At 59.1% G+C, this 57,671-nt stretch carries 49 protein-coding genes and 1 tRNA gene (1 of these 50 only partly in view); 24 read left to right on the top strand and 26 right to left on the bottom strand.

The features are described from left to right. Positions 1-251: 251 nt before the first annotated feature. From lon to clpX, 5 genes are all read right to left on the bottom strand, one after another. Positions 252-2,645 (bottom strand): endopeptidase La, encoded by a 2,394-nt coding sequence (gene lon, locus PQU92_RS00505; protein ID WP_272746266.1) that lies wholly within the window; start codon positions 2,643-2,645, stop codon positions 252-254. Between the two features lie 202 nt (positions 2,646-2,847). After that, the gene (locus PQU92_RS00500) at positions 2,848-3,432 is read right to left on the bottom strand and encodes an acyltransferase (protein ID WP_272746265.1); all 585 of its coding nucleotides are present in this window, start codon (positions 3,430-3,432) and stop codon (positions 2,848-2,850) included. Further along, positions 3,432-4,379 carry a hypothetical protein gene (locus tag PQU92_RS00495; RefSeq protein ID WP_272746264.1) on the bottom strand — a complete coding sequence of 316 codons (948 nt, stop codon included), beginning with the start codon at positions 4,377-4,379 and terminating at the stop codon, positions 3,432-3,434. The genes PQU92_RS00500 and PQU92_RS00495 overlap by 1 nt, the downstream gene beginning before the upstream one ends. Continuing rightward, a complete protein-coding gene (locus PQU92_RS00490) occupies positions 4,372-5,481 on the bottom strand; it encodes a DegT/DnrJ/EryC1/StrS family aminotransferase (protein ID WP_272746263.1) in 1,110 nt (369 codons plus the stop codon). Before PQU92_RS00490 ends, PQU92_RS00495 begins: the two co-directional genes overlap by 8 nt. Before the next feature lie 52 nt (positions 5,482-5,533). Continuing rightward, the gene (gene clpX, locus PQU92_RS00485; RefSeq protein ID WP_272746262.1) at positions 5,534-6,793 is read right to left on the bottom strand and encodes an ATP-dependent Clp protease ATP-binding subunit ClpX; all 1,260 of its coding nucleotides are present in this window, start codon (positions 6,791-6,793) and stop codon (positions 5,534-5,536) included. A gap of 270 nt (positions 6,794-7,063) precedes the next feature. On the opposite strand from clpX, the gene PQU92_RS00480 reads away from it, so the two are divergent. Continuing rightward, positions 7,064-7,669 carry an HAD-IB family phosphatase gene (locus tag PQU92_RS00480; RefSeq protein WP_272746261.1) on the top strand — a complete coding sequence of 202 codons (606 nt, stop codon included), beginning with the start codon at positions 7,064-7,066 and terminating at the stop codon, positions 7,667-7,669. Positions 7,670-7,684: 15 nt separating this feature from the next. On the opposite strand, the gene PQU92_RS00475 is transcribed toward PQU92_RS00480, so the two are convergent. The 3 genes from PQU92_RS00475 to tig form a co-directional block, all read right to left on the bottom strand. Next, positions 7,685-8,314 (bottom strand): ATP-dependent Clp protease proteolytic subunit, encoded by a 630-nt coding sequence (locus PQU92_RS00475; RefSeq protein ID WP_272746260.1) that lies wholly within the window; start codon positions 8,312-8,314, stop codon positions 7,685-7,687. 122 nt (positions 8,315-8,436) lie between these two features. After that, the gene (locus tag PQU92_RS00470; protein WP_272746259.1) at positions 8,437-8,925 is read right to left on the bottom strand and encodes a DUF2059 domain-containing protein; all 489 of its coding nucleotides are present in this window, start codon (positions 8,923-8,925) and stop codon (positions 8,437-8,439) included. Between the two features lie 135 nt (positions 8,926-9,060). Next, positions 9,061-10,401 carry a trigger factor gene (tig, locus tag PQU92_RS00465; RefSeq protein ID WP_272746258.1) on the bottom strand — a complete coding sequence of 447 codons (1,341 nt, stop codon included), beginning with the start codon at positions 10,399-10,401 and terminating at the stop codon, positions 9,061-9,063. Positions 10,402-10,654: 253 nt separating this feature from the next. On the opposite strand from tig, the gene PQU92_RS00460 reads away from it, so the two are divergent. Together PQU92_RS00460 and PQU92_RS00455 are read left to right on the top strand one after the other, a co-directional pair. After that, on the top strand, positions 10,655-11,686 hold the full coding sequence (locus tag PQU92_RS00460; protein WP_272746257.1) for a sterol desaturase family protein: 1,032 nt from the start codon (positions 10,655-10,657) through the stop codon (positions 11,684-11,686). A gap of 43 nt (positions 11,687-11,729) precedes the next feature. Further along, positions 11,730-12,269 carry a hypothetical protein gene (locus PQU92_RS00455; protein WP_272746256.1) on the top strand — a complete coding sequence of 180 codons (540 nt, stop codon included), beginning with the start codon at positions 11,730-11,732 and terminating at the stop codon, positions 12,267-12,269. Here PQU92_RS00455 and PQU92_RS00450 read toward each other — a convergent pair. After that, positions 12,251-13,501, bottom strand: a complete 1,251-nt coding sequence (locus PQU92_RS00450) for a dicarboxylate/amino acid:cation symporter (RefSeq protein ID WP_272746254.1) — start codon at positions 13,499-13,501, stop codon at positions 12,251-12,253. The two genes, PQU92_RS00455 and PQU92_RS00450, sit on opposite strands and share 19 nt — an antisense overlap. Before the next feature lie 103 nt (positions 13,502-13,604). On the opposite strand from PQU92_RS00450, the gene PQU92_RS00445 reads away from it, so the two are divergent. After that, positions 13,605-14,297 (top strand): class I SAM-dependent methyltransferase, encoded by a 693-nt coding sequence (locus PQU92_RS00445; RefSeq protein WP_272746252.1) that lies wholly within the window; start codon positions 13,605-13,607, stop codon positions 14,295-14,297. Then, on the top strand, positions 14,243-15,586 hold the full coding sequence (locus PQU92_RS00440) for an MBL fold metallo-hydrolase (RefSeq protein WP_272746251.1): 1,344 nt from the start codon (positions 14,243-14,245) through the stop codon (positions 15,584-15,586). Before PQU92_RS00445 ends, PQU92_RS00440 begins: the two co-directional genes overlap by 55 nt. A gap of 54 nt (positions 15,587-15,640) precedes the next feature. On the opposite strand, the gene PQU92_RS00435 is transcribed toward PQU92_RS00440, so the two are convergent. Next, on the bottom strand, positions 15,641-16,177 hold the full coding sequence (locus tag PQU92_RS00435) for a DUF1697 domain-containing protein (protein WP_272746250.1): 537 nt from the start codon (positions 16,175-16,177) through the stop codon (positions 15,641-15,643). Between the two features lie 107 nt (positions 16,178-16,284). Next, positions 16,285-16,369, bottom strand: a tRNA-Leu gene (locus tag PQU92_RS00430). 433 nt (positions 16,370-16,802) lie between these two features. Between PQU92_RS00430 and PQU92_RS00425 the strand changes: the two genes are divergently transcribed. From PQU92_RS00425 to PQU92_RS00380, 10 genes are all read left to right on the top strand, one after another. Continuing rightward, complete coding sequence (locus tag PQU92_RS00425; RefSeq protein ID WP_023463888.1) at positions 16,803-17,141, top strand: P-II family nitrogen regulator; 339 nt, start codon at positions 16,803-16,805, stop codon at positions 17,139-17,141. A gap of 39 nt (positions 17,142-17,180) precedes the next feature. Then, the gene (gene glnA, locus PQU92_RS00420; RefSeq protein ID WP_272746249.1) at positions 17,181-18,587 is read left to right on the top strand and encodes a type I glutamate--ammonia ligase; all 1,407 of its coding nucleotides are present in this window, start codon (positions 17,181-17,183) and stop codon (positions 18,585-18,587) included. Between the two features lie 331 nt (positions 18,588-18,918). After that, the gene (locus PQU92_RS00415; protein WP_438263796.1) at positions 18,919-20,352 is read left to right on the top strand and encodes an ammonium transporter; all 1,434 of its coding nucleotides are present in this window, start codon (positions 18,919-18,921) and stop codon (positions 20,350-20,352) included. 269 nt (positions 20,353-20,621) lie between these two features. Next, a complete protein-coding gene (locus PQU92_RS00410) occupies positions 20,622-21,275 on the top strand; it encodes a TorF family putative porin (protein ID WP_272746248.1) in 654 nt (217 codons plus the stop codon). Between the two features lie 408 nt (positions 21,276-21,683). Further along, a complete protein-coding gene (locus tag PQU92_RS00405) occupies positions 21,684-22,352 on the top strand; it encodes a TorF family putative porin (protein WP_272746247.1) in 669 nt (222 codons plus the stop codon). A gap of 134 nt (positions 22,353-22,486) precedes the next feature. Beyond that, the gene (gene parE / locus PQU92_RS00400) at positions 22,487-24,592 is read left to right on the top strand and encodes a DNA topoisomerase IV subunit B (RefSeq protein WP_272746246.1); all 2,106 of its coding nucleotides are present in this window, start codon (positions 22,487-22,489) and stop codon (positions 24,590-24,592) included. Positions 24,593-24,738: 146 nt separating this feature from the next. After that, complete coding sequence (locus PQU92_RS00395) at positions 24,739-26,268, top strand: DEAD/DEAH box helicase (RefSeq protein WP_272746245.1); 1,530 nt, start codon at positions 24,739-24,741, stop codon at positions 26,266-26,268. Between the two features lie 98 nt (positions 26,269-26,366). Beyond that, positions 26,367-27,422 carry a GGDEF domain-containing protein gene (locus PQU92_RS00390; protein ID WP_272746244.1) on the top strand — a complete coding sequence of 352 codons (1,056 nt, stop codon included), beginning with the start codon at positions 26,367-26,369 and terminating at the stop codon, positions 27,420-27,422. 84 nt (positions 27,423-27,506) lie between these two features. After that, positions 27,507-28,310 (top strand): lysophospholipid acyltransferase family protein, encoded by an 804-nt coding sequence (locus PQU92_RS00385; RefSeq protein ID WP_272746243.1) that lies wholly within the window; start codon positions 27,507-27,509, stop codon positions 28,308-28,310. Positions 28,311-28,389: 79 nt separating this feature from the next. Next, complete coding sequence (locus PQU92_RS00380; protein ID WP_272746242.1) at positions 28,390-28,785, top strand: hypothetical protein; 396 nt, start codon at positions 28,390-28,392, stop codon at positions 28,783-28,785. Here the strand turns inward: PQU92_RS00380 and PQU92_RS00375 are convergent. Genes PQU92_RS00375 through PQU92_RS00340 form a run of 8 tightly spaced genes read right to left on the bottom strand, consistent with a single transcriptional unit; the run spans position 28,782 to position 35,713 of the window. Continuing rightward, complete coding sequence (locus tag PQU92_RS00375) at positions 28,782-29,165, bottom strand: HesB/IscA family protein (RefSeq protein ID WP_272746240.1); 384 nt, start codon at positions 29,163-29,165, stop codon at positions 28,782-28,784. The genes PQU92_RS00380 and PQU92_RS00375 overlap by 4 nt on opposite strands. Before the next feature lie 10 nt (positions 29,166-29,175). After that, positions 29,176-29,583, bottom strand: coding sequence for an SUF system Fe-S cluster assembly protein (locus PQU92_RS00370; RefSeq protein ID WP_272746238.1), 408 nt, complete (start codon positions 29,581-29,583; stop codon positions 29,176-29,178). Positions 29,584-29,587: 4 nt separating this feature from the next. Next, positions 29,588-30,808, bottom strand: coding sequence for an aminotransferase class V-fold PLP-dependent enzyme (locus tag PQU92_RS00365; protein WP_272746236.1), 1,221 nt, complete (start codon positions 30,806-30,808; stop codon positions 29,588-29,590). Then, entirely contained in the window at positions 30,798-31,844 is a 1,047-nt protein-coding gene (gene sufD / locus PQU92_RS00360; protein ID WP_272746235.1) for a Fe-S cluster assembly protein SufD, read from the bottom strand. Before sufD ends, PQU92_RS00365 begins: the two co-directional genes overlap by 11 nt. Then, positions 31,844-32,593, bottom strand: a complete 750-nt coding sequence (gene sufC, locus PQU92_RS00355) for a Fe-S cluster assembly ATPase SufC (protein WP_272746233.1) — start codon at positions 32,591-32,593, stop codon at positions 31,844-31,846. Before sufC ends, sufD begins: the two co-directional genes overlap by 1 nt. Before the next feature lie 17 nt (positions 32,594-32,610). Further along, on the bottom strand, positions 32,611-34,077 hold the full coding sequence (gene sufB / locus PQU92_RS00350; RefSeq protein ID WP_272746232.1) for a Fe-S cluster assembly protein SufB: 1,467 nt from the start codon (positions 34,075-34,077) through the stop codon (positions 32,611-32,613). Next, the gene (locus tag PQU92_RS00345) at positions 34,077-35,195 is read right to left on the bottom strand and encodes a cysteine desulfurase family protein (protein WP_272746231.1); all 1,119 of its coding nucleotides are present in this window, start codon (positions 35,193-35,195) and stop codon (positions 34,077-34,079) included. The genes sufB and PQU92_RS00345 overlap by 1 nt, the downstream gene beginning before the upstream one ends. After that, positions 35,192-35,713: an Rrf2 family transcriptional regulator gene (locus tag PQU92_RS00340; protein WP_272746230.1), complete on the bottom strand. Its 522-nt coding sequence runs from the start codon at positions 35,711-35,713 to the stop codon at positions 35,192-35,194. The genes PQU92_RS00345 and PQU92_RS00340 overlap by 4 nt, the downstream gene beginning before the upstream one ends. A 164-nt stretch (positions 35,714-35,877) precedes the next feature. On the opposite strand from PQU92_RS00340, the gene PQU92_RS00335 reads away from it, so the two are divergent. Together PQU92_RS00335 and PQU92_RS00330 are read left to right on the top strand one after the other, a co-directional pair. Then, a complete protein-coding gene (locus PQU92_RS00335) occupies positions 35,878-36,528 on the top strand; it encodes an alpha/beta hydrolase (RefSeq protein WP_272746229.1) in 651 nt (216 codons plus the stop codon). 13 nt (positions 36,529-36,541) lie between these two features. Continuing rightward, positions 36,542-37,075 (top strand): hypothetical protein, encoded by a 534-nt coding sequence (locus PQU92_RS00330; RefSeq protein WP_272746228.1) that lies wholly within the window; start codon positions 36,542-36,544, stop codon positions 37,073-37,075. Positions 37,076-37,090: 15 nt separating this feature from the next. Here PQU92_RS00330 and PQU92_RS00325 read toward each other — a convergent pair whose 3' ends face one another. Together PQU92_RS00325 and PQU92_RS00320 are read right to left on the bottom strand one after the other, a co-directional pair. Further along, positions 37,091-37,519, bottom strand: a complete 429-nt coding sequence (locus PQU92_RS00325; protein ID WP_272746226.1) for a hypothetical protein — start codon at positions 37,517-37,519, stop codon at positions 37,091-37,093. Continuing rightward, positions 37,516-38,652 (bottom strand): anhydro-N-acetylmuramic acid kinase, encoded by a 1,137-nt coding sequence (locus PQU92_RS00320; protein ID WP_272746225.1) that lies wholly within the window; start codon positions 38,650-38,652, stop codon positions 37,516-37,518. Before PQU92_RS00320 ends, PQU92_RS00325 begins: the two co-directional genes overlap by 4 nt. Before the next feature lie 87 nt (positions 38,653-38,739). Here PQU92_RS00320 and tyrS point away from each other — a divergent pair, with 87 nt between their 5' ends. Next, on the top strand, positions 38,740-39,993 hold the full coding sequence (gene tyrS / locus PQU92_RS00315) for a tyrosine--tRNA ligase (RefSeq protein ID WP_272746224.1): 1,254 nt from the start codon (positions 38,740-38,742) through the stop codon (positions 39,991-39,993). A gap of 116 nt (positions 39,994-40,109) precedes the next feature. Here the strand turns inward: tyrS and PQU92_RS00310 are convergent, their stop codons facing one another. Beyond that, a complete protein-coding gene (locus PQU92_RS00310) occupies positions 40,110-44,225 on the bottom strand; it encodes a DUF3971 domain-containing protein (RefSeq protein ID WP_272746223.1) in 4,116 nt (1,371 codons plus the stop codon). Positions 44,226-44,372: 147 nt separating this feature from the next. Here PQU92_RS00310 and PQU92_RS00305 point away from each other — a divergent pair, with 147 nt between their 5' ends. The 4 genes from PQU92_RS00305 to PQU92_RS00290 all read left to right on the top strand — a co-directional run bounded on the left by PQU92_RS00305 (position 44,373) and on the right by PQU92_RS00290 (position 47,849). Next, complete coding sequence (locus tag PQU92_RS00305) at positions 44,373-44,867, top strand: peroxiredoxin (RefSeq protein ID WP_272746222.1); 495 nt, start codon at positions 44,373-44,375, stop codon at positions 44,865-44,867. Between the two features lie 225 nt (positions 44,868-45,092). Next, positions 45,093-46,235 (top strand): peptidoglycan DD-metalloendopeptidase family protein, encoded by a 1,143-nt coding sequence (locus PQU92_RS00300; RefSeq protein ID WP_272746221.1) that lies wholly within the window; start codon positions 45,093-45,095, stop codon positions 46,233-46,235. Further along, complete coding sequence (locus PQU92_RS00295) at positions 46,219-46,794, top strand: bactofilin family protein (RefSeq protein WP_272746220.1); 576 nt, start codon at positions 46,219-46,221, stop codon at positions 46,792-46,794. The genes PQU92_RS00300 and PQU92_RS00295 overlap by 17 nt, the downstream gene beginning before the upstream one ends. Before the next feature lie 134 nt (positions 46,795-46,928). Beyond that, a complete protein-coding gene (locus PQU92_RS00290) occupies positions 46,929-47,849 on the top strand; it encodes a YihY/virulence factor BrkB family protein (RefSeq protein ID WP_272746218.1) in 921 nt (306 codons plus the stop codon). Between the two features lie 3 nt (positions 47,850-47,852). Here PQU92_RS00290 and PQU92_RS00285 read toward each other — a convergent pair whose 3' ends face one another. The 4 genes from PQU92_RS00285 to PQU92_RS00270 form a co-directional block, all read right to left on the bottom strand. Then, positions 47,853-48,392 carry an exonuclease domain-containing protein gene (locus PQU92_RS00285; protein ID WP_272746216.1) on the bottom strand — a complete coding sequence of 180 codons (540 nt, stop codon included), beginning with the start codon at positions 48,390-48,392 and terminating at the stop codon, positions 47,853-47,855. Between the two features lie 194 nt (positions 48,393-48,586). Continuing rightward, positions 48,587-49,709 (bottom strand): peptide chain release factor 2 gene (prfB, locus tag PQU92_RS00280; protein ID WP_272746214.1). Its coding sequence is split into 2 segments (ribosomal slippage): positions 48,587-49,639 and positions 49,641-49,709, totalling 1,122 coding nucleotides; the frame shifts between segments, so codons are not numbered across the junction. A 75-nt stretch (positions 49,710-49,784) separates the two neighbouring features. Continuing rightward, positions 49,785-52,187 (bottom strand): penicillin-binding protein 1A, encoded by a 2,403-nt coding sequence (locus PQU92_RS00275; protein WP_272746727.1) that lies wholly within the window; start codon positions 52,185-52,187, stop codon positions 49,785-49,787. Between the two features lie 320 nt (positions 52,188-52,507). Then, positions 52,508-53,737, bottom strand: a complete 1,230-nt coding sequence (locus tag PQU92_RS00270; protein ID WP_272746213.1) for an N-acetylmuramoyl-L-alanine amidase family protein — start codon at positions 53,735-53,737, stop codon at positions 52,508-52,510. A gap of 622 nt (positions 53,738-54,359) precedes the next feature. Between PQU92_RS00270 and PQU92_RS00265 the strand changes: the two genes are divergently transcribed. Together PQU92_RS00265 and PQU92_RS00260 are read left to right on the top strand one after the other, a co-directional pair. Beyond that, positions 54,360-57,074 (top strand): Rne/Rng family ribonuclease, encoded by a 2,715-nt coding sequence (locus tag PQU92_RS00265; RefSeq protein WP_272746212.1) that lies wholly within the window; start codon positions 54,360-54,362, stop codon positions 57,072-57,074. Between the two features lie 124 nt (positions 57,075-57,198). Next, on the top strand, positions 57,199-57,671 hold the start of the coding sequence (locus tag PQU92_RS00260) for a M48 family metalloprotease (protein WP_272746211.1). Its footprint extends 925 nt past the window's final position; the window shows 473 of its 1,398 coding nt (coding positions 1-473); it begins with the start codon at positions 57,199-57,201; the stop codon falls past the right edge of the window.

Here is a 57,671-nt window from a genome sequence, read left to right as displayed (position 1 = left end):
CGCGGAAACGGGCATCTGCTTGTAAACCGGTCAACCGGACTCACCTGAGTCGTCGGCGGGTGGACCCGATAGAGACTACAATTTTAGGCTTACGTCAAAAGCGAAATCGTACTTTTTGCACTGCAAACCGAAGTTTTTTAAGGGTTTACACAAAAAAGAGCGAAATTTGAGCGCCTTAGACGCCCGAATTCCGCTCCATTGCATTTGGATACGCTGCGGTTGCACTGCAAACCGCAGCAAATCCTTGTACTTTAATGGGCCGTGAGCCCATCGCTATCCTCGACAACCGGCACTGCGGTCGCCGAAATCACCGGCTCTACCCACTCGACAGACTCAAGCGGACGGGTCAGGGCATGCCTGAGCACCTCTTCCACGTGTCCAACGGGAATGATCTCCAGGCCGGCCTTTACGTTTTCCGGCAGGTCGGCGAGATCCTTTTCGTTTTCCTTCGGAATAAGTACCGTCTTGATGCCGGACCGCAGGGCCGCCAGAAGCTTTTCCTTAAGGCCACCGATCGGCAGAACCCGACCGCGCAGGGTAATCTCACCCGTCATGGCGATATCCTTACGCACAGGAATACCGGTCAGAACCGAGACCATGGCCGTGACCATGGCCACCCCTGCCGACGGGCCGTCCTTGGGCGTCGCCCCCTCCGGCACGTGGACGTGGACGTCGGTGCGGTCGAAGACCGGCGGCAGGATGCCGAACTTCGGCGCCAACGCCTTCACGTAGGAATTGGCCGCCGAGACGGATTCCTTCATGACGTCCTTGAGGTTGCCGGTCACCTTCATATTGCCCTTGCCGGGCATCTTGATGGCTTCGATGGTCAGGATGTCGCCGCCGAATTCCGTCCAGGCGAGGCCCGTGACGATGCCGACCTGATCGACCTCGTCGGTTTCTCCGTAGTGGAACTTTTTGACGCCGGCGTATTTGGCCAGACGTTCATCGTCGATGGTGATCGACTTGACCTTTTCCTTGGCCAGATCGCGGATCGTCTTGCGCGCCAGATTACCCAGTTCGCGCTCAAGCGACCGCACGCCCGCCTCACGGGTATAGTAGCGGATAAGGTCGCGGATGGCGGCTTCCGGCACGATCCACTCGGCGTCGGACAGGCCGTGATCCTTGGCCAGAACCGGCAGGATGTGACGCTTGGCGATCTCAACCTTCTCATCCTCGGTATAGCCGGGGATGCGGATAATCTCCATCCGGTCGAGCAGCGGCTGAGGCATGTTCAGGCTGTTGGCCGTGGTGACGAACATGATCTTCGACAGATCATAATCGACCTCCAGATAGTGGTCGGCAAAGGTCGAGTTCTGCGCCGGATCGAGCACTTCGAGCAGGGCCGAGGCCGGATCGCCGCGCCAGTCGGCACCCATCTTGTCGATTTCATCGAGTAGGAAGAAGGCATTGGTCGATTTGACCTTCTTCATGTTCTGGATGATCTTGCCCGGCATGGAGCCGATATAGGTCCGGCGGTGACCGCGGATTTCCGACTCGTCACGCACGCCGCCCAAGCTGATGCGCACGAATTCCCGGCCCGTCGCCTTGGCGATCGACTTGCCCAGCGAGGTCTTGCCGACGCCCGGCGGCCCGACAAGGCACAGGATCGGCCCTTTCAGCGTACCCATGCGCGCCTGCACGGCCAGATGCTCAAGGATGCGATCCTTGACCTTTTCCAGGCCATAGTGATCGGCGTCCAGCGTGTCTTCGGCCTTGCTCAGGTCGATGGCCTTGGGCTTGCTGACGCCCCAGGGGATAGCCAGCAGCCAGTCGAGATAGTTGCGCACCACGGTCGATTCCGCCGACATCGGCGACATGTTGCGCAGCTTGTTCAACTCCGACATCGCCTTGGTGCGGGCTTCCTTGCTGAGTTTCGTCGCCTTGATCTTTTTCTCAAGCTCGACGATCTCGTCCTTGGTATCGTCCTGCTCGCCCAGCTCGCGCTGAATGGCCTTCATCTGCTCATTCAGATAATATTCGCGCTGGGTCTTCTCCATCTGGCGCTTGACGCGCGAGCGGATCTTCTTCTCGACCTGAAGAACGCTGATCTCACCTTCCATCAGGGCGTAGATTTTCTCAAGTCGCTTGCTGACCGCAAGCTGCTCCAGAAGCTCCTGTTTATCGGCGATTTTGATGACCAGATGCGCAGCAATCGAGTCGGCCAGAATATCGGCTTCGTTGACCTCGGCCAGCGCCTGCAAGGCTTCCGGCGGGATCTTCTTGTTGAGCTTGATATAGTTTTCGAACTGCTCGGTCACGGCGCGGACCAGCGCTTCGAGGTCCGGCCCCGGCGTGAAGGCGGGCTCCAGCGCCACGGCCTCGGCTTCGTAATAGTCCTGACGATCGGTGAAGCGCTTGATCTGGGCGCGCGTACGGCCCTCGACCAGCACCTTGACCGTGCCGTCGGGCAGTTTCAGCAGTTGTAGGACATTGGCCAGCACGCCGGTCTCATAGATGCCCTCGGCATCCGGATCGTCGTCGCCGGAATTCTTTTGTGTGGCGAGCAGTATCTGCTTGTCGCCCTTCATTACCTCATCGAGCGCCTGAACGGATTTCTCACGCCCGACGAATAGCGGCACGACCATGTGCGGGAACACCACGATATCCCTCAAAGGCAATACGGGTATGGTCAAAACATCAAACATTCACTCAACTCCTGAGCCGGACAGCAGGCCGTATTAACACATGGCCTGTAACAATTCCTGGCACCTTTTAGCGGTTCGCCGCGTCAGCGATTCCATCAACGATAGACCAAATTATTCGAACATGCTTGCAATAAGCTATCGTCGACTAAATCATCATGTTTATTTGGGTTTTTAACGCTATTTTTCAAGTCAAAGAGGTCAGTCAATTTTTAGACAATGTTGATTTATAGAGATGCTCCCTATCCAGCAATTCCCGACTGCGAGCGCGTAGTCGCTTTACGGGCACACCGGCGTATATGGACCACGCTTCCGTGTCAGAATTAACCAGTGACTGGCTTCCAATGGCGCCCCCCTCACCGATTGTAACACCTGGCAAAACGACGCTGCCTGCGCCGATAATAGCGTGACGACTTACGCGGACCGCCGAAGAATGTACGTTCGTATATTCCGAACGCACAGTAGGGTTAGTCATGTAATTTCCAGAAAAATCATCGGAAGATGATAAAATTTTTACGCCGAAGGAGCATCCGGCATACTCTTCAATAGTTATGTCTGCATGACCGGATACAATTGTCTGCGCAGCGAGGTGAACATTATTTCCAATCAACAAAGAAGACCCAACTGACAACAAACAATTTGCGTCTATACGAACCCTATTTCCTAAAAAAATTTTTCTCGTGTCAACAATAATACAAGTCTTATGTATAAGAACTTCATCACCTATACATCCAAATTGCATTCTATCCACTTCTTCTTGTGAAAAAAAATCAGAATTGCATCCCGGCATTAAATTTTCCCATTTTTAATGTAAAAATTCTTAACTATTTTTTGAAGAAGTTTGTTACAGGGAAGCTCCAATTTAGAATCTAAAAATCCAATTATTTCATTTGGTGTCAAAAAAGTACTCCGGCGGAATTCCGATTCGCGCAAATAATGCATAACCCGAATATCGTCTTCCGATATGTAATTTAATCGTATATGTTCAGGGTCATTGGCAGCATTATATTGTGCAGGCAAAACACCTATATTAAAACCCAATTTATACGACATCAGTGTAAGTATAATCTGACACCTCATATGGCTATCGCAAATTTCCTTAAAACGTCGCTCATAATCCAGCACGTGCTTACCAATGGATGACAACGCGCTTGCATTAAGTCCTACAAATCCGAGATTAAAATACGCCGGCACAGATGATTCAGCATTCGTCATAGAGTAATTATGCAGAACACTTGGCCATTCAATATCAAATCTATCAAAAATATCTGACCAAAAATATTTACCTCCGCGTTCATAACCATCAGAAGGCGCTATGCTGATCGGCGGAGGAAAATGGGCCATGTGTCCAATTATAACTGGATCATCACGGCAAAGAACAGAAAACAAAGGATCTATATCTTTTGTCAAAATAGTATCAGCATCCGACAAAATTATTATATCGGCGCTGGAAGGAATACACAAACGCCAATTCGCAGTACCGTGTATTCCAAATTCTCTAAAAATGTCTACAGGCACAGCCTGCCACGAGATGTTGAAATTCCGGCTCCAGGGATTCTCAGACTTTACCCAATCTATGTTGCATTCGTCTCCCACCACGACCGTCAACAGACACTCTTCATACGCCCCGCCTAATTGCCTCAGACAATAATTAAACAACTCAACTTGTTTAAAGAATCCTGGCGTCGGAGATATGGGAATGCGGAACTCCAATTTCGGTATTAAATTTTCACGCATAATTCATAGCACCTTTAAGGCTGTCTAAAACTGCATCAATAATTTCATCCATTTCAGCAATTGCATTCCCTGACCGCACAGGAAGGGCACACATTGTCTTCGACAACTGTTCAGAAGAAAGACAGGAATTGTGTGCAAAATTTTGGTACATGGAGGCCAGACTTGGCCTATAATATCTTCTAATTTCCACGCCTTTTTGAGCTGCCAGGTCTACGAAGCTTTCTGTAGTTTGCTCATCGGGCAGTCGTATAGGGAAGAATTGCCAAGGTGAGGCTGCAACCTCTCTCGAAAATATCAAACCATCCAACAATTTAATTTGTTCTATATAGCGCGTCACAACACCTTGCCTTTGTTGCAGTAAGACATGTCTTCGACGAAGTTGAGCCAGACCAACTGCTGCGTGGTATTCAGACATTTTTCCATTGAATCCCCAGTACACCGTATGGTCTTGGTGGACAGGTAGCGCAAAGTTAATTGCGGCACGAAAATTAGATACTCGTGAATTGTGCATAAATACACACCCACCTTCACCAATCCCCAAAGGTTTTGTTGCGTGCATAGAAAAAATTTCGAAGACATCGGGATGGACGACCCTGCCCGTTCGCCTAACTCCTAAACCCGCCGCTGAGTCTATGATGACCTTTACACCGTGACTCAAGCACATTCTGATTAAATTCTCAATATTTGTTAGTATTCCAAACGCTTCAACAATCATTACTGCCGATATATTTTCAGACTTTAATATATCTTCTATAATAATTTCGTCAAATGCCCACTTATCAATAGAGACGTCAAATATAACCGGCGTGGCACCGGCCGAGCAAACGGCTCCTAAGGAAGCCGGAAATGTAAAAGCCGGAACGGCAACCTTTCCATTCACTCCCGCTGCGAGAAGAGCCGCCGTCAGCCCTGAGGTCGCATTGCTTACACATACACACCGCTCTGCTGTATCAGCAGATCCAAAAGCGCTTAGTAACCCCGCTTCCAGTTCCGTCGAAAGCGGCCCAAAATTTGAATATCGGGCATTACTGTGTATCTGCCGAAGATAAGGCAATACATCTTCTACAGTAGGCAAATCTGGCTTTACTGATAAATACATCATGTTAAAAAAATAGCCTGTTACAAACAGGCTATTAAGGTCATTTTATTTCAATTTAAGCTGCGCCGCCGCCGCGTTTTTCGGCGTAGATCAACAACGGCTGAGCCCGCTCTTCGACGACTTCGCCATTGATCACCACTTCTTCGACGCCCTGCATATTGGGCAGTTCGTACATGGTGTCGAGCAGGATGCCTTCGAGGATCGAGCGCAAACCGCGCGCGCCGGTCTTGCGAACGATGGCCTTCTTGGCGACGGCGAACAGCGCCTCTTCCGTGAAGGTCAGGGTCACGTTTTCCATCTCGAACAGACGGGCATATTGCTTGATCAGGGCGTTCTTCGGCTCGGTCAGGATCTTGACGAGGGTCGCCTCGTCAAGGTCTTCCAGCGTCGCCAGAACCGGCAGACGGCCGATGAATTCCGGAATCAGGCCGAACTTCATCAGGTCATCGGGTTCGACCTGGTGCAGCACTTCGCCGAGACGACGCTCTTCCGGATCCTTAACCGTGGCGCCGAAGCCGATCGAGGTACCCTTGCCGCGGCCCGAAATGATCTTCTCGAGACCGGCGAACGCGCCGCCGCAAATGAACAGGATGTTGGTCGTGTCCACTTGCAGGAATTCCTGCTGCGGGTGCTTGCGGCCACCTTGCGGCGGCACCGAGGCGACCGTGCCTTCCATGATTTTCAGCAGCGCCTGCTGAACGCCTTCGCCCGACACGTCGCGGGTGATCGAAGGGTTGTCCGACTTGCGCGAAATCTTGTCGACTTCGTCGATATAGACGATGCCGCGCTGGGCACGTTCGACATTGTAATCGGCGGCCTGAAGCAGCTTCAGAATGATGTTTTCGACGTCTTCACCGACATAACCGGCTTCGGTCAGCGTCGTGGCGTCGGCCATGGTGAACGGTACGTCGATGATGCGCGCCAGAGTCTGCGCCAGCAGGGTCTTACCCGAACCGGTCGGCCCGATCAGCATGATGTTCGACTTGGCCAGTTCCACGTCATTGCCCTTGGCAGCGTGGTTCAGGCGCTTGTAGTGGTTGTGCACCGCCACCGACAGGACCTTCTTGGCCTGCGATTGACCGATGACATAATCGTCGAGAACTTCGCGGATTTCCTTAGGGGTCGGAACGCCGTCCTTGGACTTCACAAAGGCGATCTTGTGCTCTTCGCGAATGATATCCATACACAGTTCGACGCATTCATCGCAGATGAAGACGGTCGGACCGGCAATGAGTTTACGCACCTCGTGCTGGCTCTTTCCGCAGAAAGAGCAGTACAGGGTACTTTTGCTATCGCCACTGGCGGCTTTCGTCATAAGCGCTTCTCACCTTCGCACGCGTCGTTCTCTCTCCTTACGGAGGAAATTCCAGACGCTTTCATACCGATACTATGCACCTTTGAACCTTAAGAAAAGGTCATTTCGGTGCCAATTTGGGGCGCGCCCCGGTCGTTCAGGGCATCTATGCACAGATTAGACCGTGCCTCAACCTCCCCTCGCGGTTGTCCTGACTTCAAAAGGGCTTTTTTCCTTGGACCCGACTCTATATGGGTGGACACTTGCGTTTTTAAAGCCACATTGACGCCCATGACTCAGCCCGCCATCCACGCCTTCGATTTCGACGGCACCCTGACCTATACGGACAGCTTTACCGCCTTCCTGCTGTGGGAATGCGGTCATGCGAAGGTGGCCTCGACGTTAGCCTTCAAACCCTACATGCTGGCCGGATATCTTAAGACCCGGGATCGCGGCGCGTTGAAATCGCACCTGTTGTTCAACCTGCTGGGGCGGATTTCGCGCACCAACCTTGAAGCCAAGTTCGTCACCTTCGCACAGGAAACGGGTCGCAAACTGTTCCGTCCCGACGCGATGCAAACGTGGGAAAGCGTGAAAACCGCCGACACCCTGCGAGTCATCGTCACGGCGTCACCGGAAATGCTGGTCGGGCAGTTCGGTCAGATGCTGGGCGCCGATCGCACCATCGGTACACGTCTGGCCTTCGATGCCGAAGACCGCCTGATGCCGGACCTCGACGGTCCCAACTGCCGCGGCGACGAAAAGATGAACCGCCTGCGCGCCGTCTATGGCAACGATCTCGACCTGGATTCGGCCTATGGAGACACGTCGGGCGACTTTGACATGATCAAAGCCGCCCGGAATGGTCACTACAGGGTGTTCGTCAAAAAGCCCTAGGCCTTCTGTCGCTTACTAGGCGTTGCTGACCGGATCGGCACGCTTCTCATAAACGTGGTCGATCAGGCCGAAGTCCTTGGCTTCCGCCGCCGTCATGTAACGGTCGCGGTCGAGCGTACGCTCGATCACTTCGTAAGGCTGACCGGTGTGCTTGACGTAGATTTCGTTGAGCAGCTTCTTGGTCTTGCGGATGTCTTCGGCCTGGATTTCGATGTCCGAGGCCATGCCGCGCGCACCACCCGACGGCTGGTGAACCATAATCTTCGAGTTCGGCAGCGAGATACGCTGACCAGCTTCACCCGCTTGCAGGATAAGCGAACCGGCCGAAGCCGCCATACCCATACACACGGTCGTCACCGGCGACTTGATATATTGCATGGTGTCGTAAATCGCCAGCGCCGAGGTCACCTGACCGCCGGGGCTGTTGATATACATCGAGATTTCCTTCTTCGGGTTTTCCGATTCGAGGAACAGAAGCTGGGCGCAGATCGACGTCGCCATACCGTCCTCGAACGGGCCGGTGAGGAAGATGATGCGCTCTTTCAGCATCCGGGAATAGATGTCATAGGCACGCTCACCGCGGCTCGACTGCTCGATGACCGTCGGGATGAGGTAGCTGGTCAGATTTTCGACTGGATCGCGCATGGTAGTCCCTAAAGCGTTATTGGTTATGGGAAGGCATCTAAGGGTAAGAATCTTAACCGAAGGTGTGCGCTTGGCCCGTCTTCTGCAACTTGGCCCCTTCGTCGGGGATTTTCAAGGTCAAACTATTTGGTTTTGCACTTAAGGCGTTTGCAGGCTTCGCGCTGAATATCACCCACATAATCGAAAGAAATTTGCAGGGCATTCCCCTCTCTCTCCGATCGAGCCTTCGACTTTTTCAGCACAGATCGACCTTCGGCAGATTCGGAGAACGTCAGCAGGGCCGTCAACTCTTCAACTGAATACAGATCCGCAAGTTCATCGATCATTTTCGTGAGAATTTTTTGTGTGTATTCGTGGTTTATCTCTTTTGCCACAGCTTCGACCACGGCAGGTCCGTCACCTTGCCTGAATTCAGGCGTGTTTGCGTCTACCGACGACCACGACAGTCCCAGCATCAAAGTCAGATGTTCTTCAACCCCCGCCTTTAAATTTATGGATTCCGCGTATCTGGCAGCAAGCGCATGACGTTCTTTGTCGTCACTCTCGGCTGCGGAAGTATGACCACAGGCCAGAGTAAAGATGGCAGCCAATAAAGCTGTATAGGTCCTCATTTTCCACCCCAATAAACTGAACGCATTATAACAAAAAAAGATGCAGGGAACGCGGTTCCCTGCACCCTATAATTTTAGATTATAACTGGCCCAACCATCCGCTCCAAAGAACGGGTGCAGGGGCCGTGCCCCTGCCTAGGCTTCGTCTTCAGCCAGCAGGTCTTCCTTCGAGATCGGCGTTTCGCTGACCTTGGCGTTGGCGAAGATGTGGTCGACGACCTTTTCTTCGTAGATCGGCGCGCGGATCTGAGCGGCAGCGGCGGGGTTCTGACGGTAGAAGTCGAACACCTGACGCTCCTGACCCGGGAAGTTGCGGGCTTCCTGAGCGATGGCCTGAGCCACTTCCTGCTCGGAGACCTGCACGTTGTTCTTGGTGCCGATTTCGGCGAGCACGAGGCCCAGGCGCACGCGGCGCTCGGCGATCTTCATGTACTCGTCCTTCAGCTCCTGCTCGGACTTGCCGGCGTCTTCTTCCGACAGCTGACCGGCGGCCTTGTCCTGCTCGACCTGTTGCCAGATGCCCTGGAATTCGGCGTCGAGCATCTTCTTCGGCAGGTCGAATGCGTGCTTTTCATCAAGGATGTCGAGCAGGGCGCGCTTCATCTTGAAGCGGGCGGCGGTCGAATACTGCTGCTGAAGCTGGCCCTTGAGCAGACCCTTAAGGGCGTCAAGGCCTTCGAGGCCCAGACCCTTGGCCCATTCGTCGTCGGCCACGGCATCCTTGGGCGCCGAGATTTCGTGAACGGTCGTCTCGAAGGTGGCAGCCTTGCCGGCCAGGTTCGCCGCACCGTAATCGGCCGGGAAGGTCACGTTCAGAACGCGCTCTTCGCCCTTCTTGGCGCCGATCAGCTGCTCTTCGAAGCCGGGGATGAACTGGTTCGAGCCGATAACCAGCTCGGCACCTTCCATCGAGCCGCCTTCGAAGACTTCGCCGTCGATCTTGCCGACGAAATCGATCTTCAGCTTGTCGCCATCGGCGGCCTTGGGGGCCTTGCCGCCCTTGGTGTCGTACTGCTTGGTTTGCTTGAGGATGTTCTGGAGTTGCTCCTCGACTTCCTCTTCGGTCGGCTCATAGACCGGACGCGACAGTTCGAGCGTCGTCGGATCGACCGGCTCGAAGTCGGGCATCTGCTCGACCGAGATTTCGTAGGCCAGATCGGCCTGACCGTTGATGACGGCTTCGATGTCGCCGACGGGGGTCAGTTCCGGCTGGCTGGCCGGACGCACCTTGTTCTGCTCAAGGGCAGCCGCCGAGGTCTCGTTAAGCTGCTCCTGAAGGATTTCGCTCATCAGGTCCTTGCCGTACAGCTTGCGGACGTGGGCCGTCGGCACCTTGCCGGGACGGAAGCCCTTGATCTGCATCTTGGGGGCGATTTCCTTGATCTTGGCGTCGAGTTTGGAAGCCAGGACGTCCTTGGCCACCGTCACTTCATAGACGCGCGAGAGACCTTCATTCAGTTTTTCAACGACTTGCATCGATCTATTTTACCTTGTGCGTTGGGTGCGCCCGAACGTCGCGTTCGATCACCAGATCGCGTTAGAGAAAAGCACCGCGCGCACTGATTGCGGGCGGCAAATTCAAAGATGCGCTCTTATGGCATGAGCGGGGATAAGGTCAACGATAAAAGCGGGGCAAACCTATTCCACGGTGAACGCAAAGCCTAATTCTTAACCCTGGCCGGATAATGTGCGCTCGACCCGCCTCACGATTCCGATAGCAAAGACGCCCATGCAGCCTGTGCACGCGCCGCAAAACGCGGTGGAAACCCTGATCGATATTCTTCTGGCACCGATAACGCGCCTGTTCGACATCCAGCAGCAGACCGTGTGGATCAGCTATCTGGGGGCGCTGATCGTGGCCGCCGTCTTTTATCTGACGTCACGCCGTCGCCGCAAGACGAGCCTGAAAGGCCTGTGGCGCTATCTCTTTCCGAAGCGCCTGATGCGCCATCCCTCGACGCGCCTCGACTTGAAAATGTATCTCTATTCCAGCCTCTATCTGGCCGGTCAGGCGGTGATTCTGCTCGGCGGCATGAAAGGCCTCAGCGCGGGCTTGCTGGCTATGGCGGCACCGGTCATCGGTTCGGGCGCACCGCACGCCCCCCTGCCCGGCTGGGCCATCGTCGCCGTTCCGGCCTTTCTTTATCTGGCGCTGGAGTTGGGTTACTGGCTGTCGCACTATATGCTGCATCGGATCGACTGGCTGTGGGAGTTCCACAAGGTCCACCACAGCGCCGAGGTCATGACACCTCTGACCGAATGGCGTCAGCACCCCGTCGAATATGTCATCGTGCCGGTCGTGATGGGCGTGGTCAGTTCCATCGCGCTAGCCATCGTGCAGTGGGGCTTCGGGCCGGATATCGAACTGTCGGCCTTCTGGAACCCCAGCCTGATCCTGTTCGCCTTCGTCGCCACCTATCTGCACCTGCGCCACAGCCACGTGAACCTGACCGCCACGGGTATCTGGGGCTATATCTTTCAGTCACCGGCCCATCACCATATCCATCACTCGACCGATCCGCGCCATTTCGACAAGAATCTCGGCTTCTGCCTGTCGGTGTGGGACTGGGCCTTCGGGACGCTGTATATTCCGAAAAAGGGCGAAACCCTGACTCTGGGTCTGTTCGACGAACATGGCCACAAGGACGAACTGACGACCTCGGCCAGCCTGTGGACGCATATGGTCCTGCCGTGTCAGCGCGCGTGGAAGCTTATACGCGGACGCAAAACACCTGAGGCCTCGTCTCTGCCTGCGGAATAGACGCCCCGTTTGATCTGTTGAGACAATCGGTTAGATTGCCGTCATGTCAGAGTCCAGCGCGCTTTCCAATTTTCTGTTGCCGCGTCAGCGTTTCGAGTGGGAGATGGACCTCCTGCCCGCCGAAGCCGGACGCCGCCTGCGTCGCGCGACGGACCCTCGCCCGCATTATACCCCCTTCGATCAGGACATCGGCCTGTTCAGGGGGACGCTCTCGGATTCGGAAGCGCGATTACAACTCAGGGGTGCCTTCTCTACAGAGGATATGCAGCCGCCCCTGCTCTATCTGAAATTCGACGCCTGCGAGGTCGGTACGCGCGTTACGGGCCTCATCGTCAGCCGGCGAGGCAACGCCATCGTTTCCGCACTGTCGAGCTTCTTCGTCGCCATTTTCTTCGGCGGAGGTGCCTTGATGGCCAGAAGTCTGACGGGCGTGGCTTTTTCAATTGTCGCCACTCTGCTCATCTTTTTGCTCGCCATGTATGGCCATAAAAGTCGCTTCAACGACCGTGCCGACGAACTCAGGGCCGCCCTGAAGACGGCCCTGAGCGGGGATGAAAGCGGCTTTTATCCCTTTACGGGTTGAGACTCCGCCTCCGGGTCCGTCAGTTGCCCTTCCCACTTGGCCACGACCGCAGACGCCACCGTATTGCCGACCACATTGGTAGCCGACCGGCCCATGTCGAGCAGGTGATCGACCCCCAGAACGATGGCGATCCATTCATCCGGCAGACCGAAATAGCTGAGGGTCGCCATGATCACGACCAGCGAAGCGCGCGGCACCCCGGCAATCCCCTTTGACGTCACCAGCAGCAGGAACAGCATCATGACAAGCTGCGTGGTGGTGAAGTCGACGCCATGCGCCTGCGCGATAAACAGGGTCGCAAAGGTGCAGTAGATCATCGAGCCGTCGAGGTTGAACGAATAGCCCAGCGGCAGGACGAACGACACGATCTTGCGCGATACGCCGGTCTTGGGCAATCCTTCGAGCAATTTCGGATAGGCCGCTTCGGACGAGGCCGTCGAGAAGGCCAGCAGGGCCGGTTCGCGCGCGGCCCCCAGAATACGGAAAATACGTCCACCGACAAAGCCCAGCCCCGCCACGATCAGCACGACCCACAGCACGCCCAGGGCCGAATAGAAGCCGCCGATGAACTTGGCGTAGGTCACCAGAATAGGCAGACCCTGCTTGGCGACGGTGGCGGCCAGCGAGCCGAAGATGGCGAACGGCGCGAACTTCATGACTAGTTCGGTGACCTTGAGCATGATCGAGGCGGCCTGTTCGGCCAGTTGCATGACCTGAGGCGCCTTGTCGTCCAGCATGGCCACCGCCGTACCGACGAAGACCGAGAAGACGACGATCTGAAGGATTTCGTTCTTGGCCATCGCGTCGATGATCGACGACGGAATCATGTGGGTGATGAAGCCTTCCAGCGTGAACCCGTCGGTGGTGGGCGCCTTGATCGCCTCTCCGGCCGCCTGAAGGTTCATGCCCGCGCCCGGTTGCAGCCATTCGACCATGACGATGCCGAGCAGCAGCGACACGATCGATGCCCCGATAAACCAGCCCAAGGCCTTGCCGCCGACGCGACCGACGGCGGCGGCGTCTTCCATATGGCCGATCCCGGCGATCAGGGTGAACAGCACCAGAGGCGCGATGATCATCTTGATCAGCAACAAGAAAATCTTGGTCAGCAGGCTGAATCCGGCAATCGCCTGCGGCAGTTGTTCGGGCGTCAGATACTGGTTGCAGGCCCATCCCGTCGCCACACCGAGAACCATGGCGGCGATGATGAACAGGGCGAATTTGTTTTTCACGGGGTGCTCCGTCGGAATTCAGTTACCCCCGACACTACCTGAGACGCGGGGCTTGGCAAGAGCGCGCCTTGTTCGCCCCCCAGAATCGTCGCTAATTCATCCTATGAGCGAAACAACGGACAGCCTCAAAACGCAGTATTTCCACGACCGGAACGCTGGCTTGGGCGGCACCGCCGCGCCGCATCGCGTAGCGCAGGGCGAACGCGAGGTCCTGACCTTCGATATACTGGCGCGTCTGGCGGGATATGCTGAGGTTATGCAGCCGAAGCTGGGCGCGCTGATCGATGCCGGGTGCGGCGACCGTTATATTGCGCCCGCCGTGCAGCAAAGGGGATTCGACTATCTGGGTCTCGACATCGGCGATCTCGATTTCGAGACCGGGCGTCTGCCTGTGCCGGACGCCAGTGTCGATCTGTTCGTATCGCTGGCCGTGATCGAACATCTGCGCGACCCGTCGCTGTTCCTGTCGGAGGCAATGCGCGTGGTCCGTCCCGGGGGCGGCGTCATCCTGTCGACACCCAACTTCCAGATGGATTTCAAGAATTTTTATAACGATCCGACCCATGTGAAGCCCTACACCCCGCACAGCCTGGCCAAGGTCATGAGCCTGACCGGCCTTGAGGGCGTCGCCGTGTTTCCGGGCCTGCGCTGTAAGCCGGACTGGTATTATCAGGGGGCGAACCGCTTCTGGAAAGCGCGTTATCTGCTGCCGTTCCGCGGCGATAACCGGCTGGCGCCTTCATGGCTGAAAGGCCGCTCGACCTCGTTGTTCGCGATCGGGCGCAAACCGGCATGAAGATCACCCACCTCAACAATTCGTTCCTGATGATCGAAGGCGGTGGCACGAAGCTACTCTGCGATCCGTGGGCCGGAACCGCCAACGAAGGCGGCTGGCGCAGCTTTCCCGAATTCGATCCAGAGGTGCTGTACGCCTTCATGGTGGATTGCGATGCGGTCTATATCTCGCACCTTCACGCCGATCATTTCGACCCGGCATTGTTACGCGCGGCGGGCCTCGTCGACAAACCCTTCATCATAAAAGACTTCCAAAACAAGACCCTGCTCAAGCGTATCAAGGCGCTGGGCGTCGAAACGGTGATCGAAGTCCCCGCCCTTCACGTCACGATATTCAAAAACTTGCAATTTGCCATCGTGCCGCAAATGACGAGCAATAATGCGGCTTTGGACGATGAGATCGACTACGACCTCGACACCTCGATCATCGTCCACGCCGACGGCCAGACCTTTTTCAATCAGGTTGATAACCCGCTGTCGCTGGCCAATTACACAGCTGTAAAAGCCTTCATCACGGCAACCTTTGGCGACCTGGATTGCGTCTGTCTGGCGACCGGCGCCGCCAGCCCCTACCCGCAAAGCTTCATCGCCTGCGACCGCGACGCTGAGCAAGCTGCCGTCATCACGCGCTCGCTGGACAAGTTCTCGGCGATCATCGATATCCTACAGCCACGCACCTATTTCCCGGCGGGCGGCACCTATATCATTCCCGGCCGCTTCGCGCCGCTCAACCGCTGGATCGCTCAGCCGGATTTCGCGACGTTGAAATCGACGCTGAACGACCGCGCTCAGGCCTTCGCCCTCGAAGGCGGGCAAACGCTCAATCTCGACCGGCTGAGCATTAGTCCGGCGCTTTCTCCCGGCCAAGTCGACCGCGACACCGCCGTCCGCACCCATGCAGCGGACACCTATACGCACGATTCCTTCGATGACAGCGGGATCAGCGACCGCGAACTGGACGACCTGTTTGCCCGCGCCTATGCGAATTACAGCCGCAAGATGACCGAGGATAAGGTGACGATCGCGCAAAGCGTCGCCTTCGTCCTCTATGATCGACTAAGCGTCGACGATAAAGGCCATATAAGCAGCGTGCCTTGCGGAGGCTATCGCTTCGCCGACCACGTCGTGCCCGGCATGGACATGATCTTCCATCTGGACCGCAGACTGTTCGTCAAGGGCCTGACGCGGGCCGCCAACTGGAACCAGCTCCTCAGCCTGGCCCTGTTCGAACGTCGCCCGAATGCGTTTCACCCTACGGTCGAATTCAGCCTCAACTATCTGACGTCATAGGTGAAATTTTCACTTTTAATTTGAAATTAAAATTTTGATTTCAAATTAAAAGCATTATTCGCCAGCCATATCTATCAGCGTCTCGACCGTACGCAAATTCCGCGCGGTCATATCGCCTTTCAGATACTTGCCCAGCTTTTCGGCGACTTTCGACACGCCGAACCCCTGCGGCGTATAGAGATAGAACACATCCTCATCCATGTGGAACGCCTCATCCTGCGTCGCCAGACCCTTCAGCCCGTCGGGATCATAGGCTTTCACCGACCCGTTGAGGAAAAACACATGCACCAGCTTGTGCGCGTTTTCGCCTTCGGGCCTGAACGGACAGGCCGCCAAAGCCGCTTTTACCTGATCCAGGGTCAGGACGATGCAGGACGGTCGAAATCCGAAAGCCTCTCCGATAGCCTCCGTCATGGCGGTAGCGATATCCGATGCCGGGCGATCGGACTCGAACAGCGCGTTGCCGCTCTGAATATAGGTCCGGACCTTCGCATAACCGAGCCCATCCATGATCCCGCGCCAGTCCTTCATCGGCAGCTTGTTGTTGCCGCCGACATTGATCCCCCGCAACAGCGCTATGTATGTGGACATGTGGCCTCCGCTTTCCCCGAACCGTATCAGAACGCGCAAAAAGCGAACAGGGTGGCCAAAAACAAAAAGGACGGAACGGCTTTCGCAACGTTCCGTCCTTTGAATGCTGGTGCGGTCGAGAGGACTCGAACCTCCACGCCTCGCGGCGCTGGAACCTAAACCCAGTGCGTCTACCAGTTCCGCCACGACCGCAACGCCGCCAGCCCTACCGGCAATCCCCCACCGGGGTCAAGTCGCAAGCGACCCGGGCGCCTTTTTTCCACGACTAATCCGTCCGCGCAGCCCAAAGCTTCGCACGCGCAAAAGGGATTGTCATAACGCCGTCATTTTTGCTCTTTACCGTGGAACCGAGACAATCTAATTTCAGCGGAAATTAGTTTTCGCCGATTCGGCGAATTTGCCGTAAGCCTTTGAATGAGATTCTTCTTTTTCTGGCTTAAAATCCTCTTCTGGCCGCATTTTCTTTTTGAATTTGACGGCGTCTAGGTCTAAAGGCAGGGCCTACAAGCGTTCACGCAAAGTAATAAATCTTTACAGTCAAGTGAGCCGTCACCCCCGAATCTGGCTTGCATTCTCGCGCAATGCACAAGATTTTCGGATGACGGTCGTGCGATCAGGATAGCTCATGAAAAAGATCGAAGCTGTTATCAAGCCCTTCAAGCTCGATGAAGTGAAGGAAGCCCTTCAGGAAATCGGCGTGCAAGGGATGACCGTTCTGGAAGCCAAAGGTTATGGCCGCCAGAAAGGACATTCCGAACTGTACCGCGGTGCGGAATATGTCGTTGATTTTCTCCCGAAGATCAAAATTGAACTCGTTGTCGCCGACGACCTCGCCCCGGCTGCTCTGGAAGCGATCCAGACCGCGGCCCGTACCGGCAAGATCGGCGACGGCAAAATTTTTGTGAGCGATATCCTCGATGTCGTTCGCATCCGCACCGGGGAGTCGGGCCCGCAGGCCGTCTGATTTCTCACTACCCTTACCCAGGAACCAAGGCGTCAAAAAATGACAGCAGATGACATCCTCAAGCTTATCAAAGAAAAAGACGTCAAGTACGTAGACGTCCGTTTCACCGACGTGCGCGGCAAGATGCAGCACGTGACCTTCGACATCGATCTGGTCGACGAGGAGTTTCTGACCGACGGCACCATGTTCGACGGATCGTCCATTGCTGGCTGGAAGGCCATCAACGAATCCGACATGAAGCTGCGTCCCGATCTGAAGACGGCCTATATCGACCCCTTCTATCAGCAGACGACCCTGTTCCTGTTCTGCGACGTCGTGAACCCCGACACCAACGAACCCTATAACCGCGACCCGCGCTCGATCGCCAAGAAGGCCCTGGCCTATACGCAATCGGCCGGTATCGGCGACACCGTCTATTTCGGCCCCGAAGCCGAATTCTTCCTGTTCGACGACGTGCGCTGGTCGATCCAGCCCAACGACATGGGCTTCACCTTCGACTCGTCGGAATTCCCGCACAATTCGGCCAAGGTCTATCCTGAAGGCAATATGGGTCACCGCCCTGGCCCTAAGGGTGGCTACTTCCCCGTCAACCCGGTCGATTCGTGCCAGGACCTGCGCGGCGAAATGCTCGCCGTCATGGGTGAACTCGGCATGGAGCCGGAAAAGCACCACCACGAAGTGGCGCCGGCCCAGCACGAACTCGGCCTGAAGTTCTCGGACATGCTGACCATGGCCGACCGCCTTCAGCTCTACAAGTACGTCGTCCAGAACGTCGCCCACGCCTACGGTAAGACGGCGACCTTCATGGCCAAGCCGATGTTCGGCGACAACGGTTCGGGCATGCACGTCCACATGTCGATCTGGAAGAGCGGCAAGCCGCTGTTCGCCGGCGACAAGTATGCCGGTCTGTCCGACATGTGCCTGTGGTTCATCGGCGGCATCATCAAGCACGCCAAGGCCATCAACGCCTTCGCCAACTCGACGACCAACTCCTACAAGCGCCTGGTTCCCGGCTACGAAGCTCCGGTGAAGCTGGCCTATTCGGCCCGCAACCGTTCGGCCTCGATCCGTATTCCGTGGGTCTCCTCGCCGAAGGGCAAGCGCATCGAAGCCCGTTTCCCGGACCCGATGGGCAACCCGTACCTGACCTTCACCGCCCTGCTGATGGCCGGTCTCGACGGTATCGAAAACCGCATGGATCCGGGCGGCCCCGCCGACAAGGATCTCTACCACCTGCCGCCCGAAGAGCGTAAGCTGGTGCCGGAAGTCTGCGGTTCGCTCCGTGAAGCTCTGGAAAACCTCGACAAGGACCGCGCCTTCCTCAAGAAGGGCGGCGTGTTCGACGACGACTTCATCGACTCCTACATCGATCTGAAGATGGAAGAAGTTATGATGCTCGAACTGCGTCCGCACCCGGTCGAATTCGAACTCTACTACAAGTGCTAAGCCGGAAATTAGGCTAACCACCTGAATAAAAAGAACAAGCCGCTCCTTAACCGGGGCGGCTTGTTTCATTTTCATCCTGGCCTCACTTGACCGGTTAAATAATTACGTAGGGTAAACTTTTTTAGTTTCAAATGATATTAAATTGGTATCCATTGATACCGGTTTGATTCATTGGGTTTGCGCGCCTGAGACGCGCATTTAGACACATAAATGACGCAATGGGGCCCGGGTGGCCTTTCGCGCCTGTATTAGCGCAATAAAACTCTTTGCGAAACAATCTAATAGCGGCACTCTTCGCGTGTGCAATATCCGCTTATCCAAGGGGGATAACTTGAAAACGTGGATCAAACTTACCCGAGTGGCCGCCGCGGCTGCCGCTCTTCTGATGACCGCCCCGGTCGTCACTGTCGCCCATGCGGCGGCTGTCACGGCTGAGGCCGCCGCGTCCGAATCGGTCGCCGCCTCCGAAGCCCCTACCCCGGTCGAAGCGGCTGAAGCCGAAGCGCCCAAGCTGCTGGCTCACCAGGCACCGCTCGAACTCGACGGCGCGGCCTCGTCCTTCGTCTTCCTCTCCACCGCCCTGGTTCTGATGATGACCCTTCCGGGTCTGGCCCTGTTCTACGGCGGTATGGTGCGTAAGAAGAACGTCATCGCCACCGTCACTCAGTCGGTCGCCGTTTCGTGCGTCGCCGGTCTGCTGTGGTACGTGGTCGGCTATTCGATCTCCTTCGGCGTCGGCAGCGATCTGTTCGGCGTTCCGGGCGAAACCGTCAACAAGTTCATCGGCGGCTTCGACACCTTCCTGCTGAAGGGCGTCACCAAGGAAACGGCCTTCAGCCTGGCCCCCGGCCTGCCTGAAATGCTGTGGATTTCCTATCAGATGACCTTCGCGATCATCACCCCGGCCCTCATCACCGGTGCCTTCGCCGAACGTATCAAGCTCTCGGGCCTGATCCTGTTCATGGCCCTGTGGTCGGTCTTCGTCTATGCGCCGATCTGTCACCAGGTCTGGGGCGGCGGCTATATGGGCGGCATGGGCGTGCTGGACTTCGCCGGTGGCGCGGTCGTTCACGTCAACTCGGGTGTCGCGGGTCTAGTTGCGGCTATCTTCCTCGGCCGTCGTAAGGGTTACGGCACCGAAGAAATGGCCCCGAACAACCTGATCTTCGTCATGATCGGCTGCTCGCTGCTGTTCGTGGGCTGGATCGGCTTCAACGCCGGCTCGGCCTGGGCTCCGGACGGTATCGGTGCCGCTGCCCTGCTCAACACGCTGCTGGCCGCTCTGGCTGCCGGTCTGTCGTGGAAGCTGGTTGAATGGACCATCCGTCGCAAGCCGTCGCTGCTCGGCATCCTGTCGGGTATCGTGGCTGGCCTCGTGGCCATCACGCCGGCTGCCGGTTTCGTCAACCCGACGGGCGCCCTGATCATCGGCCTGCTGGCCGGTCCGTTCTGCTACATCTTCGCCTCGTGGGTGAAGAAGCTGCTGGGCTACGACGACTCGCTGGACGCCTTCGGCATCCACGGTGCGGGTGGTTTCCTCGGCGCGATCCTGACCGGCGTCTTCGCCGATCCGGCGATCAACAGCCTGTCGGAAGGCGCCAACGTGATGACGCAGCTCTATGGCCTGCTGTTCACCATCGCCTGGTCGGCCGTCGGCACCTTCATCATTCTGATCATCTGCAAGTTCACGACGGGCCTGCGTGTTTCGGAAGCCGATGAAGAACTGGGCCTCGACTCGGCGCTTCACGACGAAGTCCATCACTAAGTCACAACAGAAACTGTTGCACAAAAACGATAAGGCGCCCGGAAACGGGCGCCTTATTTTTTATACATTACAAGATATTAATCCATATTCGCGACACATTCAGTGTAATTATAACACAGTTAATGTGTTTGATCGTCACACTATTGGCTTACGATTCAATCTCTGTATGTTGACCTTGCGGTATCATAAAAAGTTCATACAGGCCGCGCTTAACACGGAAACGTTCAGACCCGGCAACACAAAATAAGCCCCAATCTGAGGAAGTGATTATGAAAAAGTTTTTGACGGCCGCCGTTGCGGTTTCTGCTCTGCTGGTCGCCGGCGCCGCTTCGGCTGAAGGCGCGGTCAGCTACAATATCGCTGTGACCAGCGACTATGTGTTCCGCGGCATCACCCAAACCGACGAAAGCCCGGCCATTCAGGGCGGCATCGACTACACCAACGGCATCTTCTACGCGGGTACCTGGGCGTCGAACGTCGATTTCGGCACGAAGGCCGACTACGAAGTCGACCTGTACGCCGGTATCAAGCCGACCGCTGGCAAGGCCAGCTTCGACTTCGGCGTGCTCTACTACGCCTATCCGCAGGAAGACGACCTGAACGTCACCGAACTCAAGGCCGCCGTCAGCTATCCGCTGGGCGCAGGCTCGATCGGCGCCACCTACTACACCAACACCGACGACACCTTCGACACCTACTATGCCGAAGTGAACGCCGCCTATCCGATCACCGAAAAGGTCTCGCTGTCGGGCGCCATCGGTACGCAGAAGTTCGCCTTCGGTGGTGAGTACGATACGTGGAACGTCGGCGGCTCCGTGGCCCTGACCGACAAGTTCTCGGTGGACCTGCGCTACCACGACACCAGCGAAAGCATCAAGGGCATGGACGAGCGCTTCGTCGTCACCCTCAAGGCTGCCTTCTAAGACGAATCGTCTTTAAAAAGGCCCGAAAGCCGTCCGCGACAGCGGGCGGCTTTTTTCATTATTCCCCTTTCAAGTGATCAGTGTCCGAAGATACGCACCCACCTGACACAGGTCTCGGCCTCGCCACGTGGTCCCGAAAGGGGCGTCATTTAAAGGTTATGAAAATCTTAATCGAATCAGGTGCCTAAATTAGATTACGTTTCAAAATCGACACATCGCGCAAAAGTGACAATTTTACATCAAAGGCACTGAAACGTTCGGCGGGGACTGGCACTGAGCAAAAAAATTGCTAAATTCAACGTCGATTTGCAAGTTATGCCGCATATCACCTGACGCAGCCTTAAACTGATCGTGTCGGGCGACAGGTAAGACCCAAGAATAATCCGAATCATAAACAGGATACAGATCATGAAGAAATTCCTCCTCGCCGCCGCTGTCGCCACCAGCGCCCTCGTTGCCGGTGCCGCTTCGGCCGAAGGCGCCCTGAGCTACAACATCGCCGCCACGAACAACTACATCTGGCGCGGCGTTTCTCAGTCGAACAAGGAAGCTGCTGTCCAAGGCGGCATCGACTACACCAACGGCACCTTCTACGCTGGCGCCTGGGGTTCGAACGTTGACTTCGGCAGCGACGCTTCGCTCGAAGTCGACCTCTACGCCGGCGTGAAGCCGACCGTGGGCAACTGGTCGTTCGATTTCGGCGCGGTCTATTACTCCTATCCGGACGAAGACGGCCTGAACTTCGGTGAACTGAAGGCTGGCTTCTCGCACCCGCTCGGCAAGGGCACCATCGGCGCCACCATCTACACGGATTGGGAAACGCTGGAAAACCCCTACTACGAACTGAACGCCGCCTATCCGATCGCCGACAAGTGGTCGGTTTCGGGCGCCATGGGCAAGTACGAAGCCGCCGCCGGTGAATATACCACCTGGAACCTCGGTGCCACCTACGCCCTGACCGAAAACCTCTCGATCGACGCCCGTTACTCGGACACCGGCGATCACGACCTGGGCAAGAGCATCGCTCGCAACCCGATGAAAGAGCAGATCGCTCTGACCATCAAGGCGGCTTTCTAAGCTTCCTTACGGCGTAAGCCACAGAAATCGGCCGCAAGCCCCTTGGGGTTTGCGGCCTTTTTGTTTATGGCTTGTTCTCTCCGTGCCATAGTACGCCCTGCGTCCCGGCCACGAATCAGTTCACAGTGAATGCCATGTCCAACCCGACTCCCCAACCTTCCCTGTTCGGCGGCGAAACGCCCAAACCATCCCCCGAGACTGGCAATGCGACGGGCTCTGAAACCGCTAAGGACACGGGGCCTGCGGCACGCGCCACGCCCGCAGCGCCCGCACCCAAGCCGTCAGCGGTCGAGCCCTCGGCCATGACCGCCGAAGGCTATGGCGCATCGGCCATCGAGGTTCTGGAAGGCCTGGAACCGGTGCGCAAACGTCCGGGCATGTATATCGGCGGGACGGACGAAAAAGCCCTGCACCACCTCTTTGCCGAAGTGCTCGACAACGCCATGGACGAAGCCGTGGCAGGGCATGCCAAGGCGATCTGGGTCGAGTTGGATACGGACGGCTATCTGTCGGTGCGCGACGACGGTCGCGGCATTCCGGTCGATCCGCACCCGAAATATCCCGGCAAGTCGGCACTCGAAGTCGTCATGACCGTTCTGCACTCCGGCGGCAAGTTCTCGGGCAAGGCCTATGAGACGTCCGGCGGTCTGCACGGCGTCGGCGTGTCGGTCGTCAATGCCCTGTCCGAACACCTCGAAGTGACGGTCTGGCGCGACGGCTTCGAATGGCAGCAGAACTTCTCCAAGGGCCTGAGCCTCGGCCCTATCCAGCAGATCGGGCCGTCGAAGAAGCGCGGTACGCGTGAACGCTTCCTGCCCGATCCGGAAATCTTCGGCGTCGGCGCGCATTTCAAACCGGCGCGCCTGTACCGCATGGCCAAGGCCAAGGCCTACCTATTCCGCGGCGTCCAGATCCACTGGAAGTGCGCGGCCAACCACATCACCGACCACACGCCGACCGAAGACAAGTTCTATTTCCCCAATGGTCTGGCCGACTATCTGGCGGAACGCGTTCAGGAAACCGAAACCGTCACCGACATCTTCTCCGGGCGCGTCGAGCGTAAAGGCGAGGCCGGGGCGGTCGAATGGGCGGTCACGTGGTCCGGCGCCGGTTTCGGCGAGTTCGACGGCTTTACGCAGTCCTATTGTAACACCATCCCGACCCCCGACGGCGGCACGCACGAAGCCGGGCTTCGCGCCGCCCTCACCCGTTCGCTGAAATCCTATGCCGAAATGACCGGCGACAAGCGCGGCGCGGTCATCACGGCCGAAGACGTGGTCGCTCAGGCCGGTGTGGTCATCTCGGTCTTTATCAAGAACCCGGAGTTTCAGGGCCAGACCAAGGACCGCCTGTCGTCGTCGGACGCGCAGAAACTGGTCGAAAAGGCCCTCGCCGACCCGTTCGATCACTGGCTGATCTCGTCGCCCAAACAGGCCGACAAGCTGCTGCAATTCGTCGTCGAACGCGCCGAAGAACGTCTGAAAAAACGCAAGGACAAGGAAGTCCAGCGTGCCTCGGCGACGCGGAAGCTGCGCCTGCCGGGCAAGCTGGCCGACTGCGCCCGTCAGGACGCCCACGGTACCGAACTGTTCATCGTCGAAGGCGACTCGGCCGGCGGTTCGGCCAAACAGGCACGTAACCGCAATACCCAGGCCATCCTGCCCCTGCGCGGCAAGATCCTCAACATCGCCTCGGCCACCGCCGACAAGGCCAAGTCCAATCAGGAGTTGTCAGACCTCGGTCTGGCGCTCGGCGTACAGCCCGGTGCGCGGTTCAAGGAGGACGACCTGCGCTATGAACGCATCGTCATCATGACCGACGCCGACGTCGATGGCGCGCACATCGCCTCGTTGCTGATCACCTATTTCTACCGCAGCATGCCGGGCATGGTGCGCAACGGCAATCTGTACCTGGCCATGCCGCCGCTCTACCGCATCAGCCACGGTGCCAAGACCATGTACGCCAAGGACGACGCCCATCGCCTCGAACTGCTGGAGACCGAATTCAAGGGCAAGAAGCCCGAAATCGGTCGCTTCAAAGGCCTCGGCGAAATGATGCCGGCGCAATTGAAGGAAACCACCATGGACCCGAAGACGCGGACCCTGGCACGGGTCACTTTGCCGGAAAACGAGTCGGAAATCGAGGATCTGGTTGAAACCCTGATGGGCCGCAAACCCGAATTGCGTTTCAAATATATCCAGCAAAACGCCGAATTCGTCACCGAAGACCTGGATGTCTGACCGGGCCCGAGCGGGTGCAATAAACTTCTGTCTTTTTATGTAAAATCTGGTACTAGAAGCGCAAAGCCTTTCACGGCGCGGATTTGCGCTGAATTCGCGCATGCGCACAGGCCATTTCTTTTCCGTCAACCCGTTCAAAAAGCTTAATGACCAAGTTTACCGATCTAGGCCTCAGCCCTGAAATCCTCAAAGCCGTCGCCGATACCGGCTACGACACGCCGACCGCGATTCAGGAGCAGGCCATCCCCATCGCCCTTGTCGGGCTGGACGTGCTGGGGATTGCGCAGACGGGGACGGGCAAGACCGCCGCCTTCACCCTGCCGATGATCGAAAAGCTGGCCTCGGGCCGCTCGCGCGCCCGGATGCCGCGCGCCATTGTGCTGGCGCCGACCCGCGAACTGGCCGATCAGGTCGCCGAAGCCTTCGAGAAATACGCCAAATATTGCAAGCTGAACTGGGCCCTGCTCATTGGCGGCGTGTCGATGTCGGATCAGGTCGCCAAGCTGGACAAGGGCGTCGACGTCCTGATCGCCACGCCGGGTCGCCTGCTCGACCTGTTCGAGCGCTCTAAGGTCATGCTCAACGGCGTGCAACTGATGGTCATCGACGAAGCCGACCGGATGCTCGACATGGGCTTCATTCCGGACATCGAGCGCATCTTCAAGCTGACGCCGCCGTCGCGTCAGACCCTGTTCTTCTCGGCGACCATGCCCCCGGAAATCACGCGCCTGACCGAGCAGTTCCTGAAGAACCCGGTCCGTATCGAGGTGTCACGCCCGGCCTCGACCAACGAAAACATCACGCAATACGTCTATAAGGTGCCGTCGAAAGACTCGAAAACCATGGCCAAGGCCAAGCGCATGGCGCTGCGGACCCTGATCGGCCAGCTCGAGATCACCAACGGCATCGTCTTCTGCAATCGCAAAAGCGACGTCGATATCGTCGCCAAGTCGCTGTCGGTGCACGGCTTCAATGCCGCGCCGATCCACGGCGACCTCGATCAGAGCCTGCGTATGAAGACGCTCGATGCCTTCCGCAAGGGCGATTTGAAGCTTCTGGTTGCGTCTGACGTGGCCGCCCGCGGCCTCGATATTCCCAATGTCGGCCATGTCTTCAACTTCGACGTCCCCATCCACGCCGACGACTATGTCCACCGCATCGGACGTACCGGTCGTGCCGGGCGCACCGGCGAAGCCTACCTCATCCTGTCGCCGTCGGACGAGAAGAACTACGACAAGGTTCTGAAACTCATCAAGAAAGAGCCTAACCCGCTTGAGCTTGAGGTCGACTGGACCGGCCTGGAAGACGCCCGCCCCGAGCGCCCGGAACGTAAGGGCCGCGAACGCTCTCCGCGGGGCCGCTCGCGCCCGGTCAAGGTGTCCGAAGGCGTATCGATGGAGCCTGTCGCACCCGCAGCTTCACCGGTTGAGGTCAGCGAATCCATACCTGAAGTTGATAATTCCACGGCCGCGGCCATAGCGGAGGTTGTCAAACCTGAAAAAAAATCGCGTCGTCGCGGCGGTGTGAAGTCGGCCCCACCGGTCGATGAAACCCCTATTGAATCTTTAAAAAAATCAGCCAAAAAGCCTGAATATTCAACCGATAAGGACATAGAGGGCACGGGCTTTGGTGCCCATGTTCCGGCCTTCCTGTTGCGCAGCGCCTACCGCAACTGAGAAATAAAATAAAAATAAATGACGGCGTTAACCGGCTGTCAGAGAAATTGGCATAGGCTGACCGGGTCACCACGAATCAGTGTGACATGAGGAAGCCTATGAATAACGACATAGAAGTCAGCGTACGCAGCCCCAACGCCTATACCCTCGCGCAGGAAGCCATCCGCATGATGGAACTGCACGACGTGTGGCCGACGCCCCTCAACTATGAGATCTGGCTCTATGTCGCAGGTGATCCAGAATCGGCTCTGGCGCAGGAAATCCGCCGCCTGATTGGTTCCGGTGAAAAGATCACCGAAGAAATTTCGGAAAGCCTCGCGTCGAAATTCATCACGCGCATGAAACTCAACGACGAGGTCCGCGACGCAGGCCTCAAGCTGACGCGCGAACTGGCTTCGGTGACCGACGTCATTACCGAAGCCCAGAAAGCGCAGAAGGTTTACAATCAGACCCTGCTCGGCGCCAAGGACTCGATGGCCGATGTCGACGCCGCTCGCCTGCGGTCTCTGGTCGATACCCTGACCACGGCCACCAACAAGGTCATCGATCAGCACGGCCAGCTTGAAACCCGCCTGAGCGAATCGTCGCGTGAGGTCGCTCGTCTGCGCAAGCATCTGGATCAGGTGCGCATGGAAGCGATGACCGACGCCCTGACCAACCTGGCCAACCGCAAATCCTTCGACGAAACGCTGGATAAGCATTGCGAAGGCGACGACGGCAATGTCGTGACTCTGGCCGTTCTGGATATCGACCACTTCAAGCGCTTCAACGACACCTGGGGCCATCAGACCGGCGATCAGGTTCTGCGTTACGTCGCCTCGGTCCTGTCGCGCATGGGCCGCCCGCCGCGCCTCGCCGCCCGTTACGGCGGCGAAGAATTCGGCATGATCTTCCCGAACGAGTCGATGGCTTCGGTCGAGCGCCTGCTCAATGAGGCGCGTCAGGAAATTGCCTCGCGCGTGCTCAAGCGCCGCTCGACCAACGAAGACCTCGGCACCGTCACCATCTCGGCCGGTATTGCCCAGCGCGAGTTCGGCGAAGACGCCTTCGACCTGCTCGACCGAGCCGACAAGGCCCTCTATCAGTCCAAGAACAATGGCCGCAACATGGTCACCTGCGCCGCTTCGACGCGTAAAGGCGTCAATGCCGCCTAAATAAATAATTTGAACATTGTTCAAATTTATGCCACTATAAAGGCGGGGCTGTTTTGCCCTGCCTTTTTCGTTGCAGGTTCCCTTATGCGCTCTTTCGCATTCGCCGTCGTTTACTGGCTGTTTTCGATTTTTTACAGCCTTGCCGCGCTTGTCCTGTCGCTTCTGCCGGGGCGCAAACCGGTCCTGTGGATCATCCAGCGCTATACGCGGCGCATGGTGTGGGCGATGGATGCCGTCGCCGGCATAAGGCTGGAAGTACGCGGTCGCGAAAACGTGCCGGACGAACCGGTGATTTTCGCCGCCAAACACCAGTCGTGGGGTGACGGATTCAGCATCTATGCTCAATTTGCCGATCTGGCCTTCGTCACCGGCGATCATCTGGAGAAATATCCCCTGATGGGGACGCTGCTGCGCAAGCTGGGGGCCATCGTCGTCAATAATTGCGGCGGGCACGAAGCGCGCAAGAACCTCAGCCAGCGCTCCGCCGAAGCCGCGCGCGACGGTCGCCATATCTTGATCTACCCCGAAGGCCACCTGAACGCGCCAGGCACCTATCGCCGCTACCGGTCCGGCGTCTGGCACATGTACAAGAATTTTCAGCGGCCCGTCGTGCCGGTGGCGACCAATCTCGGCCTGTTCTGGCAGGAAACACACTACAAAAAGACGCCCGGCACGGCGGTCCTGCAATTTCTCGAACCCATTCCGGTTGGGCTCGACAAACACGCCTTCATGGCCACTCTGCAAGCGCGGATCGAGGATGCCAGTCAGGCTCTTATTGCCGAAGGTACGGGCTTACCCATTCAACCCTCGGTCCTTGTCGATGAGACACCTGAACGGGCGACAAGGCGTCCAAAATCCGCTGACACGCTTGCGCAAAGCGTTGAATAATATTCAAAAAACGGATTCTGGCAGGCCTTTCTTAAGGCCTGCCGCGTAGTTTGGCCTGACCACGCTACGAGTACACACCATGCCGACGACCTTCCGCATCAGCCACCAGATTGACCCCGAAAAGCAACGCCTGATCATCACCGTGCGGGGACGGTATGAAAGCACCGCCTTCATAGATGCGCTGATCGAATTTTACGGCACTATCGGTCATCCCTGGCTCTATGATCGCATTATGGATATGCGATCGGCCGACGGTTATGTCGAAGTCACCGACCTGCTGCGGGCCGGGAAATATCTGGCGGATATGGCGGGCTCACCGCCCCCGCCGCGCAAACGTCTGGCCCTGATCTCGACCGATCCGTTCGACAAGCCGCGTCTGGGCAGCATGGAAGACATGTTCCCAAAGGCCTTTATCCAGACGTTTGAGAGCCTCGATGAGGCGCTCGACTGGCTGGATATGGTGCCTGCCGCTTAGTCCTTAACCGGCACGATGGTAACACTCTCACCACAGCCACAGGCGTCGGTCTCGTTCGGGTTATTGAAGACGAATTTCGAGGCCAGTTTGGTCGTCTCGAAGTCGATGATTGTACCGACCAGATACAGCACCGCCTTGGGTTCGATCAGAATGGTGACGTCCTTGTCCTTGACCACTTCGTCCAGCGGGTCGATGCTTTCGGCATAGGACAACACATATTCCTGACCGGCACAGCCTCCGGCCTTAACGCCAACGCGCAGGCCGACATAGGGCTTCTCGGCCCGCGACATGATCGATTTGACCTGTGCGGCAGCCGCCTCGGTCAGAGACACAACGGCCGGACGCGGACGGCGGGGACGAACGGTGACGGTCGGTTCCATGATCGTGCCCTTAAAACATATTCAGTTGCAGCTTGGCTTCGTCGCTCATCTTCGACGACTCCCACGGCGGCTCAAACACCAGATTGACCGTGCAATCGGCAACGCCACGCACGCCCATGACGGCGTTCTGCACCCAACCCGGCATTTCGCCGGCCACCGGACAGCCCGGCGCCGTCAGGGTCATATCGACCACGACTTCGCGGTTGTCGTTTACATCGACGCGGTAGATCAGCCCCAGTTCATAGATATCGACCGGAATTTCCGGATCGAACACCGTTTTGAATGCCGCGATCAGTTCGTCGGTCAGACGATCGAGTTCTTCCTGCGGCAACGGCTCAACGGCCACCGTTTCCTCCGCCGAAAAGAGTTCAGCTTGCGGCTCTTCGCCGGTCAGGGAAATGATCTCGTGCTGGGACATGGGGTTACTCAAAGAAGGATTGGGCCTTTTCGACCGCCGCGATCAGCGCGTCGATTTCGGCTTCGGTATTGTAAATGGCGATCGAGGCGCGCACGGTCGAGGTCACGCCCAGACGCGTCATCAGCGGTTCGGCGCAGTGCGTCCCCGCCCTCACCGCTATATTGTAGCGGTCGAGGATTTGCGCAACATCGTGAGCGTGGGCCGAGCCCAAAGAAAAGGTCAGGATCGAACCTTTTTCCGCCGCTTCGCCGTGGATGCGCACGGAATTGATCTTTTTCAGTCCGGCATGGGCGCGTTCATAGAGCGCCATTTCGTGCGCCACAGCGGCCTCACGGTCCCATTGCGACAACCAGTCGATGGCGGCCTTCAGACCGATGACCTCAAGGATCGCCGGTGTGCCCGCTTCGAAGCGGTGCGGCGGTTCGGCATAAGTAATCCGTTCCTTGCTGACGTGGGCAATCATCTCGCCGCCGCCCTGCCACGGGGGCATGGCCTCCAAGAGGTCGTAGCGGCCCCACAGGACGCCCAGACCGGTCGGCCCATACAGCTTATGGGCCGAGAAGGCATAGAAGTCGCAACCCAGCGCCTGTACGTCCACCGGCAGGTGAACCACACCCTGACAGCCGTCGATCAGCACCTTCGCACCGACCGCATGGGCCTTCTGGACGATGACCTGCACGGGGTTGATCGTCCCCAGCACGTTCGACATATGGGCGATGGCGACCAGCTTGACGCGCTCGGTCAACAATTGATCAAATGCCGCCATATCGAGGCTGCCGTCATCAAGGATCGGTACCCATTTCAGCACCGCGCCCGTGCGCACGGCCAGCATGTGCCACGGCACGATATTGGCGTGATGCTCCAACTCACTGATGAGGATTTCATCACCGGCCTTGAGGTTTTGCTGCCCCCAGGTCTGCGCCACGAGGTTCATCGACTCGGTGGCCGACTTGGTGAAGATCACCTCTTCCGGACGGGCGGCGTTGATGAATTTCGCGACCGTCTCACGCCCCGCCTCGAACGCATCGGTGACCTCATTGGCCAGCCGGTGCAGGCCCCGGTGCACATTGGCGTAGGACTGCGCCATGTGATGGCTCATGGCGTCGATCACGGCCTTCGGCTTCTGTGCCGAAGCGCCGGAATCGAGATAGATCAGCGGCTTGCCGTTGATTTCGCGGCTGAGGATCGGAAAATCGCGACGGACGGCGTCGACGTCAAAGGGCATAGAACCCTCCCGCCTTGTCTTCAATCCAGTTGAGAACCATCTCGCGCAAAGCCTCGTCCTCGATCTGTTCAGCGACCGGCACGACGAAGGCCTGCATCAGCATAGCGCGCGCGGTGTCTTCGGGCATACCGCGCGACTGGCAGAAGAACAGCGCCGCCTCGTCCAGAGCGCCTATCGTATTGCCGTGGGCGCATTGTACGTCGTCAGCATAGATTTCAAGCTCTGGCTTGGCGCGGACGTGCGCCCCGTCATTGAGCATCAGGGCCTGATGGCGCATCCGGGCATCGGTACCGTCAGCGCCCTTTTCGACATAGATCCGGCCCTGAAACACTGCCGTAGCGCGGTCCTTGACGAGGCCCTTGATCAGTTGCTCGGTCGTACCGTCGATCTCGGCATGGTTGACACGCGTCGTGTAGTCGAAATGCGCCGTGTCTTTCAGCAGATAAGCGCCGTGCATTTCGACGTGCGCGCCATGCCCGGCGTGTTCAACATGGGTCTCGAAACGCTGAAACTTGGCACCGGTTGAGAAGACATATTGCTTGAACGCGCTGCCCGGCGCGGTCTTGACGGTCGAACGACGCACCGACACAGCGCCTTCCGGCTCATCAAGGATGACCACGCGAGTCAGAGATGCGCCTTTGGCCAGTTCAAAATGCAGGGTCGTGTTGGCAGCATAGTCGAGCGCGCCGCTATAGTCTTCGAGCAGGATCAGGTGTTCGCCCACGCCCAGCGTGATGCGGCCTTCACCTTGGTAGCCAGCGACCACGCCCTCTGCACCGACATCGCTCAGGTCGAGATAAAGACGACCATTCGCCTTGGCCACAGCCGCTTGCAAGTCACCTAGTTGCCCGTCACCGGCACAATGCCAGTAGAAGCCACCGAAATCGCCGGTTGCCGCTTGCAGATGCGTCAGGACCGCGCGCGACGGCACCTCGCGCAGCACGCGCGCGAGGTCGCTGTATTTCCACTCTTCATTCCGCCGCGTCGGGTAGGACGACGGATCGAACAGGTCGAGCGGGGTCAGGTCGAAGGCCATTACGCGGCCTCACCGAGGTAACGGTCGTAACCGTGCGCTTCCAGTTCCAGCGCCAGCTCCGGGCCGCCGGAATGGACGATCTTACCGTCGACAAGAATATGGATGCGGTCCGGCTTGATATGATCAAGCAGGCGCTGATAGTGGGTAATGACCAGCATGCCGCGATCCGGCGCGCGCAGGGCATTGACGCCGTCCGACACGACCTTGAGCGCGTCGATATCGAGGCCGGAATCCGTCTCGTCGAGGATCAGGAACTTCGGCTTGAGCAGCGCCATTTGTAGCACTTCCATGCGCTTCTTTTCGCCGCCGGAGAAACCGACATTGAGCGGACGCTTCAGCATATCCATGTCGATTTTCAGCGTCTTGGCCAGTTCGCGCGTCGTTTTGAGGAACTCCGGTGCGCTCATTTCGTCTTCGCCACGCAGCTTGCGCTGGGCATTGAGCGCCGTGCGGATGAAGGTCAGGGCCGGGACGCCGGGAATTTCCAGCGGATACTGGAACGACAGGTAAAGACCGGCGGCGGCGCGTTCATGCACCTCCATTTCCAGCAGGTCTTCGCCGTTGAAATCGACCGCGCCTTGGGCGACCTCGTAATTCGGGCGACCGGCCAGCGTATAACCGAGCGTCGATTTACCCGCGCCGTTGGGGCCCATGATGGCGTGCACTTCGCCCGCCGGAACATTCAGGTTCAGGCCCTTGAGGATGGTCTTGGTGTCGACGAAGACGGTGAGGTTTTCGATAGAAAGCATTGTCATTATTCTCTTATTTAGCCGACCGAGCCTTCAAGGCTGATAGCGACCAGTTTCTGGGCCTCGACGGCGAATTCCATCGGCAGTTCCTGCAGGACGTCGCGCACGAAGCCGTTGACCAGCAGGGCCACGGCCTCTTCCTGCGACAGGCCGCGCTGCATGGCGTAGAACAGTTGATCCTCGCTGAGGCGCGTCGTCGTCGCCTCGTGCTCGAATTGCGCCGTCGCCGTGTCGGACTCCACATAAGGCACCGTATGTGCCGCGCAGGTCTTCCCGATCAGCAGGCTGTCGCACTGGGTGAAGTTGCGCGACCCGCCGGCCTTGGCGTGGGCCGAGACCAGACCGCGATAGGTATTGGACGACTTGCCCGCCGACACGCCCTTGGAAATGATGCGCGAGCGGGTATTTTTGCCCAGATGGATCATCTTGGTGCCGGTATCGGCCTGCTGCATGCCGTTGGTGACGGCGATGGAATAGAACTCGCCGACGCTCTCATCCCCGCGCAGGATGCACGACGGGTATTTCCACGTCACGGCCGAACCGGTCTCAACCTGGGTCCACGACACCTTTGATCGTGCGCCGCGGCAATCGGCGCGCTTGGTCACGAAATTATAGATGCCGCCCTTGCCTTCGGCGTCGCCGGGATACCAGTTCTGCACCGTCGAATATTTGATCTCGGCGTCGTCCAGCGCCACCAGTTCGACCACGGCGGCGTGAAGCTGGTTCTCGTCGCGCATCGGCGCCGTACAGCCTTCGAGATAGGAAACGTAGGCGCCCTTATCGGCGATGATCAGGGTGCGCTCGAACTGCCCCGTATTTTCGGCATTGATGCGGAAATAGGTCGACAGTTCCATCGGGCAGCGCACGCCCGGCGGCACGTAGACGAATGAGCCGTCCGAAAACACGGCGGCATTGAGCGCGGCGAAATAGTTGTCCGACACCGGCACGACCGAGCCCAGATATTGACGCACCAGATCAGGATATTCGCGCAAGGCCTCGGAAATGGCGCAGAAAATGACGCCGGACTTTTTCAGTTCGTCCTTGAAGGTCGTCACGACCGACACCGAATCGAACACGGCATCCACCGCATATTTCGGCGCACTGGCGACGCCTGCCAGCACTTCCTGCTCCTTCAGCGGTATGCCCAGCTTGGCATAGACGGCCAGCAGTTCCGGATCGACCTCGTCGAGGCTATTCAGCTTGGCCTTGGGCTTCGGCGCGGCGTAGTAATAGAGGTCCTGATAATCGACCTTCTGATACTCGACCTTGGCCCAGTCGGGTTCGTCCATCGACTGCCAGCGCTCGAAGGCGGCCAGACGGTATTCCAGCATCCATTCCGGCTCGTTCTTCTTGGCCGAAATGAAGCGCACGATATCGGCGCTCAGCCCCTTGGGCGCGTATTCCATCTCGATGTCCGAGACGAAGCCGTGCTCATAGGTTTCAAGCTTTTGAACGGTTTCGATCGTTTCCTTGACCGCGGCCATCAGGCGCTTTCCTTTACTCTGCTGGTTTGGCGGGCGAGAAACTTCTCATAACCCTTTGACCAGATATCCAAAAATTCCTGCCAGTCGACGGGGGTCGTATTCCACCCGGACGAGACGCGCAAGGCCTTATCGGCCACATCGTTCAGGCCCATGGCCTCCAGCACCCGGCTCGACTTGACCTTGCCCGACGAACAGGCCGATCCCGACGAGACACAAATGCCCGCCATATCCATGTGAATAAGCTGAAGCTGCGCGGTCCAGTCAGGCACCGTGAAACAGGTGATACCCGGTGCACGTGGGGCGTCCTCGCCGACGATGGTCGCCCCCAAAGCCTTCAACGCCGCTTCGGTCGCGATTTGTGCTTCGGTATCGGGCGCGGATATCACGCGTACAGCGGCGGCAAAACCGGAGATACCGGCGATATTTTCGGTGCCCGCACGGTGGCCGAACTCCTGCCCGCCACCCGGTACTGCCGCTTTGAGGTCGCGGTCGGCACTATAGACCAGCGCCCCGACGCCTTGCGGGCCACCGATCTTGTGCGCCGCCAGCGACAGGCTGTCGGCCCCCAGCGCTTCGATGTCGATATCGATCTTGCCCGCCGCCTGAACCGCATCAACGTGCAGCCAGCCGCCAGCCGCATGAACCTTCTCGGCGATAGAGCGAATGGGCTTGATGACGCCGGTCTCGTTATTGACCAGCATGACGGCCACGAACGGACGACCGATCAACAATTGATCAAGTGCCGCCAGATCGATAAGTCCCGACCTCAATAATGGCACATAAGCCACGGGCAAACCGTACGATTCTGCCGCCTTGTGCAGGCTGTCGTGCTCACCGGCACTGACGATGATCCGGTCGAATCCGCGCGCCTGCGCCAGAGCCAGTTGATTGGCCTCGGTGCCGCCGGAGGTAAAGACCAGACGCGCCGGACCGACACCGTTGACCAGCCCCAGCACCGTGTCGCGCGCCTCTTCCAACAAAAGCTTGGCCTTGCGCCCCAGCGCATGGACCGAAGATGCATTGGCGCCGATATCCCACGCCGCGATCATGGCGTCGCGCACCTCGGGCCGGATCGGCGAGGTGGCGGCATGATCGAGATAGATGGGGGCACGACTCATATGGCCAGTTCCCGCAACGGATCGTGCGCCACACGGTTTTCAATCGTCACGCGCTTGCGCGTGCGCTTATGGATCACGTCGCTCAGCGACACGGTCGACAGGTAATCGTGGATGGCGAAGCCCAGATCTTCCCACAGATTATGCGTCAGGCAGCGCTGACCGCCCGGCATGCAGCCGATTTCACGCGCCGCGCTTTCCTTGGATTGCCGCTTATTGGCCCCCAGCTTGTTCGACGTCAGGGCGCAACGCGTCGCCTTGATCGGCTCATCGACGGCCAGCACGATTTCGGACACGAACAGGTCGTCGGCCTTGCGCGCCAGCGAATAGCCGCCGCCGGGCCCGCGTGCGCTTTTGACAAGGCCCGCCTTCCGCAGACGCGCGAACAGTTGCTCAAGGTACGACAGGGAAATCTGCTGACGATCCGAGATTTCGGACAGGGAGATAGGCTTACCCTGCGCATTCAAGGCGAGGTCGGTCATAGCCATTACGGCATAGCGTCCCTTGGTCGATAATCTCATGACGGCGTCTCTGACGAAAAACCTGCGCAAAGCGAAAAGAGTGTGCTAAACGGCTTGCCTTACAGCGGAAAGCCCGTTTGCAGCGGACTTAGTAATTCCGACTAATATAGTCAAGAATTATGCCCCGCACCATGACACTTTTTGTTACTGAGCAAGGGTTCTATATGCCTGAAGTTATCCTCGCCGGCGCCGCCGGACGAATTGAGGCCCGATATACCGCCGGCAAAACGGAAAACGCTCCCATCGCCCTGATCCTGCATCCGCACCCCAAGGCGGGCGGCCACATGAACAATCCGGTGACGGTGCAACTGTTCCACCTGTTCATGACGCGCGGCTTTTCGGTCCTGCGTTTCAATTTCCGTGGCGTGGGCAAGTCGCAGGGCGAATTCGATTCGGGCATTGGTGAGCTGGCCGACGCCGCTACGGCGCTCGACTGGCTTCAGGCCAAAAACCCGACCGCGTCGCAATTCTGGGTCGCAGGCTACAATTTCGGCGCCTATATCGGCATGCAGCTTCTGATGCGTCGTCCGGAAACCGATGGCTTCGTCTCGGTGTCGCCGCCCGCCAACGCCTATGATTTCAGCTTCCTGGCCCCTTGCCCGGCGTCCGGCATGTTCCTCAACGGCGCGGCCGATCCGGTCGTGCCGCCGTCGGAAGTCGAGCGCGTCGTCGCCAAGCTGCGCACACAAAAGGGTATCACCATCGCCCACGAAGTCGTCGAAGGTGCCGGTCACTTCTGGACCGATCAACTGAGCGAAGTCGAGCAGCGCGTCGGCGGCTATCTCGATCGCCGTCTGGCCGGCGAACTGGAATAGTTCCGCGCTTTCCATGCCCGCCAAACCCAAGGACCCTGTTTTCGAAACGCCCGTCTGGGCCTTGTGGCAGCGGCTGACGCCGCTGTTTCCCGGCTGGAGCCTTATCCCCTCGGCGTTCGTGACGCCGGGGGCGTGGACCATGATGGGTGTCGATTTCCTGAGCGGTCTTCGGCGCAATGGCTCGACGCGCAAGGCGTTCGAATTGCTTTCGGGTGTCGATAGCGCGACCTTTGCCGCGGTCGCCGACATGGCCGCGCTCAATGAAAAGCGTCAGGAGCAGATCCTGAAGGCCGTGATCATCGGCTATCTGACCATCCCTCTATCGATTATCGCGGTGCTGGCAGAAATCGCCGGGGATACCCTGTCATCCTACTTCCGCGAACACACCACAACCATTATCCAGTGGGTCTGCATCCTGACGGCGGCCCCGGCGGGTTACTTCCTCAGTCATTGGCGGTCCAGGCAGATCGTCAGCGTGCTGGAACTAATCCGCATCGAACGCGGCGATGTGGCGAGCAAACCGTCAGGCGCGACGCCGGAGGACTGAGCCAGAGGACTTAAGTCACAGGCAGCGTTTCCGCGCACCGCCTTCGTCACCGTCTATAGTAAGATATTGGCCATCCGCGCTCAATTTAAGGCGCAAACTACGCCTCCATGCCTCGCCTTCGCCCTGGAAATCGGCGTCCACAGACACCTCAGAAGGGCCGACTATTTTAACATGGCTGACCGTTGCGCGGCTTTCCCAAAAATCCATCTGCGTGGCCAATATGGATAGCGCCATGTCGCTGTCGCCGGAGCGGCATTTTGCCGCCTTGGCGTCCCACCGACCTTGAAACGCCTCAGGTATCGAAACATGCACCACTTCATCCGTAGATGAGGTCGCCGTTTCAGAAACGAAGGATGAAGCCGAATTCTGTGCATCCGTAGCCTGTTCGGATGCCGAACAGGCACCCAGCCCCACCAGCATAAGAGTCAGCACTACCGGTTTCATGCCGCTGACTCTTGCGATGCCCTGCGTGGCTGATGAACGACACCCCCGGTCAGCGGCGCTTTGACGCCCGTCGTGCCGGGGAATGAAATCGGCAAGCCGCGCAGCGACCGCGCCGCCATGTAGGCAAAGGCCTCGGCTTCGATCGCGCCACCGCGCCAGCCCATGTCCTCGGCGATTTTCACTTCGGCCAGATCGGCAAGTCGTGCCCGTAAGCGACTGACCATATGCAGATTATTGCGCCCGCCCCCACACAGCACGATGGCGTTCGGTTTGATCCCGGCGCGCTCGATCTCATGGCGCAGGCTCTCGACCGTGAACGCCATCAGAGTCGCCATGCCGTCCTCAAGACCGAGAGAGGCAACCGGCTCCAGCGTGAAGTCGTAACGATCGAGCGACTTCGGTGCGTTGGCCTGAAAATAGGGATGCGACAGGTACTGCGTCACCACGTCCATATCCGGCCCCCCCTTCGCCGCCACCGCGCCGTTTTCGTCGAACAAGGCCCCGGTATGCTGGCGTATCCACTGATCCATCAGACCGCTGGCCGGGCCGGTATCAAGTGCCGTCAGGCCGTCCTCACGCACGACGGTGATATTGGCCACGCCGCCCAGATTGACGACCACGACCGGCAGATCCATCCCTGATGCCAGCGCCAGCGCGCGATGATAGACCGGGGCCAGCGGCGCCGCCTCACCGCCCGCCTCGATATCGGCCTGACGGAAGTCGCAGACGACCGGCATGCCGGTCCGGTCGGCGAAATATTGCCCGTCGAACAGTTGCACCGTGCGGCCCTTGATGCCCGCCTTGGGGCGTTCGTGCAGGACGGTTTGCCCATGCACGCCCAACGCATCGAAATCCTGTAGATTCAGATCGTTTTCGCGCACGAATTCATCCAGCGCCGAAAGATGGAAATCGGCAATCACCCGGCGCGCCTCGGTAAAAATCTCAGGCTCGGTCTCGCCGCGCGGCCATTGCAAGGCCGCTTTGGTTGCGGCTTCCAGCACGGCACGCACCTCGACCCGCATCGGCTTTTCGGCATAGGCACCGAAGCTCAGTTGCGCCTCGCCGTCCGTGTCCAGCACCGCCATATCGATGCCGTCCAGAGACGTTCCGGTCATGAAGCCGATGATTTTCATGCAATATACCTATGGCAAAGCAAGTGGTGCGTGGTAAAGGCACTGTCGCACCAAACGGTGCGTAAAACCAACAGATTGTTAGAGATCATGACCACCTTCAAATCCGATTTCCTCAACGTCCTTCGACAGCGCGGGTTCATCCACCAGTGCACGGACGCGGAAGCCCTCGATACGCTGGCTTCTGCCGGACCGATCACGGGCTATATCGGCTATGACGCTACGGCGTCGTCGCTGCACGCCGGCCACCTGGTGCAGATCATGATGCTCTATTGGCTGCAAAAAACGGGCAACAAGCCGATCGTCCTGATGGGCGGCGGCACGACCAAGGTCGGCGACCCGACCTTCAAGGACACCCAGCGCCCGCTGCTCACCGACGCCCAGATTCAGTCGAACATGGACGGCATCAAGTCGGTCTTCACCAACTTCCTGACCTTTGGGGATGGCGCGACCGATGCTATCATGGTCAATAATGACGACTGGCTGTCGAGCTTTGGCTATATCGAATTCCTGCGCACCTTCGGCACGCATTTCACCATCAACCGCATGCTGACCTTCGATTCGGTGAAGCTGCGCCTTGAGCGTGAGCAGCCGATGACCTTCCTTGAGTTCAACTACATGCTCATGCAGGCCGTCGATTTCCGCGAACTGAACAATACCTATAACTGCGTCCTGCAAATGGGTGGTTCGGATCAGTGGGGCAATATCGTCAACGGCGTCGAACTGACCCGCCGCCTGAACCAGAAGGCGGCGTTCGGCCTGACGACGCCGCTTTTGACGACGGCTTCGGGCGCCAAGATGGGCAAGACGGTTGGCGGCGCGGTGTGGCTCAATGCCGACGCCCTCAGCCCCTACGACTACTGGCAATACTGGCGCAACGCCGAAGACGCCGATGTCGGCAAGTTCATGCGCCTGTTCACCGATCTGCCGCTCGACGAGATCGCGCGTCTCGAAGCCCTGCAAGGGGCCGAGATCAACGAGGCCAAGAAGATCCTCGCCGATGCCGCCACGCGCATGGTCCACGGCGAAGCCGCCGCTGCAACCGCCCGCGACACGGCGCAGAAGGCCTTCGAACAAGGCGTTCTATCCGCCGACCTGCCGACCGTCGAGTTGGCGCGCGCTGAGCTTGAGGCCGGGATCATGCTGGCGGCTCTGGCGACGAAGATCGGCCTGACCAGTTCAAACGGCGAAGCCCGTCGTCTGGCGCAAGGCGGGGGTCTGCGGGTCAACGACGCGGCGATCACCGACGGTAATCAAAACGTGACGCTGGGCGATCTGAATGCGGATGGCGTGATCAAGCTGTCGCAAGGCAAGAAGAAGATCGTTCTGGTGAAGCCGGTTTAAGGTCATGGGGCCGCAGGCCCCAAACCCCATAGCTGGGAGCAAAATTAAAGGCCGGTGCATAAAGCACTGGCCTTTTTCTCTGCTCCAAGTGATGGGTGAAGGGGGCTTGCCCCCTTCTAATCTTTCTTCTTCTTTTCGCTCAACTCAATCGCTGGCAGCGGATCGACACGATCCTCGTCCAGCAGCCGCCGCAGGAAGCCCGGCAGGACCAGAGACAGCGGGTCGATCTGAGCCTGTGGCGTCTCAAAGCGGCCCTTCAGCTTGTATTTCAGCCCCAGCACGCCTTCGCCCGATTTCGACGTGATCACATCACCAACCAGCGGCACCCCGGCAAAGGCCGCATTGACGCCGTAGGCGGGGATGATCGTGCCCTGATAATCGAGCGATTGTCGTTCGAAATCCGACGAACCCCAGACATTGATCCGCAGGGCCTCGCCCTTGGCCCAGCCGTTGCGGACGAAGAGATATTTATTGCGGTAACGAATGGGGAACTCATAGTCCTTGAAGGTGATCCCGGCCCCCGACAGGGTGTCGGAAAGACCTTGCAGCGACGCCAGAGTCAGAACCTGACCGAGGGCCGGAATCTGGCTGACGCGGATGTTTTCGCCCTTGAGCGTCGCATCGACCTGACCGTCGCGGTATTTGCCTTCGACGACCGCTGTCCCACCCGTCAGGCGCTTGTCGCCGATGGCCGTGCGGACCAGATCGCCCATATTGTCGGCCTCGAAGGTGAACTCCGTATGGTCGTCTTCGGGGTCGAAATCGAGCGTCACCAGCGAGCCTTCGCCGGTCAGGGCCGAGCCCTCGCCCTTGATGCGATTGCGGCCGTCCCATTCGACGTTCAGTTCGACATCGCTAAATACGCCGGTGTCCGAGGCCCGCAACGCCGCGACATCGATCAGGACGCGCAGAGGCCGCTGCGGCAGGCCTTGCGGTTCGCGATAGGCCACAGGGGGTTCCGGCCCGTCGACCGGCACGACACCGCGATTGACGGTCACGGTCTTCGGCTTTGGCGGATTGAACCACGGACGGATATCCAGTTGCTTGCCCTTGACCGAGACGATCCGCGTCGACGGATGATCCAGTTCGTAGAATTTCAGCGACAGGTTGGCGAAGTCCTTAAGATAGATGCGTGAGAAATCCGCATAGTCGAACGTCCCGTCTTTCAGCATCGAAGCGCGGCCTTCGACGGCGATCCGGGCACCTTCGCCATGGATACGGGATATATTCATCCCGCCGGCCTCGCCGCGGTCATCGAAACTGAGCGCCAGCGTGGCCGCTTCGCCCACCGGCTTGACCCACTCGCTGCGCGCCAGTTGAAGCTGGGTCTGCGTCGCATCGAGGTTCAGCACGGCGGCTGAAATCTCGCCCGGCGCGATGGCATCGGGGGCGCGGTTTTCGGTCTGGAACAGGCTTAGGGTGAAGCCGATCTGCCCTTTCAGGTCCAGACTGTGGTTGAGATAGCCTAACCGCTTCAGAAACGGCTCATCGAGGTCGCCATAGATCTTCATCCACGGCGATCCTGAGGTAAAATCGACGCCTTCGGTATCGGGCAGGTCGAACGCCACCGGCTGCGTTCCCAGCAAGACCTCGCCCTTGATGCCCTGCGCATCCTGCTCCCACTTGGCCGATACGGGAATGGTCTGAGTCGGTGTGAACCAGCCGCGCGGCAGGCCCATGGCGTACATCTGCTCCGGCGTCAGGCTGGTCGTCAGGGTCCGCAGCGGCGGCTTGTCGCCCTCGTCGGTCCAGTCGAGTACGGAATCGATGTCATCCAGCCGGATACGGGCCTCACGCGACTGTGCATCCAGCCCGATATCGACGCTCAGTTTTCTAGCCTGATTGAAATAGGGCAAGGCCCCCATACCCAGCAACTGCGCCCGTTCGGGCGTGATCGTCGCCTTATAGACCAGGCGCGGGTGATCGCTGTCGATATAGCCGAGATCGCCGGAAAATCCCTCGGCCTCCAGATCGCCGGTCCAGATATCCCCTGCCCGGATCAGCCGGATCACAGTCGGGATTTCCGGCTTGAAGCGCGCAAAGATCGGCAGGCCCTGCCCCTTCATCCCCGCACTCAGGGTATTGCCGGTGAGGGTCACATGGGTCGGTCGCTCCTCGGTGCCGTCCCAGTTAACTGTGCCGTTGAAGATATCCGACTCGATCTCGCCCTTGCCGACATTGTTGAAAATTTCCATCTTGCCTTTGAGCGCCACGCGTTTCGTCGGCGAACCGCCGAACTGCCGCGCATTGAAGCTGCCGGTAAAATCGACATACTGCATTTTCGGCTCGAATTGGGTCGTATAGCCGATCTCCCCGGCATAGGGCCCAAGCTTTGCCGGGCCGCGCACCTCCAGATGGTCGGCCAGATAGTCGCCGGTCACGGTCAGGTCGCCCTCGGTAATATTCCAGCCCAGCGCCGCCTGTTTCAGCCCGGCATTGCGTATCCTGCCGGTAAAGCGCAGGTCGAGATTTTTCAGCGTCAGGGGGGCAAAGGTCGCAAATTTGATATCGAGCCGCGTTTCGGCCTCCCCCGACAACCGTTCGCGCGTCAGGCCCTCCTTACCGAGATTGCCCCCCGTGAGCGGGTCGATGGCTTCGATCAGTTGCGCCGCACCGGACAAGGCCGTCAGCCAGATATGGGTGTCGGTCTTGTCGGCCTTCTTGAAACTCGGTACCGAGACGCCGCCACCGGTGATCGGCACCTCGACCAGTTGACCGCCCTTGAGGAACAGGTCGAAACGGCTGCCGAGCAGCAAACCGTTGCCGTGCAGACCCGTCGCATCCTGAAGCTTGTCGTGGAAATTCAGCGCCATATCGCGGAAATCGAAGGTCAGGCGTAAATCTTCGTTTTCCAGCGCGTCGGATTTGAGGTGGCCCGGTGGGGCCTTGAGCACGAAATCGGCGTTGGAATAGACGCCGCCCTTGATGCGCCGGATGAGGTCGCTCCGCGTCACCGGCGTCATCTTTTCCGGCCAGAAGGCAAAGACCTGTTCCTTGGTGAAGACGCCCTTGACCTGCGCCGTCAGGTCGGCGCCCAATTGACCCTTTTCGTCGGTATAGACCTTGCCCTTCGTCGTCAGGGGCGACGATCCGCCCAGCAAGCCCTTGCCGGATTTAATGTCCAGCCGGCGATCGTCCGGTGTATAGGCACCGATGAAATGCACATCGGTCAGGGTCTGCGCCGGGAAGTCGTCCGCCAGTTGCCCGGTCACGCGCGGCCCGGTGAAATCGAATTCCACCGCCATTTTTTGCCCGGTTGCCTCGTCTTCGGGCGTAATGCGGACCTTGCCGAAAAGATCGGTATCGAGGAACCGCGACTTGAGACGGAAGCTCTTGAACTGCATCGTCTTGATCTTCGGCGCATAGTCGGCCTTGAGGCTCAGGGCATCGAAGCCCTGCTCGGCCTTGCCGAAGGCGTAGCTGCCCTGACCGGCGGCAATATCGGCAAAGGCGTTTTCAAGGCCGTTCTTAGCCGAATAGCTCAGGCTGCCGCGACCGTTCACGGCAGCGCGAAAATGCGACAGAGCGCGCGTCGCCCCGACCGACGGGAACACTTTCGATGGAATCAGGTCGCGGATCTGGGCGTTGAGCGACGCGGTCTTGAGATCGGTTTCGGCGTCGGCATGCGCGGTCAGGTAAGAAGTCTGCCCCTCACTGACGATGGCCACGCCGATATCGGTCTTGATCCGGGTCTTACGCTTGGAAAAATCGATATGGGCCACCTGCGCGCGCCATTTCAGATCGGTGCCGACCTGACGAAAGGCAATCGTGCCGTCTTTCAGCGAAAACTGCCGGGTGAAGCTGATCGGACGGCCCAGCTTTTCCGGTCCGGTCAGGTCGCGGAACGCCTTGTCGATGGCAAAGGCCGTCGGATCGCCCTTGGCGTCGTAGCCCAGCTCATACCGCCCGTTGGCCGATACCGACAAAGCGACGAAGAAATCCGCCGCCGTCAGACGCGCCGGCGCCAGATGCAGCCCCAGCAGACTGTCGATGGCCAGCGCCGCCTCCATTTCGCCCGCCGAGGCGATGACCCGCCCCTGCCCGTCCTGCAGCCGCATCTCCTCGAAACGCAGGCCCAGGGCGTTGGTATCGTGAAACCAGACGAGGTCGAGATGTCCCAGACTGGCCTTCGCGCCCGGCACCGTGCGCTCCAGGCGCTGAAGAATGAGGAATTTCAACCCGTCTATGCGGATCGGGGCCTGTGCCAGATTGATAAAAAAGCAGGCAACCATCAACAGGATCAGTCCCGTCAGACTGAGCCGCCAGTGTTGTCTTATCTTATCAATTAACCTATTCACGAAACCCGGAATGAGACGGCCATACTGTCGGACGATATTTTGGTATCTTCTCTTCCCATAAGCTTAACCGAAGGCATTGTCATGGCAAAAAAAACGACCCCGGCGACCGAATTCAAGCCCTATCCGGCACCGGACTTCGCCCTGCCGTCGGATGAAGGCAAGTCGTTGAGCCTCAAGGACTTAGCCGGCAAATGGGTCGTGCTGTTCCTCTACCCCACCGACAATACGCCGACCTGCACGCAGGAAGCGCTCGACTTTACCGCCGCCGCACCCGATTTCGCGGCGCTTGGGGCCACCGTCATCGGCCTGTCCAAGGACGATCTGAAAAGCCATGCCCGGTTCCGCGCCAAGCACAGCCTGACCATGCCGCTGCTGTCGGATGAAAGCACCACCACTATCGCCGCCTTTGGGTCGTGGGGCGAAAAAAGCCTGTACGGGCGGGCCTATATGGGCACCGATCGTTCGACCTTCCTCATCGATCCGCAGGGACAGGTGCGGGCCGAATGGCGCAAGGTGCGCCTCAAGGGCCACGTGCAGGCGGTGCTCGATACTCTACGCCTGATACAAAATACTTGACTTAGCCAATATAACCATAACCGCGTTACGCGGCATCGTTCTTGAAATGCAGCGCCCATATCACTCAAAATGGGACGGTCGGACGATGGAAATGATGCTCAACCTGTTGTTTTTTATGACCGCCCTTATTTTCGCTGCGCTGCACGCACCGGCGAATCGATTAGCGCTTGCCAAATCCGTTTTGGTTAAGTCATAATTAAGAAACTCCTTGGGGTAGGGTGTGTGATGCGTAAGAAAAGCTTTCAACGCGTTCGGGATGCACTGGAACAAACGTTTCCGGAGCGCCACCTGTTCATTCGTTCCGGCGGCGAAACACAAGGCTATATTCTCAGCACGGGCAAGCAGTTCGGTCTGGCCGTACTGGCCACCGTCGGCCTGACCTGGCTGGCCATGAGCACCGGCGCGGTCATCTTCATGGCCATTTCCAGCGGCAACGGCCCCGACAAGCAGATCATGATGATGAAGGCCCAGTCCGAGCGCTGGGTCGCCGACCGTCAGGCGCGTCTCGACGTCCTGATGCAGCAGAACGAGGCTTCGTCCGGCTCGCTGGAACAACTGGCGCAAACGGTGGAGAAACGCCACGGCGCCCTGGTGCAAATTCTGAAAGATTTCAAAGGCGTTCCGGGCGCAGCTACGGCGCTGGCACCGGGCCGCATCGACGAAACCCTGCCGCCGGTCGAACGCGTCTATGCCGTGCGCGCCGAGCAGGAGCGCATGGTCTCCAAGGCCGAAACCTTCGCCAAGTCGCGCGCCGAGCGTCTGCGTCTGGCCTTCCGTCTGGCCGGGCTCAACCCCGGCGCCTATGCGGGCGGCGGCACCGGCGGTCCGCTGCTGGAGTCCAAGGATTCCAAGGAACTGGCGGCGTTTCTCAATGTCGATCAGGGCTTTGCCGAACGCATCCGCAATGCGGCGCTGAACCTGTCGGACATGCGCGGCCTGGAACGCTCGGTCAAGGGGATGCCCTTCGCCCGCCCCACCTACGACACGCGCATGACGTCCGGCTTCGGCGTGCGCTTCGATCCGTTTACCCGCCGCCCCAAGAACCACTTTGGCCTTGATTTTGCAGGTCCGTTCCTGACCCCTATCCATGCCACGGCCCCCGGCATTGTTGCGTTCGCCGGTGTTCGAAATGGGTACGGGAACTGTGTCGAAATAGATCACGGTAACGGTTTCAAGACCCGTTACGCCCATATGCAGTCCTTCTCGGTGAAGCCCGGCCAGCGCGTCGGTGTCGGTCAGCGGGTCGGTGCCATGGGCTCTACGGGTCGCTCTACGGGGGTTCACCTTCATTACGAGGTGTGGATCAACGGTCGTCCTCAAAATCCCGCGCGCTTCGTAAAGGCTGGAGACTATGTTCAACAAAACTAGCAAACCCGTTCGTCATACGCCTGAGCCGCCGAAGGCCAATGTGCCGCCGCCGCTCGACATGTCGACGGTCAATATGAAAAAGCCTGGCGCGCCGGTGGCTCCGGTCGCGCCTGTTCCGGTGGCGGCGCGTGGCGCACCGTCGCTGCTGGCCGCACATCTCAATATCGATGGCAACATCACCGGCACCGCCGATTTGCAGATCGACGGCAATGTCCGTGGCAATGTCAAGGTCGCCCACCTGATCGTCGGTGAAGCCGGCAATATCGAAGGCGATGTCGAGGCCGAAACCGTCGAGGTTCGCGGCCGCGTTCTGGGCGCCATCAGCGGCAAGTCGGTGAAGCTTTTGTCCTCGGCCTATGTCGAAGGCGATATCAGCCACGAAGCGCTGTCGATCGATGTCGGCGCCTATTTCCAGGGCCGTTGCCTGCAAACCCGTCGCGTCGAAGCGCCGGTCATCGCCCCCGTCGTCGCGCCGGTCGCCAATACGTCGCACAGCTTCAGCAGCAGCGACACCGGCATGAACAGCTACGATCTGAACGCCCTCTCTGATCTGAAGTAATAAACGGGCGATGCCGGATTGAGGCGAGCGATATGCCAAAAAGTGTAAGCGGTTTTTGGCTATAATATCGCGACAAAGAAAAAAGCCGGGAAAGGTATTGACCTTTTCCGGCTTTTTGTTGGGTCATTACGATTATGACGACAGCCACCACCGACTCAGATACGCGCCCTCGCCCGCCCTTGACGGGAAAACTGCTGCTGCAAATGCTGATGGAAGCGTTTCAGGAGTGGAACGACGACAAGGCTCCGCGACTGGGGGCGGCGCTCGCCTTCTACAGCATCCTGTCCATCGGGCCTCTGCTGCTGATCGTGACGGGGGTCGCAGGACTGGCCTTCGGGCGCGATGCCGTCAACGGCTATCTGTTCGCCGAACTGCGCAATCTGGTCGGCGATGTCGGCGCGGCGGGCATTCAGGCAATCCTCGCCGGGGCCGCCAATCCGCAGCAGGGCATCATTGCCACCCTTATCGGGATTATCACGCTAGTCGTGTCGGCCACCGGCTTCTTCGCCCAGCTTCAGGACGCCATGAACGCGGTATGGAATGTCGAAAGCGACGTCAATGCCGACTGGAAATGGTTCGTCAAGAAACGCCTGCTGTCCTTCGCGCTCGTTGTCGGCATTGGCTTCCTGCTGCTCGTCTCGCTGGTCATATCGGCGGCGCTGGCGGCGCTCAGCGCATTTATGTCCAGCCTTCTGCCCGGCTTCTTCATGGGGGCCGTCAACTTCGTCATTTCGTTCGGCGTGGTCACCTTCCTGTTCGCCATGACGTTCAAGATCCTGCCCGACGTGCATATTGCGTGGCGCGATGTCTGGGTCGGCGCGGCGATCACCGCCGTCCTGTTTTCCATCGGCAAGCAGCTGATCGGGCTCTATCTGGGACAAAGCGCCCTGTCCTCGGCCTATGGCGCGGCGGGCTCACTGATCGTCGTTCTGGTGTGGATCTATTATTCGACGCAGATTTTCTTCTTCGGCGCGGAGTTCACCCAGGTCTATAGCCGCCACTTCGGCAAGCAGATCATGCCGCGCCGCAAACGCAAAGCAAAGCCGGAGATGTAGCCCTCAGCCGGTACGGGCAAGACCCGGCAGCTTCAATCCAAATCTGTCGGATATGGCGATCAAGGCTTCGGCATTGCCCATGGCGTCATCGAGCGGATCATGCGTGTGCTTCGTCTTACGCAACGCTTTCCAGCGTGAGGCCGCCGAAAAATCCTTTTCCAGTCCGGCATAAAGATCGCCGATCCGTCGCGCCGAATGACCGAACGGGTTTTCGCCGCAGAAGGCGTGGAAATAGTAATTTACCCACTGCCAGTCGAAAGCCGGATTATCGGATACGAAGATCGGACGCCCCACCGATGTCGTTTCGAGGAACTGACCGAAAACCCGCATTCCCTTTTCGGGGGCGGGATAAGCGAGATGCTGTTCGCGTGAGATATGGGATACCGCCAGAGCGCCCGGCACCCATTTTTCGGATATGGGCGCAAATTGCGCCTTGAACACCGTTTTCAATTCCCGGTCCAAGCGGACGCAGCCGAGCGAAATCATCGAAAACAGACCCGGACAAGGTCCGTCCGCTTCGACATCGATTATAAACAGACTCATGGTCAGGCCCCTCTATTCAAACCGCCACAGATTGACGGTCAAATGGCAATATTCGGGGGCCGAAGGCGGGCGGTAAGCGTTCACGCCTTTGACGAACGGCCTATGCGCCGGTAACGCCGGATTGTCAATCCGACACCGCCCGAACGGGCAGTGCCTTATGAAAAACCGGAGGCTAATGACCTCCGGTTTTTCTTTTAACCTTCCACCGCGTCGCGCGTCGCGCCGACCCGCTGGGCCAGGGACGCCGCCATGAACGGGTCGAGATCGCCGTCCAGAACCCCCTGACTGTCCGAGGTTTCCACGTCCGTGCGCAGGTCCTTGACCATCTGATAGGGTTGCAGGACGTAGGAGCGGATCTGATGCCCCCAGCCGATATCGGTCTTTTGGTCTTCGAGCGCCTGTTGCGCGGCTTCGCGTTTTTGCAGTTCGACCTCATACAGACGCGCGCGCAGCATCTTCCAGGCTTCGTCGCGGTTGGCGTGCTGAGACCGCCCGGCCTGACAGGCCACGGCAATACCGGTCGGGATGTGCGTCAGGCGCACCGCCGAGTCAGTCTTGTTGATGTGTTGACCGCCCGCGCCCGACGCACGATAGGTGTCGGTGCGCACGTCGGCGGGGTTGATTTCGATGACAATGGTGTCGTCGACGACCGGATAGACCCACACCGAGGCGAACGAGGTATGGCGGCGAGCGCTGGAATCGAACGGCGAGATGCGCACCAGACGGTGAACCCCGGCCTCGGTCTTCAGCCAGCCATAGGCGTTCGGGCCCTTGATGGTCAGGGTCGCCGACTTGATGCCCGCCTGTTCGCCCGGCGTTTCTTCCTCAAGCGACACCGTCATGCCGTGCTGGGTCGCCCAGCGCGTATACATGCGCAGCAGGATACCGGCCCAGTCGCACGACTCGGTACCGCCCGCGCCGGAATTGATTTCCAGATAGGCGTCGTTGCCGTCGGCTTCGCCGGACAACAGGGCTTCAAGCTCGGCGCGCGCCCCGCGCTCCTTGAGGCCTTTCAGCAGGGCCCTCGCCTCTTCGAGCAGGTCTTCGTCGCCTTCCATGTCGGCCAGTTCGGCGTAGTCGAGCGCGTCTTTCAGTTCCCGAGTCAGGGAATTGACAGCCTCGACGCCATTGGCCAGCTTGGTGCGTTCGCGCATCACGGCCTGCGCTTCTTCGGGCTTGTCCCACAGCGTCGGGTCCTCGACCCGCGCGTTCAGTTCGTCGAGACGTCTAAGCGCGACATCCCAGTCAAAGACGCCTCCTGAGCAATCCGATGGATTGCTCGATGTCTCGGGCCGAAGCCTCAACATCCAGTCGCATAATCATGTCCTTGCGGTAAAAACAGTAGCCGAGCGGGATAGACCCGCCACATAGGCTTGGCAAATAAAATCGGGATTAATAGAGAACTTCTTCCTCGATCTCGTCGACGTACTTTTTCTTTTTCGGCTGTTCCGTCGGCTGCTTTTGTACGGGCACTTCGTCGGCCGGTTGCCCGGTCAGGCCGTCGCGCCACACCTCATTATAGGGCTTGGGCCCGTCGACCTCGCCCGGGACGCGCTCGACCGGCTTGGGCTCGGTGCCCGGACGGAAGGCCTCTTCGTGGCCGCGGATCGAGACGAAGACGGCGTCCTTCGGCTTGCGGAACTCCTTGACCGGCTTGTTCTTGTTAGCGCTCATCATGAAATCGACGAAGATCGGCAGGGCCGACGAACCACCGGTTTCGGAATCCCCCAGCGAACGGTTGTCGTCGTAGCCGACGAAGACACCGACCACCAGATCGGGCGTGAAGCCCACGAACCAGGCGCTGCGATATTCGTTGGTCGTACCGGTCTTGCCGCCGACAGGGCGGCCCAGAACCTGCGCCTTGACCGCCGTACCGCGCTGAACGACACCCTGAAGATAAGAGTTGATCTGATAGGCGACGATCGGGTCCATCACCGGCTGACCGTCCGGCGTCAGACGCGGCGATTCGGTGCCGTCGAAGGCGCGCTTGCAGGCATTGGGGCAGTTGCGCTGATCGGCGCGGTAGATGACCTTGCCCTGATAGTCCTGCACCATCTCGATCAGGTGCGGCTTGATGCGGCGGCCGCCATTGACGAAGGCCGAATAGGCGGCGGTCAGCTGATAGGGCGTGGTTTCGGTCGAACCGAGCGCGTTGGACAGATAGGGCTCCATCTTGTCCACCGCGCCGTATTGCACGACCTTGGCGGCCACCGTCTTCATGCCAACCTTGTCCGCCAGACGCACGGTCATGGCGTTACGCGACAGCTCCAGCCCTTTGCGCAGGGTCTGCGGCCCGTAATAGGTGCGCGAATAGTTCTTCGGCGACCACGATTCGCCATTGGCGCCGCGGAAGGTGATCGGGCTGTCCATGACGATCGAGGCCGGGGTGAAATCGGCCTCCAGCGCCGTGGCGTAGATGAACGGCTTGATCGCCGAGCCCGGCTGGCGCTTTGCCTGGGTGGCGCGGTTGAATTTCGACAGCGAATAGGAATAGCCGCCGACCATGGCCACCACGCGCCCGGTCCACGGATCGACCGCCACCAGCGCGCCATTGACCGCCGGCACCTGATGCAGGTGGTAAGTTCCGGTCGCGTCGCGCGACACATAGACCAGATCCCCGGCTTTCAGATTGCCCGCCGTCCAGGCGACATCGGCGCCGCGAATCTGACCACGGTTTTCATTGGTCGTGCTTTCGGCCAGACGAATGGCACCCGAGGCGCGCTCGACGATGGCGATCTGCCAGTCGGGGCGCTCGAACGGCGCGCGCTTGCGTTCGGGCAGGTGATTTTCCGCCTGCACGGCGTCATCCTGCCAGCCTTCGGTCAGGGGGATATTGCCCCACGCCCCGCGCCAGCCGTGACGGCGGTCGTAAAGTTCAAGCCCGTCCATCAGGGCGATGCGCGCGGCGGTCTGCAGCTTGGGGTCCAGCGTCGTCTTGAGATAATAGCCGGACGAATAGATGTCGTCGCCGAACAGGTTCTTGGCGCGGCTTTCGACCTCGGCCACGAAGAAGTCGGCGTCGCGGTACTTGGCGCGCTGCGGCGCGGCCTGCACGACAAGGTCTTCCTTCATGGCGGCCTCGGCCTCGGCGGGGGTGACCCAGCCGACCTTGGCCATTTCACCCAGAATCCAGTTCCGGCGCTCGATGGCGCGTTCCTTGTAACGGGTCGGATGGTACTGGTTCGGGCCCTTGGGCAGGGCCGCCAGATAGGCCATTTCAGCGAGGGTCAGCTGATCGACCGACTTGCCGAAATAGTTATAGGCCGCCGTGCCGATGCCGTTCGAACGATAGCCAAGATAGATATCGTTCAGATACAGTTCGAGAATCTGTTCCTTACTCAGCGAGGTTTCCAGCCGCCGGGCCAGAATGAATTCCTTGAGCTTGCGCCCCAGGGTCCGCTCATTGGTCAGCAGGACGTTTTTCGCCACCTGTTGCGTAATGGTCGAACCGCCTTCGAGGCGGCGACCCTGCACGAAATTGACGACGTTCTTCATCATGGCCCGCGACAGGCCGCCGACATCGACGCCGGAATGGTTGAAGAAGTTGCGATCTTCGGCGGCGAGGAAGGCCTTGCCCAGACGGTCGGGGATGCGGTTATAGGGGATGAAGACGCGGCGTTCCTTGGCGAATTCGCCGATCAGGGTGCCATCCCACGCGAAGACCCGGGTCGAGGTCGGCGGACGATAGTCCACGATCTCATTGCCGTCGGGCAGGTCGTGGAACAGCCACGCGGCATAGATGGCGATGGCAAAGCCCGCGATCGCCACGGCGGTCATCATGACCACGCCCGCCATAGCAAACCAACGCTCCGTGGACTTCACCCAACACCTCCGTCACTAGAGCAGAATGACATTAAATAGAATCGTCATTCCGCTCTAAATTTTTGTTTTGTCGCGATATTGTCGTCGAAAACCGCTTACACTTTTCGACATATCGCTCTGGCGCATACACATCGCCAGCCTGTAATTCATTCCTGTTTATCAAACGCAAAGCGGCCCGCAAAGCCCTCCTTACCGTATTAAATCAAATTGCGACTTATCGGAGACGTCACACAATAAGAAGCCCCACCGCGAACGGCAGGGCTTTTATAAAATCAAAGACTTGGCGTTTGCGCCTAAGGCATCATCGCAAACGAGGCATAGCGGACGTCATTGGCGAAATACTGATCGATCGCCTTGACCACCTGCCCCATCATGCGGCCGCGCTGACCCGAATCATTGAGCAGGCGCTCGTCTTCGGCATTGGTGATGAAACCCATCTCCAGCAGCACGGCGGGGACGTCGGCAGCCAGCAGAACCACGAACCCGGCCTGACGGTGGCTCGATTTCAGCAGCGGCGTCGTGCCATCAAGATTGTCGAGCATCAGTTCGGCAAAGGTGGCCGAGCGGTTCTTGGTGGCGCGCTGGGTCAGATCGACCAGAATCCGGCCGACGATCTTGTCCGGCGACTGCACCGCCAGCGACCAGTCGCCACGGTTCATGGCGTTTTTCGCCGCGCGCTCGGTGCCGGAATCCGACAGGGTATAGATCGAGGCGCCGCGGACATTGGCGTCGGGACCGGAGTCCGAATGCAGCGAGATGAACAGGTCGGCATTGGCGCTGCGGGCGATCCGGACGCGGGCGACCTTGTCAACATAGGCATCGGTATCGCGCGTCATGATGACCTTATAGCGACCCGTGGCTTCAAGTTTCGTCTTCAGCGCCCTGGCGGCGGCCAGATTGACGTCCTTTTCCCACGAATTGGCGCCCTTGGCCCCCGGGTCGTGGCCGCCGTGACCGGCATCGATGACGATGACCTTCTTGGTGCGGCGCGGTTGCTCGGCGACCAGTTCGGTGCGGGCAGGCGCCAAAGGCGGGACCGCCTTTTCGATCGGCTGAGGCTTGACGGTCGTGTTCTGCGGCGCGACCGATACGACATCGACGACGTAGCGATAGGTGCTGATGCCATCCGAGGGCGGCAGCAGGAAGCGCTTCGCCACCTTCGCATCGCCGTTGAAATCGAGGCGCAGGCGGGTCATGCCGGCGGTGGTGTCGAGCTTCCAGCTGCGGATGAGGCCCTGCCCCTGCCCGCTCAGGGCGTCATTGACACTGACGCCGCTGAGGCCCAGAACGGCCTTGTCGTAGTCGGTATCGCGGCTGAGGAGTTCGCCCCTGACCGACGAACCGAGATCGATGACGAGACGGGTCTGGCTTTGGGTTCCGCCAAGGCGTACCTTGACGACATCACCCTTATTGGCAGCTTCAACGGGGGTAATATCGGTTGCGCCGACAAGAATGAAACCGGCCAGAAGAGAGGCCAGCACAATCTTACCATCGCCGACAAAACGCCATACACGTCGGATCATTCAGTAGCTCCACCACACGGCGCGGGTTCCGTTCTGGACAGTGCGCCCTATAATTTCTTTTATGTCCCCAGTGATACACGACGCGGGTAGCTATACCGTTAACAGACAAAAATAATTGACATCTTTTCTTTTGCGCGGTGATGTTGCATATTCGACGCGCTCTTCGGAGGTCAGGCAAAAAGCAATGTCTTGCTTGCCGGTTTTCGAAGGCGTTTCCGGCGCTTTGCCCGTGGCGTGTCAACGCTGCCCGCAGTCACAAGCACCGATCCCGAACAGATTTCAGGGCCGCGTTGATTTCCACCTGATGGGAAACATACCGACCTTGCAGCGGCGAAACGGTCCCCCCAGGTATAGGACCGTGAGCCATTCGATAAAAGATTTCACCGGCCCGTCCCCGCTCCGTTGGGGCAGGATGCGCCGGCAAAGCGTTTAAGGTTTAAACTACACCCTATGGGCTGTGCCGCTCTTGATATGCCCCGCAATTTTGCAGCCCCGCGCGAATCACGCGGCGGTCGGGCCGTAAGCGCACGCCTTTCACCCTTACAGCAACGTCCTCTCACCCCGCCCGGAAAGCCACGGCTTTTGCGGTTGCGACGGCCTGGGCGTTGCGGAGACTGCGTTAATGTCCAAGACAATGTTAATCGACGCGACCCACACGGAAGAAACCCGTGTCGTCGTGCTCAACGGCTCAAAGGTTGAGGAATTCGACTTTGAAAGCCACGCCCGGAAACAGCTTCGGGGCAATATCTATCTCGCCAAGGTCACCCGCGTAGAACCCAGCCTTCAGGCCGCCTTCGTCGAATACGGCGGCAACCGGCATGGCTTTCTGGCGTTCAACGAAATCCATCCCGACTATTACCAGATCCCGGTCGCCGACCGCGAGAAGCTGATGGCCGAACTGGCGGCGCAAGCGGCCGCCAATAACGGCGACAGCGAGGACGACGAAGCGCACGAAGACGACGGCGACGACCTGCCGGACGAGGAGCGCCGCCTGCGCGCCCACCTGATCAAGCGCTACAAGATTCAGGAAGTCATCAAGCGCCGCCAGATTCTGCTGGTTCAGGTCGTCAAGGAAGAGCGCGGCAACAAGGGTGCGGCCCTGACCACCTATCTGTCGCTGGCCGGGCGCTACTGCGTCCTGATGCCGAACACGGCGCGCGGCGGCGGCATCAGCCGCAAGATCACCAATGGCGCCGATCGCAAGCGCCTCAAGGCCGTGGCACAAAGCCTCGACGTGCCGCAGGGCATGGGCCTGATCGTGCGCACGGCGGGCGCCAAGCGCACCAAGAACGAGATCAAGCGCGACTATGATTATCTGCTGCGCGTGTGGGAAAATATCCGCGAAACGACGCTGAAATCGAACGCTCCGGCGCTGATCTACGAAGAAGAAGACCTCGTCAAGCGCGCCATCCGCGACCTGTTCGACAAGGATTTCGACGGGGTGACGGTTGAAGGGGTCGAGGGCTATCGCTCGGCCAAGGACTTCATGCGCATGATTATGCCGTCCCAGGCCAAGAAGATTCAGCTTTACAACGGCGGCATGCCGCTGTTCGCGCGCCACGGGATCGACGATATCCTGAACAAGATCTATTCCCCGGTCGTACCGCTCCGTTCGGGCGGTTATCTGGTCATCAACCAGACCGAGGCCCTGGTCGCCATCGACGTCAACTCCGGCAAGTCGACCAAGGAACGCAATATCGAGGCGACCGCCCTCAAGACGAACCTCGAAGCCGCCGAAGAAGCCGCGCGCCAGATGCGTCTGCGCGATCTGGCGGGCCTTGTGGTCATCGACTTCATCGACATGGATGAAGGCAAGAACAACCGCGCCGTCGAAAAGAAGCTGAAAGACGCCCTGAGCGAAGATCGCGCTCGCATCCAGATGGGCAAGATTTCCGGCTTCGGCCTGATGGAAATCAGCCGTCAGCGCCGCCGCACCGGCTTCTTGGAGGGCACGACCACGGTCTGCCCGCACTGCGAAGGTCAGGGCCGCGTCCGTTCGGTCGATTCCTCGGCCCTGTCGGCGCTGCGCGCGGTCGATCTCGAAGCCATGACGAATGGCGCCGGAGCGATCACCATCAAGCTGCCACAGGCCGTGGCGCTGTACATTCTCAATGAAAAGCAGGGCCATCTGGCCAAGCTGCGCACGGAATGGGGCCTCAAGGTCAATGTCGAGATCGACGCCGACTTCACCCACGCCGAGTTTGAAATCACCCGCACGGTCCACGCCGACGAGGTCGAGTTCACACCGCCGCCGCGTCCGGAACCGATCGATCTGGGCCCCGATCCCGAATACGACGAAGCCGAGGACGAGGACGACGACGTCATCGTCTCCGACGCCGAAGACATCGAACGCGAAGACAGCGACGACGATTCCGCCACCGAGCGCACCGAACGTGACTCGGGCGACCGTGAGAATGAACGCGAAGACAGGCGTGGCCGCCGCCGTCGCCGCCGTCGGGGCGGTCGTCCGGACAGCGATGCCCGCAACGAGTCCGAAGACGCCGAACCGGTGGCCGCCGAAGGCGAAACCGCCGAGAGCGACGACGAAAGCGAAGAGAATGGCGACCGCAATGGCCGTCGTCGTCGTCGCGGTCGCCGCGGCGGTCGTCGCGCCGGTTTCGAAGCCAAGCCGCGCGAGCCCTATTCGTGGGTCCGCGCCCGTACGCCGTCGCTGGAAGAACCCTATGTATGGATCGATCCGTTCGATGAAAGCCAGGGCAAGCGTGCCCCGGCCCCGGGCGAAACCCCGGACGGCTTCACGATAATCGAACTGCCGACGGAGACCGTCGAAGCCACCGCCGAGACCGTCACCGAAGCCGCTTCGGTGCTGGGGGCCGCCACTCAGGCCCCGACCTCGCTGGTGCCTGACGAACTCCAGTCTCAGCCCGCACCGAAGGGCAAGCGCCCGCCGCGCCGTCGCAAGACCGCCGAAGCGGCCCCTGACGTCGTCGCCGAAACGGTCGAAGCGCCGGTCGAGGCCGTGAGCGAACCGGTCGCAGAGGTGGCCGTGGAAGCCCCTGTCGAGGCGGCTCCGGTCGAAGAGGTAAAGCCCGTCCGCAAGACGCGCTCGCGCAAGAAGAAGGTCGACGAACCGGTCGTCGAGGTCGAAACGACGACTGTGGAAGCGCCGGTTGACGCCGCCATTAAGGCCCCTGAACCCCCGGTCGCCGAAGTCGTTGAGACGGCGGTGCCTGAGGTCATCGAACCGGTCGCGCCTGAGCCTGACCCCATCCCGCTGACGGGCAGCTTCGAACCGGAAACAGTTGCCGTCGAGGCCGATCCGACCGAGATCGTTGCACCGCCGGAGAAGCCGAAACGCGGCTGGTGGCGCCGGTAGGCGATATCGTTGACATCAAACCCGCAGGGATCGTTCCCTGCGGGTTTTTCTTTGTTGTCGGAAAGCCTTAGATTTGTCACTCTTGGCCACCATAAAAACGGCACGAAAGCTAAAAGGCAGCGGCATGGACTGGAAAACGCAGGCACAATCGTGGATGAAGCCCGTCGTGGCGGCGTCGATGATGGCGCTGGCGACCATCGGGCTGGCGCCAAAGGCCAATGCTCAGGCAATCATCCGCGACACCGAGATCGAGCTGTTCCTCAAGAAGGAATCGCGCGTCATCCTCGAAGCCTCGGGCCTCGATCCCGATCACGTGCATTTCCTGCTTATTGCCGATCAGTCGATCAACGCCTTCGCCACCTCGCGCCAGATCATCGGCCTGAACACCGGCATGATCGGCGAAGCGGACACACCCAACGAACTCTTCGGCGTCATCGCGCACGAAGCCGGGCACCAAAGCGCGGGACACACCGTGCGGTCCGACGAAATCTATCAGGCGGCCAAGGCACCGGCGATCATTTCCATGGGGCTGGGCGTCATCGCCATTCTGGCCGGGGCTGGTGATGCGGGTATCGGCCTGATGGCCTCGTCCTCAAC

The organism is Asticcacaulis aquaticus, assembly GCF_028550415.1.
In the GTDB taxonomy this organism is placed as follows: domain Bacteria; phylum Pseudomonadota; class Alphaproteobacteria; order Caulobacterales; family Caulobacteraceae; genus Asticcacaulis; species Asticcacaulis aquaticus.
This window is presented reverse-complemented; position numbering and strand designations above follow the sequence as displayed.

Bases quoted from the DNA above. Each gene is read 5' to 3' on its own strand.
- lon (WP_272746266.1), bottom strand. From the start codon at position 2,645: ATGTTTGATGTTTTGACCATACCCGTATTGCCTTTGAGGGATATCGTG.
- PQU92_RS00500 (WP_272746265.1), bottom strand. From the start codon at position 3,432: ATGCCGGGATGCAATTCTGATTTTTTTTCACAAGAAGAAGTGGATAGA.
- PQU92_RS00495 (WP_272746264.1), bottom strand. From the start codon at position 4,379: ATGCGTGAAAATTTAATACCGAAATTGGAGTTCCGCATTCCCATATCT.
- PQU92_RS00490 (WP_272746263.1), bottom strand. From the start codon at position 5,481: ATGATGTATTTATCAGTAAAGCCAGATTTGCCTACTGTAGAAGATGTA.
- clpX (WP_272746262.1), bottom strand. From the start codon at position 6,793: ATGACGAAAGCCGCCAGTGGCGATAGCAAAAGTACCCTGTACTGCTCT.
- PQU92_RS00480 (WP_272746261.1), top strand. From the start codon at position 7,064: ATGACTCAGCCCGCCATCCACGCCTTCGATTTCGACGGCACCCTGACC.
- PQU92_RS00475 (WP_272746260.1), bottom strand. From the start codon at position 8,314: ATGCGCGATCCAGTCGAAAATCTGACCAGCTACCTCATCCCGACGGTC.
- PQU92_RS00470 (WP_272746259.1), bottom strand. From the start codon at position 8,925: ATGAGGACCTATACAGCTTTATTGGCTGCCATCTTTACTCTGGCCTGT.
- tig (WP_272746258.1), bottom strand. From the start codon at position 10,401: ATGCAAGTCGTTGAAAAACTGAATGAAGGTCTCTCGCGCGTCTATGAA.
- PQU92_RS00460 (WP_272746257.1), top strand. From the start codon at position 10,655: ATGCAGCCTGTGCACGCGCCGCAAAACGCGGTGGAAACCCTGATCGAT.
- PQU92_RS00455 (WP_272746256.1), top strand. From the start codon at position 11,730: ATGTCAGAGTCCAGCGCGCTTTCCAATTTTCTGTTGCCGCGTCAGCGT.
- PQU92_RS00445 (WP_272746252.1), top strand. From the start codon at position 13,605: ATGAGCGAAACAACGGACAGCCTCAAAACGCAGTATTTCCACGACCGG.
- PQU92_RS00440 (WP_272746251.1), top strand. From the start codon at position 14,243: ATGGCTGAAAGGCCGCTCGACCTCGTTGTTCGCGATCGGGCGCAAACC.
- PQU92_RS00435 (WP_272746250.1), bottom strand. From the start codon at position 16,177: ATGTCCACATACATAGCGCTGTTGCGGGGGATCAATGTCGGCGGCAAC.
- PQU92_RS00425 (WP_023463888.1), top strand. From the start codon at position 16,803: ATGAAAAAGATCGAAGCTGTTATCAAGCCCTTCAAGCTCGATGAAGTG.
- glnA (WP_272746249.1), top strand. From the start codon at position 17,181: ATGACAGCAGATGACATCCTCAAGCTTATCAAAGAAAAAGACGTCAAG.
- PQU92_RS00410 (WP_272746248.1), top strand. From the start codon at position 20,622: ATGAAAAAGTTTTTGACGGCCGCCGTTGCGGTTTCTGCTCTGCTGGTC.
- PQU92_RS00405 (WP_272746247.1), top strand. From the start codon at position 21,684: ATGAAGAAATTCCTCCTCGCCGCCGCTGTCGCCACCAGCGCCCTCGTT.
- parE (WP_272746246.1), top strand. From the start codon at position 22,487: ATGTCCAACCCGACTCCCCAACCTTCCCTGTTCGGCGGCGAAACGCCC.
- PQU92_RS00395 (WP_272746245.1), top strand. From the start codon at position 24,739: ATGACCAAGTTTACCGATCTAGGCCTCAGCCCTGAAATCCTCAAAGCC.
- PQU92_RS00390 (WP_272746244.1), top strand. From the start codon at position 26,367: ATGAATAACGACATAGAAGTCAGCGTACGCAGCCCCAACGCCTATACC.
- PQU92_RS00385 (WP_272746243.1), top strand. From the start codon at position 27,507: ATGCGCTCTTTCGCATTCGCCGTCGTTTACTGGCTGTTTTCGATTTTT.
- PQU92_RS00380 (WP_272746242.1), top strand. From the start codon at position 28,390: ATGCCGACGACCTTCCGCATCAGCCACCAGATTGACCCCGAAAAGCAA.
- PQU92_RS00375 (WP_272746240.1), bottom strand. From the start codon at position 29,165: ATGGAACCGACCGTCACCGTTCGTCCCCGCCGTCCGCGTCCGGCCGTT.
- PQU92_RS00370 (WP_272746238.1), bottom strand. From the start codon at position 29,583: ATGTCCCAGCACGAGATCATTTCCCTGACCGGCGAAGAGCCGCAAGCT.
- PQU92_RS00365 (WP_272746236.1), bottom strand. From the start codon at position 30,808: ATGCCCTTTGACGTCGACGCCGTCCGTCGCGATTTTCCGATCCTCAGC.
- sufD (WP_272746235.1), bottom strand. From the start codon at position 31,844: ATGGCCTTCGACCTGACCCCGCTCGACCTGTTCGATCCGTCGTCCTAC.
- sufC (WP_272746233.1), bottom strand. From the start codon at position 32,593: ATGCTTTCTATCGAAAACCTCACCGTCTTCGTCGACACCAAGACCATC.
- sufB (WP_272746232.1), bottom strand. From the start codon at position 34,077: ATGGCCGCGGTCAAGGAAACGATCGAAACCGTTCAAAAGCTTGAAACC.
- PQU92_RS00345 (WP_272746231.1), bottom strand. From the start codon at position 35,195: ATGAGTCGTGCCCCCATCTATCTCGATCATGCCGCCACCTCGCCGATC.
- PQU92_RS00340 (WP_272746230.1), bottom strand. From the start codon at position 35,713: ATGAGATTATCGACCAAGGGACGCTATGCCGTAATGGCTATGACCGAC.
- PQU92_RS00335 (WP_272746229.1), top strand. From the start codon at position 35,878: ATGCCTGAAGTTATCCTCGCCGGCGCCGCCGGACGAATTGAGGCCCGA.
- PQU92_RS00330 (WP_272746228.1), top strand. From the start codon at position 36,542: ATGCCCGCCAAACCCAAGGACCCTGTTTTCGAAACGCCCGTCTGGGCC.
- PQU92_RS00325 (WP_272746226.1), bottom strand. From the start codon at position 37,519: ATGAAACCGGTAGTGCTGACTCTTATGCTGGTGGGGCTGGGTGCCTGT.
- PQU92_RS00320 (WP_272746225.1), bottom strand. From the start codon at position 38,652: ATGAAAATCATCGGCTTCATGACCGGAACGTCTCTGGACGGCATCGAT.
- tyrS (WP_272746224.1), top strand. From the start codon at position 38,740: ATGACCACCTTCAAATCCGATTTCCTCAACGTCCTTCGACAGCGCGGG.
- PQU92_RS00310 (WP_272746223.1), bottom strand. From the start codon at position 44,225: ATGGTTGCCTGCTTTTTTATCAATCTGGCACAGGCCCCGATCCGCATA.
- PQU92_RS00305 (WP_272746222.1), top strand. From the start codon at position 44,373: ATGGCAAAAAAAACGACCCCGGCGACCGAATTCAAGCCCTATCCGGCA.
- PQU92_RS00300 (WP_272746221.1), top strand. From the start codon at position 45,093: ATGCGTAAGAAAAGCTTTCAACGCGTTCGGGATGCACTGGAACAAACG.
- PQU92_RS00295 (WP_272746220.1), top strand. From the start codon at position 46,219: ATGTTCAACAAAACTAGCAAACCCGTTCGTCATACGCCTGAGCCGCCG.
- PQU92_RS00290 (WP_272746218.1), top strand. From the start codon at position 46,929: ATGACGACAGCCACCACCGACTCAGATACGCGCCCTCGCCCGCCCTTG.
- PQU92_RS00285 (WP_272746216.1), bottom strand. From the start codon at position 48,392: ATGAGTCTGTTTATAATCGATGTCGAAGCGGACGGACCTTGTCCGGGT.
- PQU92_RS00275 (WP_272746727.1), bottom strand. From the start codon at position 52,187: ATGGCGGGCGTGGTCATGATGACCGCCGTGGCGATCGCGGGCTTTGCC.
- PQU92_RS00270 (WP_272746213.1), bottom strand. From the start codon at position 53,737: ATGATCCGACGTGTATGGCGTTTTGTCGGCGATGGTAAGATTGTGCTG.
- PQU92_RS00265 (WP_272746212.1), top strand. From the start codon at position 54,360: ATGTCCAAGACAATGTTAATCGACGCGACCCACACGGAAGAAACCCGT.